We start from the raw sequence: 55,620 nt of genomic DNA, 5'->3' as shown, positions 1-55,620 counted from the left end.
GTCCACGGCCGAGCCCGTCCGCCCGCGCCAGTGCCGCTCTCCCCCGCGCGATGCGGCTGCGGTCCCACCGCCGACGGTCCTGATCGGCGAGCAGCACCGGGTCCCCGTTCCGGTCGGTCCGTGCGGGGAAGCGTGCGGCCGTGAGCTCCAGGAGCGCGAGCAGACCGTGCACCTCCGGTTCGCGAGGCTGCAGCGCGGCGAGCACCCTGGCGAGCCGGATGGCCTCGTCGCTCAGTTCCGGCCGCATCCACTCCGGACCGCTGCTGGCCGCGTGCGCTTCGTTGAAGATGAGGTAGAGCACCCCGAGGACCGCGCCGAGCCGCGCCGCATGCTCCTCCCGCGGCGGCACCTCGAACGGCGCGTGTGCCGCCGCCAGCGTCTTCTTCGCGCGCACGATCCGCTGTTGCACGGTCGCCGTGGGGACCAGGAAGGCGCGGGCGATCTCCTCGCTCGACAGCCCGCCGACGACCCGCAGCGTCAACGCGACCTGCGCCTCCCGAGAGAGGACCGGGTGGCACGCGATGAAGAGGAGGCGCAGCACATCGTCGTCCACGGCATCCGGGTCCCACGGCAGCTCGTGGCCCTCCGCCTGCTCCTGTTCGAGGTCGTGCGCGATCAGCGCGAGACGGTCGTCCAGCCGCTCGCGGCGTCGCCATCCGTCCACCGCCTTCCGCTTCGCCACGGCTGTGAGCCACGCGGCGGGGTTCCGCGGGACGCCCTCGGCGGGCCATTGCCGCAGCGCGGCGACCAAGGCCTCCTGCGCGAGGTCCTCCGCCAGGCCGAAGTCGCCGACCATCCGCGTCAGCGTGCCGACGATGCGCGCGGCTTCGATTCGCCACACGGCCGCGACGGCCCGCTCGGCCGCCTCCTGCGCGGAGGCGGCCGAGTTCGCCACGGGGTCGGACGAGCCGTCCATCAGCGGAGCGTCGTCACGCCTGCTCGGCGCGGCGGGCCTGCTCCTCCCGCCAGCCCGCCTCCTTCTCGATCCACTCGTTGTCGGCGGGGAAGTCCTCCGGGCCGGTCACCCGGCGCACCTCGAGGAACGATCCCGCTCCGAGCGGCGCCCGGCTCGCCCACTCCCCGGCCTCCTCGCGCGAGGAGACCTCGATGATCCAGAAGCCGTTGAAGAGCTCCTTCGTCTCCCCGTAGGGGCCGTCCGTGATCAGCGGCTTCTCGGCGCTGAAGTCGACGACGAAGCCCTCCGCCGCGTCGGTCAGGCCCTCCCCAGCGACGAGGACGCCCGCCTTCATCATCGACTCGTTGTAACGACCCATCGCCTCGATGACCTGCTCGAAGGGCATCTCCTGGTAGGCCGCCACCGCGTCGTCGGTCGCGCGCATGATGAGCATGAACTTCATGATGTTCTCCTTGTTCCGAAGGGCCGTTCCTCGACCCTCTCATCACAGACGTCGAACGGGAACGGCGGAGATCGACATCGGGCGAAAAATTCCTCCCGGTCTTCTGCCGAGAGCCGTATCGGCATAGAGTTTCAGTTCAACCCCTTTCAGTGGAAATTCTTTTCCAGATCGAACGAGGACTCGATGAAGAGACGCATCGCCGCCACCGCCGCGGCCGCCCTGCTCCTGCTGGCGCTCCCCACGACCGCCGGAGCGGCCCCCGACGAGGAGCCGCTGACCCGGTACGTCAAGGACACCTCCGGCGCCTATGGCTACGGCACGGAGCCCGTGTACACCTATCCGGGATCCGGCGAGCAGGTCGCCATTCCCACGACGCTGACGCCGGAGAACCGCCGCTTCTCCAGTGCCTGGGTCGGCACGATCGGCAACCTGAACTTCGGCAAGCCCGCGGATGCGGCGGACTTCGACGCCCGCTACGCGACGGTGCTCGACGACTTCGCCTCCTGGAACATGAACGCCGTGATCTTCCAGGTGCGTCCGCTGCTGGACGCGTACTACCCCTCGGCGCTCAACCCGTGGTCCGAGTTCCTCACCGGCACCCAGGGCGCCGATCCCGGGTACGACCCGCTGCAGCGCATGGTGGAGGCCACGCACGCGCGCGGCATGGAGTTCCACGCCTGGTTGAACCCCTATCGCGTGACCAACGCGAAGATGACCTCGCCGGGGATCCTCGCGGCCCTCGGGCTCACCGCGGACGAGGTGAAGGCGCTCTCGATCCCGCAGTACATCGCGGCACTGAACGACGCCGGCATCCTCGCCGACGACAACTTCGCCGTGCAGCACCCCGACTGGGTCCTGTCGTTCGAGGAGAAGCTGTTCCTGGACCCGGGCCAGCCCGAGGTCCCCGCGTACGTCGCGGCCACCGTCGCCGAGATCACGGAGAACTACGACGTCGACGCCATCCACTTCGACGACTACTTCTACCCGTACCGGATCACCGTCGACGGCCAGAACGTGTTCTTCGGCGCGCAGGGCGAGGACCGCGCGACGTTCGAGGAGTTCGGCCTCACGGCGGGCTATCCCGACACCGTCGCCGGCATCGAGGCGTGGCGGCGCGACAACATCACGGGTCTGATCACCCTCGTCGGCGACGCGATCGACGCCGGCAACGCGGCGCGCGGCACTGCCGTGCAGCTCGGCATCAGCCCGTTCGGGATCTGGGAGCACAAGGCGCTCGACCCGGCCGGGTCCCACACGCCGACCAGTTCGTCGCAGACGTACAGCCAGGCGATCTTCGCCGACACCCGCGGGTGGGTGCAGGACGAGCTGATCGACTACATCGTGCCGCAGATCTACTGGAGCTTCGATCAGGCCGCCGCCCCCTACGGGGAGCTCGCGCAGTGGTGGAGCGACGTGGCAGCAGGCAGCCGCACCCAGGTCTATGTCGGCCACGCGCTCTACAAGCACGTCAACAACGGGGGCTGGGAGCAGGCCTGGATGAACCCGGAGGAGGTGCCGAACCAGATCCGGTACAACCAGAAGCTCGACGGCATCGAGGGCAGCGTCCTGTTCAGCTACAACGACATGAAGCCGAGTGACCTGGCCGCTCTGCCCGCGGATCAGCAGCCCAAGCACGAGGCCAAGAACACCGCGATCGAGCTCCTCGAGGGCGAGGCCTTCGCCCACCCCACGCTCGTTCCGGCCAAGCCCTGGCTCTCGGACGGACAGGTGGCAGCCCCGGCGGCACCCGAGATCGTCGACGGCGAGCTCCGCTGGCAGGCCGGGGACGCGCAAGAGGCCCGCCAGTATGCGATCTATCGCGGAACCGGTGATCCGGCGCAGATCGTCGCCACGCCGGGCGCACTGGTGGACACGGTCTGGGCAGGCGGCGCGGCGTCGCTCCGCTTCCCCCTCCCCGCCGACGATGCCCCCGCCGCCGCGCGCGCCGCGACGGAGACCTGGGTGGTGACCGCGTTGGATGCCGCCGCCGTCGAGAGTGGACCGGTGGCTGTCGCGGTGGACGAGCCGGTGGACCCGACCGATCCGGGCACTCCGACGGATCCGACCGGACCGACGGACCCCGGCAGCCCGTCGAACCCGGGCGCTGCGGGTGAGGACGGCGTCACGGCACCCGGGAGCGGGGCCACGCGTGGCGAGCGCGGTGATCTCGCGACGACGGGTGGCGATGCCCCCATCGTCGCTCTGCTGCTGGGCGGCCTGCTGCTGGCTGCCGGCTCCGTCACCACGGTCGTGGCCGCGCGCAGACGCCGCACGCGATGACGCCAGCGACCGCCGGGAGTCGCTCGCGTCCTCCCGGCGGTCGCGACGGTCGGGTTCAGCGGCGCCGCGACGGCGCCTGCACGGCGGCCGCGATGGTCGCGACCAGTGCATCCGCGGAGCGCTCGGGACTCCACGCCGCAGCGACGGCCGGCGCTTCGACACGCAGCGCCGCCAGACGGTCCGGGTCGGTCAGCAGTCCCCGCAATGCAGCACCCAGCGCACCGATGTCTCCCGCGGGGACGAGAACGCCGCCGCCCGCGCCGAGAACGTCGCGGATGCCGTACCGCACGTCGTAGGACACCACCGGCGTGCCGTGCAGGAGCGCCTCCACGATGCCGAGCGGCTGCCCTTCGAACGCGGTGGAGGTGACCAGCACGGACGCCCGGTCGAGCACGGTGGCGGAATCGTCGGTGTAGCCGCAGAGATGCACGCGGTCCGCGACGTCGAGCTCGGCGATCAGTGCCGCCAGCCGCTCCTGCTCTGCTCCCGTGCCCCAGATCTCCATCCGGGAGCCCGGCACGTCCGCCTCGACGAAGGCGCGGATGGAATGGTCGATGCGCTTGCCGGCCGCGAGCCGACCCAGCACGACCACGAGGCCCTCCTCGCGCAGGTCGTCACGGCGCTCGACCGGCGCGATGGGGTTCGGCACCACGACATGGTTGGCGGCCTCACCGAACCGCGCCACGACGTCGTCCCGCTGCGTAGCGGTCGGCCAGATGACCGCATCGAAGCGGTCGGCGAGGCGGAACCAGCGCGTCCAGAGCGTGTTCAGGCCGGCGTCGGGAGTGTAGGGCGCCTCCACGTGCATGGTGTGGATGGGGTGCAGGATGCGCACGCGCGGGTCGCGCCAGTCGGCGATCAGCTCTCCGAGCTGGCGGGACTCGCAGATCACGACGATCGGACGCTCCCCCAGCGCCGCCGTGATGTGGGCCAGCCAGGCACCGTAGAGTCCGCGGAAGCCATGCAGCGCGCCGACGACCGCTCCGCTCTCGTCGTAGACGAGGACAGGCTCGTCCGTGAGGTGCCAATCCGGGTTGCCGGGGATGACGGGAAGGGCTGCGAAAGGCCGTCCCGCGGGATCCGCGAGCACGCGGTACTCCCGGTCAGGGTCAGCCGTCACTGCGGCATCCGCGGCGTCACGCAGCCAGGCGGCGGCTCCGCCCTGCGGTGCGACGGCCTCGTCGAAGAGGTTGCGCAGTCGATCGGGGTCGGTGAGCGCACCGCGCTCCGCGAAGACGCGGCGGTGCTCGGCGTGGTCGGCGATCGTCCCCGGATCGAAGGTCAGCAGCTGCGGACCGGCGCCGTCCGCCGCGCCCGCGGCAGCGAGCATCCGGGCGCGCGCGAGCGTGGCGATCGTGTAGCCGCCGTCCAGACCCGGGATCAGGCGGCTGGACAGCACCAGGTACTCGGCGTCCGGGAGGACCGGCGCCGAGACCGGGGGCATCGCGCCCCCTACTCCCACTCGATCGTCCCCGGCGGCTTCGACGTCACGTCGAGCACGACGCGGTTGACGTCGCGGACGCCGTTGGTGATCCGGTTCGAGATCTTCGACAGCACGTCGTACGGCAGGCGGGTCCAGTCGGCCGTCATCGCGTCCTCGCTGGAGACCGGACGCAGCACGATCGGGTGGCCGTAGGTGCGGCCGTCGCCCTGCACGCCCACCGAGCGCACGTCGGCGAGGAGCACGACGGGGCACTGCCAGATCTCCTGGTCGAGACCCGCCTTGGTCAGCTCCTCGCGGGCGATGGCGTCGGCCTCACGCAGGATCTCGAGACGGTCAGCGGTGACCTCACCGATGATCCGGATGCCGAGGCCGGGCCCCGGAAACGGCTGGCGCCCGACGATCGCCTCGGGGATGCCGAGCTCGCGGCCGATCGCGCGGACCTCGTCCTTGAAGAGGGCCCGCAGCGGCTCGATGAGCTCGAAGTCGAGGTCGTCCGGAAGACCGCCCACGTTGTGGTGCGACTTGATGTTGGCCGTGCCCGCACCGCCGCCCGACTCCACCACGTCCGGGTAGAGCGTGCCCTGCACGAGGAACTTCACCGGGGCGCCGCCGTCGGCCTTCGCCTCCTCCACGAGGTCGAGCTGCACCTTCTCGAACGCGCGGATGAACTCGCGGCCGATGATCTTGCGCTTCTCCTCGGGGTCGGTCACGCCCTGGAGGTGACCGAGGAAGGTCTCCGCGGCGTCGACCGTGATGAGCCGCACACCGGTGGACTCGACGTAGTCCTTCTCGACCTGCTCGCGCTCGCCCTTGCGGAGGAGACCGTGGTCGACGAAGACGGCCGTGAGCTGGTCGCCGATGGCCTTGTGCACGAGAGCGGTCGAGACGGCGGAGTCCACGCCGCCGGACAGCGCGGAGATGACCCGGGCGTCGCCGACCTGCTCGCGGATGCGCTCGATCTGCTCGGCGATCACGTTGTCGGGGTTCCAGTCGGACGCGAGGCCCGCACCCTTGTGGAGGAAGTTCTCGAGCACGCGCTGACCGTGATCCGAGTGCTTGACCTCCGGGTGCCACTGCACGCCGTAGAAGCCGCGCTCCTCGTTCGCGAAGGCGGCGACCTTCGTGGCCTCCGTCGTCGCGAGCACCTCGAAGCCCTCCGGTGCCTTCGCGACCTGGTCGCCATGGCTCATCCACACGTTCTGCTCGGTCGGCTGCCCGCTGAGCAGCGTGCCGCCGTCACCGGAGATGACGGCATCCGTGGCGCCGTACTCGCGGAGGCCGGTGTGCGCGACCTCGCCGCCGAGGGTCTGGGCCATGTACTGGAAGCCGTAGCAGATGCCGAGCGTGGGGACGCCGAGGTCGAAGACCGACGGGTCGAGCTTCGGCGCGCCCTCCTCGTACACCGACGAAGGTCCGCCGGAGAGGATGATCGCGACGGGGTTCTTCGCGGCGATCTCCTCCGCCGTGGCGGTGTGCGGCACGATCTCGCTGTAGACCCCGGCCTCGCGCACGCGGCGGGCGATGAGCTGCGCGTACTGCGCGCCGAAGTCGACGACGAGCGCGGGGCGCTGCTGGGTCTCGGACTGTTCGGTCAACGGACACCTTCCGGGGCGATCGCGGAGGCCTCGGCGGCCTCTCGGGTGGCGAGATAGGTCTTGACTTCACGGGCGACGACCGCCTCCATGAAGAACGACAGCAGCGGCACGACGCCGCCGAGCGCGAGCAGGATGAACCGCGGGAAGCGCCAGCGCATCAGGCTCCACATGCGGAAGCACGCGAAGAGGTAGACGACGTAGAACCAGCCGTGGGCGACGAGGATGAACAGCGAGATGTTGAAGCCGTCCCCGAGGGAGGTCATCTCGCACGAGTTCGTCCACGGCGCGAACAGCGACCACCACTGGCAGTCCGGTCCCGCGATGACGCCGGCGAACCAGAGCGGGCCGCCCGATCCTCCGGCGAAGAGCTCGAGGTGGATCGGCGTGTACTTCAGCACCATCTCGGCGAGCAGCAGGAGCAGCATGACTCCCGTGATGATCGACGCGATCTGGTAGAACTTCAGCGCACCGCGGATCGCCGGAAAGCTGGCGACTTTCGGTTCGGGCATGCCCCCAGTCTAGTCGGCGGCGGGCGACGCCCCGACCCCGCGGGAACGACGGAGGCCGCCGGGTCGCCCCGACGGCCTCCGCCTCGTCATCCGCCGCTCGGCATCAGAACCATCCGGTCAGGAGGTCCCACAGCCAGTCGACGATGTCCTTGATGATTCCGCCGATGCCGCCGGCGCGGTTGACGGTGACGGTGGCCGTGGCCTCGTCTCCGTCGGCCTGCGCCACCGCGACGGTGTACTTGCCGGGCTGGGCGTTCTTCGGCACCGTCACCGAGGTGCTGAACGTGCCGTCCTGACGGACCTGCACCGTTCCCACCTGGACTCCCTGGCCCTTCTTCGGCCGGAGCTCGACCGTGACGGTCTCGCCGGGCTGGTAGCCCGTGCCCGTGACGTCGAGCTTCTTGCCCGCGGCCACCTTCGAGGAGCCGAGCGCGATGGTCCCCGCGAACTCCTCCTCGCCGGCGATCGTGAACGGCACCTGCACCGTCGTGCCCGTGGCCGGGACCTCGACCGTGAGCTGCTGCTCACCGAACACCCCGGACGGCACCGTGAAGGTGAGGGTGGCGCGGCCGCCCTCGTCGGTGGTGTCCACGATGGTCGGGTCGACCGTGCCGGCCGCGAGCTGGGTGTCGCCGAGCGACAGCGTGACCGCTCCCGGGGCCGCCTCGCCACCGCTGAACGCCAGCGAGGAGAGCGAGACCGTCACCTGGTCGCCGGCGCGGTAGCCGTCGGCGTCCGCCGGGCTGACGGTCACACCGACCGCACGCTGGGCGAGGTCCGGCGAGGCCGTCTTGTTCGCGTCGAACCAGTCGACCATCGACTGGAGGTCGATCTTGCCGGTGTCCCGCTTGCCCGCGCCCTGCTTGAAGGTGGCGAAGTTGTCGCCGCCCGCCGCGAGGAAGGAGTTCGCCGCCACCGTGTACTCCCCGTTCGGGTCGATCGCGGTGCCGTTCAGCGTGATCGAGGTGATCCGCGAACCCGCGGGCGCCGTCGGATCGTAGGTGTAGACCAGGCCCTCGGAGACGCCGAGCTTGAGGAACGGTCGCGCCGAGCCTGCCGGCTGCCACTGCTCCTCCAGCACGCCCTTCAGCTGCGTCCCGGTGAGGGTCAGCGTGACCAGCGTGTTGGCGAACGGCTGGACGGTCGCCGCCTCCCGATAGGTGACGTTCCCGTCGGGATCCTCGGCGTTGCTCGACGCGTAGGTCAGGTTGGCACGGATGCCACCCGGGTTCATGAGCGCGATGTCCGCACCCGTGGACCACTTCTGCACGTCGGCGACGAAGTTGCCGATGGTGGACTCGCCACCGCGGTTCTCCGAGCCGTTGGACTGCCGCGCGCGGTTGAAGTCGGCGGTGATGTCGCCCACCTTCACCGCTCCCAGCACGTCGGCCTCCGCCTTCGCCTTGGCGACGATGGCCTGCACCACCGGCACCGCCGGGTACAGCGGCTTGCCGGCGGACGTGAGGGGCTTGATCTCGTTGGTGATCGAGAGCAGCTCCTTCGTCTTCGGGTCGACCTGGATGTTCATGAGGCCGAGGTTCTCGCCGTACTGCCCCGCCGAGACGACCGGTCGGCCGTCGATGACGTGGTTGTAGGCGAGGTGCGTGTGCGCCGAGACGATCGCATCCACGTCGTCGTCGACGCCGTAGACGATCTCGCCCAGCGGCGAGTCCTCGGTGATCGCAGACAGCGCGGTGCTCTCCGCGCCCTCGTGCACGAGCAGGATGACGACGTCCGCCTCGCCGTTCGCGGGGTCACCGTCGCGCAGGTCGTCGGCCACCGCGTTCACGGAGTCGACGATGCTGCGCACCTCGAGATCCGCGATGCCCTCGGGCGAGACGAGCGAGTCGAGATCCTCCGTGACGGCGCCCACGAAGCCGACGCGCACCCCGTCGAGCTCCTTGACCCAGGCCGGGGCGAGCGCGGGCTCACCGGTCTCCGTGAGGAACACGTTCGAGGAGATGTACTCCCAGTCCGCGCGCTCCTGCACCCGGTCGCGCAGGTCTTCCCAGCCCTGATCGAACTCGTGGTTGCCCGCAGCGCTCACGTCCAGACCGGCGGCGTTGAGCGCGTCGATCGTGGGGTTGTCGTCGTTGATGAACGAGGTGAACGTCGAGGCCCCGATCAGATCGCCGGCTCCGGCGAAGATCGTGTTCGGGTTCGCCGCACGGAACTGCTGCACCGCGCCGGCGAGCACGGCGGCCCCCGCCGCAGCCCCGTCGGCCTCGATGCGGCCGTGGAAGTCGTTAACCGTCACGACGTCGATGTTCACCGGCGGGATCTCCGACGAGACGCCGACGATGATCGGGTCGTGGTCGCTGGACCGGTACGGGGTGCCCTCCTCGGTGGCGCCGAACGCGTAGCCGCGATCGCTCCACTCCGGCGAGTTGATGCCCCAGACGCCGGCGCCCGTGATGGAGGGGGCGAGCGACGGCGACGCGATCACGTGGTCGAGCGAGCCGAGTTCTCCGTCGAACGTGTAGGTGTACTGCCCTGCGGCCTTGTCGGCGGCCACGTCGCTCCACCCCTGCGAGGTGAACACGTCGATCGGGTCTTCCTGCCCGTAGGCGTTGAAGTCGCCGATCAGCAGCATGTCGCTGCTGCCGCTGGTCTCGGCCAGCTCGTCCGTGAAGGCGAGGACGGCCTGCGCCTGCTTCACCCGATCGGCGTTGAAGAAGCCCTGGCCGTCGGCCGGCTCCGCCCCGGCGCCCTGCGGCGGGGACTTCGACTTCAGGTGGTTGGCGACCACGGTGACCACGCGGCCGTCGATGTCGAACGCCTGCGCGATCGGCTCGCGGGCGTTGCCCCACACGGACTCGTCGGTGACGGTGGCGCTGTCGCCCACCGTGCTCACGGCGTCCTTCTTGAAAATGATCGCGTTCGTGATGTAGTCCGTCGTCGCCGGGTCCTGCAGGGCCTTCGGCGTGCGGACGTAGTCCCACACGTCGGAGCCCGCGTCGGCGTTGAGGCCGGCGACGAGGTCCTTCAGAGCGGTGTCGACGGGCTTGCCCAGCTTGACCGAGTTCTCGATCTCCATGAGCGCGACGATCTCGGCGTCGAGGCCGTTGATGGCCGAGACGATCTTGGACTTCTGGATCGCGAACTGGGCGGCGTTCGCCGCGCCGCGGGCGTCGGCGTTCTCGCTCTTCAGCGTCGTGAAGTAGTTGTAGACGTTGAACGACGCCACCTGCGCGTCACCGCCCACCTCCGGGGCCTTCTCGGGGCGCGGGTTGGTCGCCTCGAAGGTGACCTTGCGCTCCGCCGGGGACGCGTCGTCGATCGGGACGACCGGCTGCAGCCGCCAGTCGTCGAAGCCCCACTGGAGCACGTAGCCGTTGGACCCGAAGTCGACGGTGTCGCCGTTGCGGACCACCGTGTCCTCCGTGAAGTACGGCTGCTGGCCCGGGTGGCCATTGTTGGTCACCTGGATGGACCAGGCGTCGTCGAGCAGGATGCGGTTGGCGCGGTTCTCGGCCGCGATGGCGGCGGCGTCGGCCCCGGGACGCGTGGTCTCGGTGCTCTTGACGTTGAGGTCGTCGCCGGCGTTCAGCCACAGCGTCCCGTAGTTGTAGAGCTGGTGGCTCGACGCGAGCCGGTACGTGCCGGTCGGAGCGACGTACATGTTCTCGTACTGCTCACGGTCGGCACCGCGCACGGTGTCCGGGAGCGGAGTGAGGGCGGGCACGCCCACACCGGCCGTGACGACCGAGACGTCGGCCACCGCGGCGGGAGCGATCTGGGTCTGACCGAAGTACTCGCTCACGGTGCCGGTCACCGAGACGAGGTCGCCGATCTCGAGCGTGGGCGCAAGCGCGTTCAGGAAGACGAACACCCCGTCCGAGGCGCCGGGGGTCGCGTCGTTGTCGCCGCCCGAGCCCTGCGTCTGGATCACGATGCCCTTGTAGCCGCCGGTGCGATGGTCGGCGGTGACGACACCCTCGACGCGGACGCGCTGTCCGGCGAGCGGCGAGACGTCGCCGGTGCCCTGGACCTCGGCGATCGTGGCGGTCGTGGGCTGCTCGCCCGGCTCCTCCCCCGGGTCGGTGCCGGGGTCGGTACCGCCGGAGTTCTGCGGGGTGATCGTCGCCGACAGCGTGAAGTCGGCCTTGTTGTCGTCCGCGTCGGCACCCGCGGTGCGGTTCAGCGACCGGACGTCGGTGTTGCTCGAGGGGGCGGCGGCGGCCGCCGTCTCGAAGGTGTTCGAGGTGCCGTAGCCGAGGAGGTCGATCACGCCGTCCGCGCCGACCGTCGAGCCGGGGGTGAGCGTCACCGCGGCGGTGCCCTCGACGAGGGCCAGGGTGCCGTTGGTGCCGCTCGGGCTCAGCGTGGTGGTGGCGTCGGGCGTGGGCAGCGCAGCACCGTTGGTGCCGTTGCTGTTCCCCTGCACGAGGAAGTAGCCCCCCGCGGGGATCGTGCCCTTCAGCGGGGCGACGCCGTTGAAGGCGCCGGTCCCCGCCGCGGAGCGGTACTGCAGGGACATCCCGTCGAGGGTGACGGGCGCCGTCGTCGGGTTGTACAGCTCCACGAACTTGTTCGTGAACGCCGCCCCCGCGCTTCCGCCGGACAGGTAGGCCTCGTTGATCACCACCCCGGTGCCCTCGGTGTTCGCCGACGCAGGCGCGGCCACCAGCGAGCCGAAGCTCAGGGCGGCGACGCACGTCGCGGCGAGAGCGCCCACGCGCCCTCGGATTCTGCGGTGCGAGACGGGGGTCAGGGTCTCCCCGTGCTCAGGAGCGGACATCATCGGTGCTGTCTCCTCGATCGTGTTCCGGCGCTGCTCAGGACGCTGTCATCGCACACATCGGGAACTCCCAGCGTGCGCACATGGAGCGAGCTTACGGAGCGGTTCGGACATCCTCAACGGAGTTTCCCCATTGGTCATCCAGCGCTCACCGAATGGCCGCGACGCCCCCTGACGAAGGTTCACACGGAGCCGTCGCGGCGCGCAGAAGCGCAGCGTCAGCCGCGCGGATGCGCAACGGCCGTCAGACGGTCGCGGCCCCCTGCGCTTCGTCGAACTCCTCCACCTCGCGCTCCCAGGCGTCCTTCGCCAGGCGGTACCAGAGGTAGAACGCGAAGCCGGCGAAGATGACCCACTCGGCGGCGTAGAACACGTTGAGCCAGTTGACCGGCGACTGCTCGTCGGGCGCCGGGGACGCGATGTCGACGAGTCCCGCGGTCGCGGTCGTGGAAGCGAGGTACGGACGGTAGACGTCGAGCTGCTCGATGTCGTGCCAACGGCTCAGCAGAGCGGCCGGCGACATCCGGTCCAGCTGCTCCGGATCCGAGCGCGGCGGGACCGACGGACCCTCATCCGAGATGACGCGACCGGCGACCTCGACCACGCCTCCGTCCGCCTCGGCTTCCAGGCGCTCCACCGCGGCGTCGGCGGCCGCCCGATCCGGGGCCCAGCCGATGGCCACCGCCAACGACACACGTTCGTCGACGCGGAGCTGGCCGGTGACCCAGTACCCCTCCACGCCGTCGTTGAAGCGACTGCCCACGACGAGGAAGTCCCCGGGGACCCAGACGCCTTCGGTCTCCACGCGCTGTCCGACGAGGGGCTCGGGGAGGTACTCCCCCGGCGCGACGACGTCATCGAGCGGTCGGACCTGCTCGGTCGCCCCCGGCGCCGGCGGATCGGTCTCGATCGCCCGCTCCAGCTGCCACTGGCCGAGCCAGGCGAACACCCCGGCGACGACGAGGCACAGCAGCAGCATCGCGATCCAGCGTCCCCGCAGCATGACCTCACGGAGGGTCGGCGGGAAGGGAGCAGGCGCGGTCACGGTGATGCGGAGACCTCAGGCCTCGTACGGGGCCAGCACGACCTCCACCCGCTGGAACTCCTTGAGGTCGGAGTACCCGGTGGTGGCCATCGACTTGCGCAGCGCGCCGATGAGGTTCGCGGTGCCGTCGGCGACGGGCGCAGGGCCGTAGAGGATCTCCTCCAGCGTTCCGATGCCGCCCACCTCGACGCGTCGCCCGCGCGGGAGCTTGGGGTGGTGCGCCTCGGGACCCCAGTGGAATCCCTGACCGGGGGCGTCCGTGGCGCGGGCCAGGGCGACGCCGAGCATGACCGCGTCGGCGCCCATGGCGAGCGCCTTCACGATGTCCCCGGAGGTGCCGACACCGCCGTCGGCGATCACGTGCACATAGCGCCCGCCGGACTCGTCGAGGTAGTCGCGACGCGCGGCCGCCACGTCGGACACCGCGGTCGCCATGGGGGCGTGGATGCCGAGGGTGGCGCGGGTGGTGGACGCCGCGCCGCCACCGAAGCCCACGAGAACGCCGGCCGCGCCGGTGCGCATGAGGTGCAGGGCCGCCGTGTAGGTCGCCGCTCCGCCCACGATCACCGGCACGTCGAGGTCGTAGATGAACTTCTTGAGGTTCAGGGGCTCCGCCACGCTCGACACGTGCTCGGCGGAGACGGTCGTCCCCCGGATGACGAACAGGTCGACCCCGGCCGCGGCGACGGTGTCGTAGAACTCCTGCGTGCGCTGCGGGGTGAGGGAGCCGGCGACGGTGACGCCCGCCTCCCGGATCTCGGCGAGGCGGCGGGTGATGAGCTCGGGCTTGATGGGCTCCGAGTAGAGCTCCTGCATGCGCACGGTCGCGTGGTCCTCCGCGAGGCCAGCGATCTCGGCGAGCAGCGGCTCCGGGTCCTCGTAGCGGGTCCAGAGACCCTCGAGGTCGAGCACCCCCAGGCCGCCGAGCTGCCCGAGCATGATCGCGGTGCGCGGGCTGACGACCGAGTCCATCGGCGCACCGAGCACCGGGATCTCGAAGCCGAAGGCGTCGATCGTCCACGCGGTGGACACGTCCTCCGGGTTCCGCGTGCGCCGCGAGGGCACCACCGCGATGTCGTCGAACGTGTACGCGCGACGCGCGCGCTTTCCTCGGCCGAGCTCGATCTCCATGGTCACCCGTCCAGCCTACCCGGCGCCCGGCGGCCTCCGCGGCGGTCAGCGCGCACGCGCCACCCGCCGCTCGTCCCACACCGGCTCGTCGGACTCGTAGACCTCGCCGTCCGTGCCGAACACGAGGAACCGGTCGAAGGAACGCGCGAACCACCGGTCGTGCGTGACCGCCACCACGGTGCCCTCGAAGCGTCCGAGCGCCTCCTCCAGCGCCTCGGCCGACTCCAGGTCGAGGTTGTCGGTGGGCTCGTCGAGGAGCAGCAGGGTTGCGCCGGAGAGCTCGAGCAGGAGCACCTGGAACCGCGCCTGCTGTCCCCCGGAGAGCGATTCGAACGGCTGCTGCGCCTGACGGACGAGGCCGTACCTGTCCAGGGCCGAACTCGCCGCGTCGCGGGGCATGCCGTCACGGAGGTCGTCCCCGCGGTGCAGGATCTCCAGCAGGGTGCGGCCGACGAACTCCGGATGCGCGTGGGTCTGTGCGAAGAGCCCCGGCACCACGCGGGCGCCCAGCACCGCACGACCGGTGTGCGCGACGGGGGCGAGCTCCTCCGCGACCGCGGTCACGTGGCCGAGGGACGGATCCGGGTCGGTGCCGCCGCGGGCCAGCAGCCGCAGGAAGTGCGACTTGCCCGAGCCATTGGAGCCGAGCACGCCGACACGGTCGCCGTACCAGATCTCGGCGTCGAACGGACGCATGAGGCCGGTCAGCTCCAGCCGGTCCGCGACGACGGCGCGCTTGCCGGTCCTGGCGCCGCGGAGGCGCATGTCGAACTCCTGCGCCGGGGGTCGCTCTTCCGGCGGGCCCGCCTCCTCGAACTTCCGCAATCGCGTCTGCGCCGCCTGGTAGCGGGAGGCGAAGCCGTCGTTCGCAGACGCCTTGACCTTGAGGTTCGCCACCAGGACGCGGAGCTTCTCGTGCTGCTCGTCCCACCGTCGGCGCAGCTCGTCGAGCCGATCCATCCGATCGCTGCGCGCCTGGTGATAGGTGGCGAAGCTCCCGCCGTGCACCCAGGCGGTCGACCCCGCCGCGCCGGGCTCCAGCGTGATCAGCCGATCGGCGGCCCTGGCGAGGAGCTCGCGGTCGTGCGAGACCAGCAGCACCGTCTTGTCGGTGGCGCGCAGGCGCTCCTCGAGCCATCGCTTGGTCGGCACGTCGAGGTAGTTGTCCGGCTCGTCGAGCAGGAGCACCTCGTCCGGGCCGCGGAGCAGCGCCTCGAGGGCGAGCCGCTTCTGCTCGCCGCCGGAGAGGGAGGTGAGCTCGCGGTAGCGCGCCCGCTCGAACGGCACGCCGAGCGCCGCCACGGTGCACTGGTCCCACACGGTCTCGTGCTCGTAGCCGCCGGCGTCCGCGTACTCGGCGATCGCGGAGGCGTAGGCCATCTGGGTGTCGTGCTCGTCGCGGTCGATGAGGGCGTTCTCCGCGGCCTCCAGCGCTTCCGCGGCGGCACGGAGGCGCGTCGGAGCCACGCGCACGAGCAGCTCGTGCACGGTCTGGCCCGGCTCGCCGTGTCCGACGAACTGGTCCATGACGCCGAGGCCGCCGTCGATGGTCACCACCCCGTCGTCGGCCGGCTGCTCACCGCGGATGATCCGCAGCAGCGTCGTCTTCCCCGCACCGTTCGGTCCGATGAGAGCACTCGTCGAGCCCGCCCCGACCCGGAACGACACCTCGTCGAGAAGCGGTCTGCCATCGGGAAGCGTCAGCGAGATCCCGGATGCGTCGATGTACCCCACAGGCGTGGCCGTCCTTCCGCCCGCGGACAGCGAGCCGACCAGGCTATCAGTCCGCGCGGCTGCACAACGACCGGGACGAGCTACGGTCGTAACTGCTCGATGCGCCCGCCGTCGCCCCATGCCCGGTCCGCGGTCAGCACCGCCGCGTCCATCCGTTCGGCGAGCGCCAGGCACAACCGGGCTCCGAGAGAGAGCGCGGTGCCCCGAGCCCAGAGCGCTGCCGCCCTTTCCGCGTCGCGATGCGAGACGGGCTCGATCGTCAGACGATAGCTGAGGAGGAGTCCGGAGGCGATGCCCCAGTCGGCCCCGGCGGCGCGCACCTTCTGGGCCACCTCCGACCAGTTCGCCGCACCGATGACGCCGCCATCGAGAGCCTTCTCCACACGGGCGGCACCGGGCTCGTCCTGGAGAAATGCCAGCACAGCCGAAGCGTCGAGGACCCTCACGCCGCGTCGTCCTGCGCAGCGGCCGCGCGGCGCTCGGCGAGCAGAGCCTCCAGGAGACTCTGCCCCTCGAGCTGACGGCGGATCAGCGCCTTCGCCTGTTCGCGAGTGAGGAGGACGACGCCACCCTCCGCTTCGATCATCAGGAGGGGAACGCCCTGATCCCAGTGCTGCCGCGCGCGCAGCTCAGCCGGAATCACCAGACGGCCGCGGTCTCCCATCGGAGCGACGAAGGTGGTATCCATCGACCCACGATACCACTGCCCTTCCTCGCGTGGTCAGTCCGCGCGGCTGAGCGTCTGCAGCACCTCGGTCTTGGGAGCCGCCGGGAGCACGAACCGGAACTCGGTGCCCACCCCCTCCTCGCTGGTCACGTCCATGGAGCCGCCGTGGGCCAGCACGATCGCGCGCGTGATCGTGAGCCCCAGCCCCACCCCCGGCACGGCGTTGCGCGTGGCCGTCGAGGCGCGGAAGAACCGGGTGAAGAGCATGCGCTGCTCGTCCTGCGGGATCCCGACCCCGGTGTCGGCGATGGCGACCTGCACCCCGCCGTCGAGGCGACGCACGGCGGCCGTCACCCGACCCCCGCGGGGGGTGAACTTGATGGCGTTCGAGAGGAGGTTGTCCACCGCCTGCCCGAGGCGTCCGGGATCGACGAGCAGCGGGATCGGCTCGTCGCCGACCTGCAGGTCCAGCTCGATCCCCTCGCGCTGCGCGTGCGGTCCCGCCGAGACCACCGCCGAGCGCACGAGCTCCGCGACGTCGGCCTGGTCCCGTTCCAGGGGGAACCGCCCCGACTCCACCTGCGCCGTGAAGAGCAGGTCGCCGACGAGGTTCAGCAGCCGCTTCGCGTTGCGCTCGATGATGCCGACGAACTCCTGCTGATCCTCCGTGAGCGGCTGACCGGGATCGTTCTGCAGCAGGTCGAGGAAGCCGATGATCGCGCTCAGCGGCGTCCGCAGCTCATGGGAGATCATCCCCACGAACTCGTCCTTCATGCGCGCGACCTCGACGGCTCTCGTCTCATCGGTGAGCACGAACAGGTACCCCTGCTGCGCGCCGGACGGATCCTTGTGCGGCGTCACGGTCACCCGGGCGGGTACCGTCGTGCCGCCCGCGGTCCTGACCTCGATGTCGCCGTCGACCGTGTTCCCTGCGTCCGCCTGGGCGAAGAGCTCGCAGAGGCCCTCCGGCACGTCCGCGCGCTCGTCGGGCACACCGGGCACGCGCGGTGCCCCCGCATCCCCTTCGCGCGCGACGGTGTCCTCGGCCAGCATCGCCAATGCCGACGACGAGAAGAAGCGATCGACCCGCACGTCGTCGAGAGCCTCGTCGTGAGAGAGCCCGAGCAGGCGGACGGCCCCGGGGTTCCACGCCGTGACGCGCCCCTCGCGATCGGTGCCGATCACGGCCTGCGCGGTGATCGACGCCCACAGGCCCTCGAACGAGTCGAGAAGCACGCGGTACTCGTGCTCCTTCTGTCGCAGCTGCACGATCATCGAGACGTTCTCGGACAGCGCCTTGGTCCGCTCCGTGACCAGCTCCTCCGCCTGCTGCACCCGCAGGCGCTGCTGCCGGGAGAGCTCGTTCACCACGGCCGCGACGGCCGCGAAGACGAGAGGGCCGACGACGCCGCGGAGCCACACGACCGCGTTCGTCGGCGGTTCGATGACGTAGGGGATCAGCAGCGCGAGCGACGTGAACGCGCCGACGACGAAGACCCAGCGGATGCCGGGCGCCGCCGCGATCCAGATCACGGGGAGCAGCACGAGCGAGCTGAAGAGCGAGGCCGCGCCTCCCGTCCCCGCGCGGAAGAGCCCCAGTCCCAGGATGTCGACCATCGGGACCAGGAGCACGATCCAGCCCTCCCGGATGTGCAACGCGCTGAGCACTCCGGCGTGGAGCGTCGCGACGAGGACGATCGCGAGGCCGGCCAGCGCGAGGGCGATATCGGTGAACGGCAGGCTGGGGATGGCCCAGGTCATCACGCCTGCGGTCGCGGCGGCGACGAGCGTCGGGAGCTGTTTGATGATCGGGTTCGGGTTGTCGATGACCCGGTACCAGCGGTTCTCGGCGCGCTCCAGCGGTGTCGCCCTCATCGCGGGACCCGTTCCACGGCGCGATGCAGGTCGGCTCCGGTGATCGGCTTCGGCAAGGCCGCGTCCGCGGGCGGGTACTCGGTGACGTCCAGCACCGAGCTGACGATGAGGAAGCACTCCGGATAGCGTTCGTGGATCAGGCGGCAGCAGGCCTGCCCGGAGATGCCGGGGAGCAGCAGGTCCAGGACGGCGACCTGGGGGTCGATGTCCGGGAAGGCGGCGATGGCAGACTCCGCATCGGGCGCGACGAACACGTCGAAGCCCTCCCGGTCGAGGTACCGCCCCAGGAGGGTCGCCTGGTCCGGAGCGTCCTCGACGACCAGGGCGAGCGGCCGTCCGGTCATCGCAGGAGCAGCTCTCGGACGACGACGATCACGACCACGACGGCGAGGGAGAGGAGCGCCTGCGGGATGAGGCGGCGCTCCTTCCGGGCGTCGGCCGCGATCTCCTCCACCTCGGCGTCGTGCGATGGTGCGTCGGTCATGAGTCGACCCGTCCGATCTTCTCGGTCTTGATCCAGGAGGCGTCCGCGCGGCGCCACTCCTTGAGGTACGAGTCGGCGGTGATCGCGCACAGCAGCGATCCGTACCCGCAGACGTAGAGCAGCAGGCCCGCGAAGAAGCGTCCGGCCGGAAGCGGCTCGACCGCCCGCGCGAGCCAGATGCCGAGCATCGACACCGGCCCCCAGAGGGCGAACGCCATCAGCCACAGCACCCGCGTCTGCTCCGTCGACTCCTGCCCCGCCGCGCCGATCAGGCCGTCCAGGGCCCAGGGGAACAGCGCCAGGGCCATGAGGATCAGCGCCCCGAGCCCCGGGAACATGATCGCCTCGCGCCAGGACTGCCGCCCGATGCGCGGATCGAGCTGGACGGAGTAGAGCATCGAGAAGATGTAGATGGCCGCCGCGGCGATCCACATGAACCGGAACACGAACTCCGCGACGTCGCTGTGCAGGAGCAGGAGGACGATCATCGCGGTGGCGGCGAGGAGCAGGAGCGCCGGCATCAGCAGGATCGTGAACCAGGCCAGCCCGAAGGGGATGCTGCCCAGGTTGTGGTCGCGACTCGGCCGGAACCAGAGCCTCTTGTAGATCGAGGTGAGCTGCACGTTGCCGCGCGCCCAGCGCAGCCGCTGCTTCCAGAGACTGTCGATCGTCCGCGGCTCCTCGGCGAGCACCACGGCGTGCGGCTCGAAGACCATCCGGCGGCCGTGGAGCTGACTCTCGAAGGTCGTCATGGTGTCCTCGGCGAGCGTGCCCGTCGGGATGCGTCCGCCGATCGACTCGAGGTTCGCGCGGGAATGCAGCTGGGCGCCCCCGGCGAGGCAGGCGATCGCTCCCCCGACGTTCTGCGTACGCCGTGCCGAGAGCTGGCCGATGACGTACTCGATCGCGATGAACCGGGTGAGGTAGTTGCGGTCCCTGCTGCCCTCCGCGATGTAGGCCGTGACGGCCCCGACCTCCTCGTCCGCGAGGTGCCGGGTGAGCTTGCGCAGGGAGTTGCGCGCGAAGATCACGTCGGCGTCCATGATGAGCACCGCCTCGGTCCACGGGTCGGCGAGCACGACGTCGAGGCCGTGGTTCAGCGTGTGCGCCTTGCCCTCGCCACCCTTCTCGCGTCGCAGATGGACGACCCGCCCCGGATAGGTCGCCGCCTTCTGCTGCACGATGGCCGGGGTGTCGTCCGTGGAGGCGTCGTCGACGACGAAGACACGGAGGCGCTCGGCGGGGTACTCGAGCTGGAGCAGCCGCTCGATCGCGGGGCCGATGACCAGGCCCTCGTTCCATGCCGGGATGACCACGGCCACGTTCGGGTGGTACGGGGCGGCCTTGCCGTAGTGATTGCGGAAGGCGTGCAGCGGCAGCATGAGGAACTGCAGACCGGTGTTGACGACCGGCAGCGTGCCGATCAGCACGCAGAGGAGGAGGATGACGACGACGACCGTCTCGATCCAGGTCAGTTCGGGCATCAGCGTCCTTCCGTCCCGGTGAGCAGCGGGACGATGCGGGCGTACCGGCCGACGTCTGCGGCCACGTGGCTGTCGGTGGAGGCCACGATGCCGGCGCCCGCGCGCTCCAGGGCGTTCAGCGCCTCCGCGCCGGGGCACACCCACTTCTCGTTGACCTCGACGAGCGTGTCCGTCTCGGCGGCGGCTCGCGCCCACGCGTCGAGGCGCTCGCCCCCGAGTTCCTCCTCCGCGAGACCGATCTTCGGCAGGATCGAGAAGCAATGCGCGAGCTGGTTGCCGGGGTGCCGGCGCATGGTGGCGATCACGGCGTCCACGAACTGGTCGAGGACATCGGCCGGCGCCCAGCCGGACGCGATGCGCTCGCGCACGGCGGTGGGTCCGAGCGGGCCGTCCGCACCGGGGAACTGATGATCGGCGATGAGGATCCGGTCGATGCCCGCCGGAAGCGCCGGGATGTCGAGCGCGCCCGAGGCGTCGAGGATCTTCGCCTCCACTCCGGTGAGCACCGTCAGCCCGTCCGGGACGGACAGGCCGCGGACGGCGGCGAGGTACTCCGGCACCCAGGTCGTGGTCTGCCGCACGTGATCGACGAGACGGACGGTGTCGAGACCGACGGCCGCAGCCGCGGCGACGTTCTCCTCCAGGGTGGAGACCGCGTCGTCGGAGAACGTGGAGTGGACGTGGTGGTCTCCGCGCAGGGCGGGATGACTCACAGCTCCTCCTGGTGACCGGCGTGCGCCGACACGAGCACGTCGTCGACCTCGACGATCACGTCCTCCAGGAAGCGCACGGAGGCGACCTCACGGAAGGGCACCTGCACCGGGATCTCCCGGCCGAGGAAGAGGTCGGCGACGAGCGACGGGATGTCGACCCCGGCGGCGATCGTCAGCGGGAGCGCCCCGGGGAAGCGCGGGTTGACCTCGAGCAGCACGGCCCGCCCGTCCCGGTCCCGACGGAGCTGCACGTTGGCGACCCCCACGAGGCCGATCGCCCGCGCGATGGCGGCGGCGGTCTCCTCGAGCTCGGGGTCGCGGAGGGTGCGGCCGGCGATCGCGACGCCGGAGTCCACACGGGCGCGGGTGCGCGGGACCGCCGCGACCACGCCCCCGGAGGCGTCGGCGATCACATCGACCGAGTACTCCTCGCCAGGGAGGAAGTCCTGCACGATCAGCCCCTCATCGGCGGGGAGGGCGGCGAGCGCCTCCGCGTCGGGGACGAGGCGTACGCCGCGGCTGCCCGCTCCCTGCCGGGGCTTGGCGAACACGGGGAACTCCCACGCGACCTCCGCCGCGTCCGGACCGGCGAGCACGGTGCGCGGCACACGACCGGTCGGCGCGCAGCGCTCCGCGAGGGCGAGCTTGTCGAGGGCGGTGCGCAGCGTGTCGGCGGGCGGCGCGGCGAGGACCGCGGGGGCCAGCTCGTCCCGGCGGTCTGCGAGCGCGATCAGCTCCACGTCGACGGTGGAGATCACCAGGTCGAGACCGTCCTCCGCGACCATCCGCGCGATCGCCGGCACGAAGTCCGCGTCGCGCCCCGGGGGAACCAGACGGCGCTGCGTCGGCGGGACGAGGTAGATGCCGCTCGCCCAGCCGTCCATGTCCGCTGCGAAGACCGTCAGATCGGACCGTCGCAGCAGGGAGCGGATCACGGCGACGCCGGCGGGGCCCCCTGCTCCGGTGACCAGTACGCGCTTCGTCATCAGCTCTCCCGTCGGGTCAGTTCATGGGCGCCGATGAACTCGGCGGTCTCGCGCACGACCTCCAGCGGCTCGACGGCCACGCCGCCGCCGAACCGCGACCAGTAGCGGGCGGTGGCCGTGACGAACTCCGGCGCGAGGTACTCCCGGTTCGCGGCGGCCTGGGACTGGAAGCACTCCAGGAGCCGCAGCTTGTCACCCAGGAAGCGGTCGATGCGGACGAAGCGCGTGGGCCGGTAGTCGATGGTCGCGGAGGGGCTCTGGTAGCACGCGACCGTGCCGACGCGGCGCGTCGCGACGATCGTCGCCTCGTTCACCGCACGGTGATCCTGGTGGCGGTCATGGTGCGAGTGCGTGTAGACGATGGTCGGCTGGATCTCCTGCACGACCTCCTCGATGAGGCGGACGGTCGACCCGCCGCCGGAGATCTCGGTGTCGACGAGGTCTTTCACGAACAGCCGAGCACCCACCTGCTCGGCGGCGGCGAGCGACTCGTGCTGGCGGCTGTCCGCATCACCGCCGCGCGCTCCGCGGGAGAGCGTGAGGATGGTGATGCGATCGCCGGCCGCCGCATGGGCTGCGAGGATGCCGCCGACGCCGATCTCGACGTCGTCGGGGTGCGCTCCGATCGCGAGGACGACCTCACCGGTCTTCGCCTCCGCCGTCCGACGCCGTGACTCCTCGACGAGCCGGGTGACCGACTCCACGAGCCGGGCGTTGTCGAGCGGCTTCGTGAGGAACTCGTCGGCCTGCGCCCGGAGCGCGGACACCGCGTACTCGACCGAGACGTGCGCCGTCATGACGATGACCGGCACGGTCGGCATGAGGCGGCGCAGCTCCGCGAGCAGCTCCAGACCACTGAGTCCCGGCATCTCGATATCGGTGACGACGACATCGGGCTTCACCGCCGCGGCCTTCTCGAGCGCCGAGCGCCCGTCGTCCGCGAGATCGACGACGCAGCCCGCACGCCGCTCCAGGACGGTCTTCACGAGAAGGGCGACGTCGTGGTCATCGTCGACGACGAGGATGCGAGGGGGGACCTCAGCCATGTACAGCTCTCCTTGGGGAGATTCCCTGCCGAGGGGATTCGGCGGTACGACCGCGGTGCCTTCATCACCGGGCCGCAGGGAAAGTCGAGCGGGGTACGTCGATTCTGGCACAGGGCTCCGCCCCCGGCCCGCAGCGCTTCAGCCCGCGCGCGCCGCCCGCTTCTCCTCCTGGTAGAGCCGGATCGCCTCGTACCGCTCCGCCGATCGCGCCCGCCTCTTCGCCGCCTGCTCCTCGCGGTTCTTAGGCGGCGCCGAGGTCACGAGATCATCGAGCAGCCGCCGCGTGGCGACTTCGATCTCGGCCACCGCGCGATCGAAGACCGCACGGTTCGCCCGCGACGGCGCCGTCGTCCCGGAGATCTTGCGGACGAACTGGAGCGCAGCCTCGCGGCACTCCTCGTCGGTGGCCGCGGGCTCGAGGTTGTTCAGAGGCACGATGTTTCGGCACATACCGGCACCGTACGCGCGGCCCGTGGGCTGCGAAAGGGGGATGGCATGCCCGTCCCTCCGTCGCTACGCTCTGGGCTACGACCGGAACCGAGGAGAGATCATGACCGACGCCCCGCCGCCCGACGCCCCGCCGCCCTACAACCCGCCGCCGCCCAGCAGCACGCCGTCGCCGTACCCCGCCGCCGCCGCTCCCCCGCCCGGCGCCCCGTACGCGCAGGACGTGCCGACATCACCCCCGGGGCGGGTGCTGTCGATCATCGGCCTCGTGCTGGCGTTCCTGCTGCCGCCGGTCGGCCTCATCCTCAGCATCATCGCCGCCGTGCAACTCGGCAAGGCGAAGGCCCCCAAGGGCATCGCGATCGCCGGCATCATCGTCGGCGCCGTCCTGACGATCTTTGCGATCATCGGCATCATCCTGCTGGCGACCGTGCTGGCAGGCGTCATCGGGACGTGCGCCGAACTCGGCCCCGGCGTCTGGGACGTCGGCGGTGTCACCTATCGCTGCGGCTGACCGCACCGCGAACGACGAGGGGCCGGATGCAGCGCATCCGGCCCCTCGTGCATCCCTCTGCGGGAGTCGCGGTCACTTCTTGTAGTTGGGCGCCTCGACGACGATCTGCACGTCGTGCGGGTGCGACTCCTTGAGCCCGGCCGAGGTGATGCGCACGAACTTGCCGCGCTGCTTGAGCTCCTCGATGGTGCGGGCGCCGACGTAGAACATCGACTGCCGCAGGCCGCCGACGAGCTGGTAGGCGACGGCCGAGAGCGGGCCGCGGTAGGGGACCTGGCCCTCGATGCCCTCCGGGATCAGCTTGTCGTCGCTGGGCACGTCGGCCTGGAAGTAGCGGTCCTTCGAATAGGAGGTCTGCTTGCCGCGCGTCTGCATGGCGCCGAGCGAGCCCATGCCGCGGTACTGCTTGAACTGCTTGCCCGACTGGAAGACAATCTCGCCCGGCGACTCGTCGGTGCCTGCGAGCAGCGAGCCGAGCATCACGGCATCGGCACCGGCGACGAGCGCCTTCGCGATGTCGCCCGAGTACTGCAGGCCGCCGTCGGCGATCACCGGGACGCCCGCCGGACGAGCCGCGAGCGATGCCTCGTAGACGGCCGTGACCTGCGGCACGCCCACACCGGCGACCACGCGGGTGGTGCAGATCGAGCCGGGACCCACGCCCACCTTGACCGCGTCCACGCCCGCGTCCACGAGCGCCTGCGCGCCTTCGCGGGTGGCGACGTTGCCGCCGATGACGTCGATGTGCGCGAACGACTCGTCGGCCTTGAGGCGCTTGACGAGGTCGATCACGCCCTGCGACTGCCCGTTGGCGGTGTCCACGACCAGCACGTCCACCCCGGCGTCGCGGAGGGCCTCGGCGCGCTCCCACGCGTCGCCGAAGAAGCCGATCGCCGCGCCCACCCGCAGGCGACCCTGGTCATCCTTGGTGGCGAGCGGATACTTCTCGCTCTTGTCGAAGTCCTTGATGGTGATGAGGCCGGCGAGCTTGCCATCCTCGTCGATGAGGGGCAGCTTCTCGACGCGGTGCTTCGCGAACAGCGCGATGACCTCGCCGGCCGCGACGCCGACGGGGGCGGTGACGAGGTTCTCCCTCGTCATGACGTCCTTGACGAACGTGCTCTGGCGCTCGAAGCCGGAGACGAAGCGCATGTCGCGGTTCGTGATGATGCCCACCAGACGACCCTCGTCGTCCACGACCGGGAGGCCGGAGATCCGGTACTTGGCGCACAGCGCGTCGACTTCCTCGACCGTCGCGTCCTGCGTCGTGGTGATGGGGTCGGTGATCATGCCGGACTCGCTGCGCTTCACGCGGTCGACGTGTGCGGCCTGGTCGGCGATCGAGAGGTTGCGGTGCAGGATGCCGATGCCGCCCTCCCGGGCCATGGCGATCGCCATGCGGGACTCGGTCACCGTGTCCATCGCGCTGGAGAGCAGCGGCGTCGCGACGGAGATCCGTCGGGTGATCCGGGACGACGTGTCAGCCTCACTGGGGATGACGTCGGTGTGCCCGGGGAGCAGCAGCACGTCATCGTAGGTCAGTCCGACGAAGCCGAAGGGATCGTGCTGGTCCATGGAATCTCCTCCTGCGCGAGTGGCGCGGATCCGGGTGCGAATGGGGGGGGTCGACGTCGGCCGGTGCGCGGGCGTGACCCGTATGGAGATTCTAAGCGAGACACGCCCGAGAACATTCCCAGGACCCTGTCGTTACCGGACCGTTGGCCCGGACGATAGGTGATTCGCCGATCGCCCATTACGCTCAAGTGCGTCGTCCATCCCCGCGGTTCGACCCGAGCCCGCGGAGACAGCACTCACAGTGGAGGTTGCGTGGGACCCACAGCACTCGCCGGACCGCGAAAGCGCCCTCGGGCCTTCGCCTTCTTCGGAATCCTGATGGCGCTCGCGGCATCACTCCTCCTCCCTCCCGCAGCGGCCTCCGCCGAGACCACGGACGACGGTCAGGAGGTCACCGACTTCTACTTCGCCGGCGTCGTCACCAACGGGGACGAGCCCGTCGAGGGCGTCGTGATGACGATCGAGGGCAACGGCTTCGACGCCGAGACCGAGACGGACGCCGAGGGCAAGTGGCGCCTGTACGTGCCGGAGAAGGAGACGTACACCCTGACGGTCGACGAGTCGACGCTGCCGGACGGTGTGATCGTCGACGCGACGCAACTCCCCGAGGGGATCCAGCCCGTCTCGGGCACGACCGCCTCGTTCGAGCTGGAGTTCGGGCTCACCGGCACGAAGATCGTCAACCTCTTCCTGGGCGAGGGCGAGCGGGTGACCGTCTCCTTCCTCGATCAGCTCCTGTCGCGCATGGTGGGCGGCCTGAACTTCGGGCTGCTGCTCGGGCTCGCCTCGATGGGCGCCGCTCTGATCTACGGCACCACCCGCCTGTCGAACTTCGCCCACGGCGAGATGGTGAGCTGGGGCGCCGTGGTCACGCTCGTCGTCACCTCCTTCTGGCAGCTCCCGCTGTGGGCGGGCATCATCGCCGCGGTCATCGGCGGCGCGGCACTCGGTTGGGCGCTCGACGCCGGCATCTGGAAGCCGCTGCGGCGCCGGGGCCTGGGCGTCGTCCAGCTCATGATCGTCAGCATCGGCCTCTCGCTGGCCCTGCGCTACGGCCTGCAATACATCATCGGCGGCAACACCTACCAGTTGCCCGGCTCCAGCCCGGAGCCGATCCGCCTCGGGCCGATCTCCCTGTCGTACATCGACATGATCGGCATGGCGACGAGCATCATCGTGATCCTCGGCGTCGCGTTCTTCCTCACCCGCACCCGCACCGGCAAGGCGACGAGGGCGATCTCGGACAACCCGCAGCTCGCCGCCGCCTCCGGCATCGACGTGGACAAGGTCATCCGGATCGTCTGGATCCTGGCCGGCACGCTGGCGGCGATCTCCGGCATCCTCTGGGCGTACTTCCGCCCCGGCGTGAAGTGGGACATGGGCATGCAGATGCTGCTGCTGATGTTCTGCGCCATCACGCTCGGCGGGCTCGGCTCCGCGATCGGCGCCCTGATCGGCTCGATCATCGTCGGCCTCGCGGTCGAGGTCTCGACGCTTCTCGGGGTGCCGACCGACCTCAAGTACGCCAGCGCCCTCGTCGCGCTGATCATCATCCTGCTCGTGCGACCGCAGGGCATCCTCGGACGCAAGGAAAGGTTGGGCTGACGCATGGACTTCGGAAGCATCTTCGGCAACACCGCCTCCTACCTGTTCAGCCCGACGACGATCGCCTACGCCCTCGCGGCCACCGGCCTCGCGGTGCACTTCGGCTACACGGGTCTGCTCAACTTCGGCATGGCGGCGTTCATGGCGATCGGCGGCTACGGCTACGCGATCTCGATCCTCACCTTCGGCTTCCCGTGGTGGCTTGGCGTGCTCGTCGGCATCACCGGCGGCGCGCTCTTCGCCCTGCTGCTGGGCATCCCGACGCTGCGGCTGCGCGCCGACTACCTCGCGATCGCGACCATCGCGGCCGCGGAGGTCGTGCGACTGATGTTCGTCACCGAGCTGTTCAAGGACTGGACGAACTCCGCCGGCGGTCTCTCCGGCTACCACCAGAGCTTCCGCGACGCCAACCCGTTCCCGCCGGGCACCTACGGCTTCGGGCCGTGGACCTACAACGCCAACGACCTCTGGGTGCGGGTGTTCGGTCTGCTCACCCTCGCTCTGACGATCCTCGTGGTCTGGGCGCTCATGCGCAGCCCGTGGGGCCGCGTGCTCAAGGGCATCCGCGAGGACGAAGACGCCGTGCGCTCGCTCGGCAAGAACGTCTTCGCCTACAAGATGCAAGCGCTCGTGGTGGGTGGCGTGATCGGTGCGCTGGGCGGAATCGTCTTCGTCCTGCCCTCGGCGGTCATCCCCGGCAGCTACTCGACGTCGCTGACGTTCTTCCTGTGGACGATCCTCCTCCTCGGCGGCGCAGCCACGGTGTTCGGTCCGACGCTCGGCGCCGTGCTCTTCTGGGTGGTGTTCGCCTTCCTCGGCGCGCTCCTGCCCGCGATGGCCACGGCCGGCTACCTGCCCATGACGAGCGCTCAGGCCGACGTCGTGCGCTACATCCTCATCGGCATCGTGCTGATGCTCATCGTCGTGTTCCGCCCGCAGGGCATCCTGGGGAACAAGAGGGAGATGACCTTTGTCAAGTGAGAACGACGCGGCTGTCACGCCCGCGAAGAGCGCTCCTCGCGCCAAGACCACCGGCCTGGCCGCGGGTCCCGCCGCCCCCGGGGTCAAGAAGGTCGACCCGATCCTCGTCGTGGACGCCGTGCAGCGGCGCTTCGGCGGCCTGACCGCGGTCGACGTCGATCACCTCGAGATCCCCCGTGGCGCCATCACGGCGCTCATCGGCCCCAACGGCGCCGGCAAGACCACGCTGTTCAACCTCCTGTGCGGCTTCGACAAGCCCAACAGCGGCACGTGGTCCTACGACGGCAAGAACCTGTCCGGCATCCCGTCGTTCAAGGTCGCCCGCATGGGACAGGTGCGCACCTTCCAGCTCACCAAGTCGCTGTCGCTGCTGACCGTGCTGGAGAACATGAAGCTCGGCGCGAAGGACCAGCGCGGCGAGGGCTTCTGGGCCGGCCTGTTCCCCTTCCTCTGGCGCACGCAGGAGCAGGAGATCGAGCAGCGCGCCCACGAGCTCCTCGTGCGCTTCAAGCTCGACGCCAAGGAGCAGGACTTCGCGGCATCGCTCTCCGGTGGTCAGCGCAAGCTGCTGGAGATGGCCAGGGCCCTCATGAGCGACCCGAGCCTGGTGATGCTGGACGAGCCGATGGCCGGGGTGAACCCCGCCCTCACGCAGTCGCTCCTCGACCACATCCTCGACCTCAAGGACCTCGGGATGACGGTGCTCTTCGTGGAGCACGACATGCACATGGTGCGCCACATCGCCGACTGGGTCGTCGTGATGGCCGAGGGTCGCGTGGTGGCCGAGGGACCACCGGAGACCGTCATGGAGGACCCCGCGGTCGTGGACGCCTACCTGGGCGCCCATCAGGACGTGGACCTCGGCGCCGTCACCGGCCGTCTCCCGGTGATCTCGGACGCCGACGCGGAGCGCATCCGCGAGCAGATCGAGACGGAGGTCGAGGCCGAGGTCGAGGCCGAGGACGCCGCCGAGGAGGACAAGGCATGAGCACCGCGATCCCCGCCGAGGGCACCCCCGCGACCGGCGACATCATCGTCGAGCTGAAGGACGTGCACGCCGGCTACCTGCCGGGAGTGAACATCCTCAACGGCGCGAACCTCGTCGCCCGCCAGGGCGAGCTCATCGGCATCATCGGCCCGAACGGCGCCGGCAAGTCGACGCTCCTCAAGGCGATCTTCGGCATGGTGAACGTCCGCGAGGGCGACATCACCGTGAAGGGCGAGAGCATCGTGGGCCTCAAGGCCGACAAGCTCGTGCGCCGCGGTGTCGCCTTCGTACCGCAGACGAACAACGTCTTCCCGTCGCTCACCATCCAGGAGAACCTGGAGATGGGGCTCTACCAGAACCCGAAGATCTTCGCGGAGCGGCTCGAGTTCGTCAACAGCATCTTCGCGGAGATCGGCAAGCGTCTGAAGCAGCGTGCCGGCTCGCTCTCCGGCGGTGAGCGGCAGATGGTCGCGATGTCGCGCGCGCTCATGATGGACCCGTCCGTGCTGCTGCTCGACGAGCCGTCCGCCGGCCTCTCCCCCGTGCGGCAGGACGACGCCTTCATCCGCGTCTCCGACATCAACAAGGCGGGCGTGACGACGATCATGGTCGAGCAGAACGCCCGGCGGTGCCTGCAGATCTGCGACCGCGGCTACGTGCTCGACCAGGGCAAGGACGCCTACGAGGGCACCGGGCGGGAGCTGCTGAACGACCCGAAGGTCATCGGCCTCTACCTCGGCACCCTGGGGACAGACGCCGCCTGAGATCGGCCTGGGCACGGAAAAGACCCCGGATGCCGAAGCATCCGGGGCCTTCTCCGTTGGTTACTTGATGCGCGAGGTGACGTTCTCGGCGTCGAACTCGTAGACGCCGATCGCCGCACCCTTCGGGTCGTTGTTCTCGTCGAAGGTGATCTCGCCGGAGAGACCGTCGTAGTCCGGCGTGCCGCCGTCGTTGATGATCGCGGCGCAGTCGGCGAAGTTGTCGCACTTCTCGCCGTCGCCGTCACCGCCGGAGACGGTGATCATCTCGGCCGCGATGTCCGGGCCCTCGACCGAGCCGGCCTTCAGCGCCGCCAGGGCGATCAGCACCACGGCGTCGTACGCCTCGGCCGAGTAGGTCACGGCGTCGATCGGGTCGTTGCCCTCGGCCGTCCAGACCTCGTTCAGCTGGTCGAGGAAGTCCTGCGGCAGCTCAGCGCCGGCGCGGGTGCCCTTCGAGCCCTCGAGGCTGACCGGGATGTCGGCACCCCAGTCCTTCAGGTTGCCGTCGACGAGGTACAGCGACCCGGTGTCGACCCCGGCGTTGCCGAGCAGCGGCGCGATGGTGGCGAACTGGTCGTAGGAGACGACCGCGACCGCGTCCGGGTTCGCCGCGGCGATCTCCGAGACCTGCGCGTTGAACTGACCGTCACCCTGGTTGTACGACGCGTCGGCGACGACCTCGCCGCCGGTGCTCTCGAACGTGGCCTTGATCGCCTCGAACAGTCCCGTGCCGTACGGGTCGTTCTGGTAGATGATGCCCAGCGTCTTGTGGCCGTCCTCGGCGATCTCGTTGCCGAGGACCTCACCCTGGAGGTTGTCGCTCGGCGCGGTCCGGAAGTACAGCGGGTTGATGCCCGTGAAGTCCGGCGAGGTGTTCGACGGGGACACCGTGAGGATGTCCGCGCCCGCGTTGCCGTCGAGGATGAGCTTGGTGACGCTGGAGGACGCCGCGCCGATCATGGCGGTGATGTCGTCGTTGCGCAGGTTGTTGATGGAGGTCTCGTAGGCCTTGTTGTCGAGGTCGCCCTCGTCGGCCGTGCTGAGGTCGATCGTGATGCCGGCGTCGGCCTCGTTGATCTGGTTGACGGCGAGCTGGACACCGGCTTCCATCGGCGCGCCCAGGAACGCGAGCGTACCGGTGGCCGGCAGCAGCGAACCGAGCTTGAGCGTCAGGTCGGCGGCCGGCTTGTCGCCACCCCCGTCCGACGGCTCCGCGTTCGGCGTGCTGCTGCAGCCCGCGATGATGAGGGCGGAAGCGCTGACCAGCGCGATCCCGGCGAAGATCCTCGCGCTGCGCGAGCCCTTCAGTGCGTTCATGATGCTCCCTTGCGTAAACGAACGTGGATGGTGACCACAGTCGGGTGCTCTAACACTAGGGCGTGCGCCCCGCGCGCAGGAGGGGCAAGTATCTCGGTGCGTTAACGATCCAGGACCGTCGATTCCGGGCGTGGACAGGCGGGATCAGAGCGCTGCGGCGGGGGTGTCCCGGCGGCCGCGCCGCGCGGCGAGGAGCAGGTCGACGATGAAGACCGCGATCGCGATCCACACCAGGACGAACCCGATCCAGCGCTCCGGCGGCATCGGCTCACGGAGCACGGCGACCCCGATCAGGAACTGCAGGACGGGGGTGAGGAACTGCAGCATGCCGATCACGGCGAGGTCGACCCGACGCGTGCCGGCTGCGAAGAGCAGCAGGGGGACGGCTGTGGCCACACCCGCGAATGCCAGCAGCACGGCGTGCGACCAGCCCGCCGTCCCCATCGTCAGCCCGACGGGCGTCGTCGCCACGATCACGAGCTGCACCACCGCGATGGGGATCAGCCAGAACGACTCGAGCGTCAGCCCGCTGACCGCGTCGACGGCGGGGCCGATCTTCTTCTTGATGAGCCCGTACAGGCCGAAGGAGGCCGTCAGCGTCAGGGCGATCCAGGGGACGTGGCCGTACGCCACGACGATGACGACCACCGCGGCGGCCGCGATGCCGACGGCCACCCACTGCAGCCGACGGAGGCGCTCCTTGAGCACCAGGAAGCCGAGCAGCACGGTCGTGATCGGGTTGATGAAGTAGCCGAGCGCCGTCTCCACGACGTTCCCGCTCAGCGTGCCGAGGACGAACACCTGCCAGTTGACGTAGATGAGCAAGCCGGCCAGGGCCGTCCACCCCAGCAGTCGCGGGCTCCGGACGATCGCGAGGAGGGCGGGCCATCCCCTCGTGACGGTGAGCAGCAGGAGACAGAAGACGAAGGAGAGCAGCACCCGCCAGGCGACGACCTCCCACGGACCGGTCGGCTGCAGCAGGAGGAAGTAGAGCGGCAGGAAACCCCACAGCAGGTAGGCGCTCCCGGCGTACGCGATGCCCGCCGTCTGGGTGGCGCGGGTCGTCTCGGGGGTCACCGCACAACCCTATGCCCGCGAGGACCAGGGCCGCGCCGCTCCGGAAGCCGACGAGGGCCCGGATGCCGAAGCATCCGGGCCCTCGTCGAACCGGGTGGTGCGATCAGCGGACGACGACCGCCAGGACGTCGCGAGCCGACAGGACGAGGAACTCGTCTGCACCGAACTTCACCTCGGTGCCGCCGTACTTGCTGTAGAGCACGCGGTCGCCGACGGCGACGTCGAGCGGGACGCGGTTGCCGTTGTCGTCGATACGGCCGGGGCCGACCGCCACGACCTCGCCCTCCTGGGGCTTCTCCTTGGCGGTGTCGGGGATGACCAGGCCACTCGCGGTGGTCTGCTCGGCCTCGACCTGCTTGATGACGATGCGGTCCTCGAGCGGCTTGATGGAAACCGACACGGTCTACCTCTTCTTTCTTGACGCTGACACGAAAGACTCGTTCGCACTCTCAACCCGAGAGTGCTAATGCCAGTGTAGGCGGTCGGCTGGCACTCATGCAATGCGAGTGCCAACCCGGGTCGGAGCGGCGAGCGCGCCGTAGGCTGGGAGGGTGGAGATGTCCGAGCTGCGCGCCCTGCTGACCCCCGCCGGCCTGGAGCTGCTCGATGCGCTCGGGCCGGTCACCTCCACCGCGGAGGCCGCAGCCGCCGTCTCCCGGCTGCGCGCCGCGGGCCACTCCCCCGACCTCGTCTCCGCCGTGGTCGGACAAGCGCACCTGCGCGCGAAGGCCGCGGCGAAGTTCGGCCCGTTCGCCGCCCGCATGCTCTTCACCCGCGCCGGCCTCGAGCAGGCCACCCGTTTGGGCGTCGCCGCTCGCCACGCCCAGCGGATCCGCCGGGCCGGCCTCACGAGTGTCGCGGATCTCGGCTGCGGCATCGGCGGCGACGCCCTCGCATTCGCCGGCGCGGGGCTGGCGGTGCACGCGGTGGACGCCGACGAGGTGACCGCGGCCCTCGCCGCCTACAACCTCGCCCCGTTCGGCGACGACGCCACGGTGCGCCACGCGACCGCGGAGGAGGCCCTCGGAGAACAGGTCCCCGGCCGGGCGATCTGGATGGATCCCGCGCGCCGCACCTCCGGGCACAGCGAGACCCGGCGCGTCTCCGCCGACGACTACTCGCCGTCCCTCGACTGGGCGTTCGCCGTCGCCGCGCAGCGCCCCACCGGGATCAAGCTCGGCCCGGCCCACGACCGCGGCGCCCTGCCCACGGACGCGGAGACGCAGTGGGTCAGCGCCGAGGGGAGCGTCGTCGAGCTCGTGGTGTGGTCGCGCGAGCTGGCGAGGGACGGGGTCCGGCGCTCCGCCCTCGTCATCCGCGGCGAGCGCTCGCACGAGCTCACCGGCGCCGCAGACGCCGAGGACGCTCCCGTCCGTGCGCTCGGGGCCTTCCTCCACGAGCCGGACGGCGCCGTCATCCGGGCCCGTCTCATCGGCGACGTCGCCCGCAGCCTCGACGCGGGGATGCTCGATCCGCGCATCGCGTACCTGACCTCCGACGCCGCCCTGACGAGCCCGTTCGTGCAGTCGTTCCGCGTCCGGGAGACGCTGCCGATCACGCCGAAGACGATCAACGCGGCCCTGAAGACCCACGGCATCGGCCGCATCGAGATCAAGAAGCGCGGGGTGGACGTCGATCCCGCGGCCTTCCGGCGCAAGCTGACCCTCCGAGGCGATGCCGAGGCGACCCTGATCCTCGCGCGATTCGGCGATCAGCGACGCGCGATCCTCGCCGACCGGGTGCCCGCCGCGGACTGAGGATGGTCAGTCCTCCGACTCCCGGCCCGGGATGTCGACACGTATCGGATCCCCGGGCGGCCCGGTGGTCACCAGGTACGACTCGCCCGTCGCCTCGTCGACCACGGCGGGGCCCGAGGTCACGGTGAGATAGGGCGTCTGCCATCGCGTGAAGTCGACCTCGATCACGGACGCCGACAGCAGCTCCCCGGTCTCCTGGTCGACGTCGAGCAGCTGCACGCGGAGCCCGGACTGCACGGCCTCGTCGACCGTGGCGCACTGGCGCGAGCCGTCGGCGTCGACGATCAGGCAGCGTTCGGCGGCCCCGCTCTCCGCACGGCGCTCGCCGAGCCAGACCGGCTGCTCGCGGAAGGATCCGAGGACGGAGAGGTTGAGGTCGTAGCCATCGCCGACGAGCTCCTCCGCCCTCGCCCGCTCCGCCTCACCGAACTGGGCGACGAGCGTCGAGCCGCCTCCCCAGCGCTGGATGCTCACCATCGGCTCGTCCGCGGTGGAGAAGAGCATGACCGCCGTCACGCCCTCGAAGGAGAAGGAGTCCTCCTCGTCGTCCGCTGCGGAGGTCGGCACGGGGAGCGAGGCGTACAGGCCCGGCCCCACCTCCTCCTCCGCCAGACAGGTCGACTGGGAGTCCTTGTCGACGTCGAGGATCAGACACCGGCTGGCCCCGTCGTCCTGCGTGGCGAACCAGGCGAGCGCGCCCTCCGCCTCCGCCACCGGACGCACGGAGCCGGGGTCGTAGCCCTCACCGGCGAGCGCGATCCGCCGCTCCTCTTGCGCCTCCGTCAGCGGAAACGCGTCCGGCCGCGGGGCGAACAGCGCCCACCCGGCTCCCACGCCGATCGCGAGGAGAGCCGCCGACGCCACGAGCACCGGCACGAGACCGCGGCGGTTCGCAGCCCGCGCCTCCGTCCGGGAGACGTCGTCCGGGGCGGCCGGAGGGGTGTCCTCCGCGGCCGGCACGTTCTCCGGCGCCCGGCGAGCGGTCACGTCCTCCGGCGGGTCGTCGCCCACGGATGACGACTCCGTCCGCTCGTCCTGCGTGAAAGGGGTCCGGCGACGATGCCCCTCCTGAAGCTCCTGAAGCCGACGGGCCGCTGCGGCGTCGAGCCCGCCGTCGCGGCCGTACGCCGCGCGCTCCAGCGCCCGGCGCTCCGCTGCCGCGGCGTCCTCTCCGTCAGTCTCCGACCGCACCGGCGTCGCTCCCCTCGCGGATGATCGTGAAGGACGGCACGCGCGCGCTGGTCGGCAGCTCGTACGTCGTCACCTGCCCGGTCGTCGTGTCCGTCACCTGCAGCCGCAGCCGCCCGTCGTGCTCCGCCAGCGTCTCGGTCTCCTCGCAGGCCATCGGAGCGTCGGCCGTCGATCCGTCGTAGACGAGACAATGCCGCCCCGAATCCTGCGCGGAGGCCGTCCAGATGGGGACATCGTCGTCGTACCCGACGACCCAGATGGAGTTCGGGTCGAACCCTTCCTCGACCAGACGCGCGGCCGCGCGGGTCTCCGCCTCGTTCGCGTACGTGATCCCGCCGCCGTCACCGATCCCGTACTCCGAGACGTCGACGCTCACCGCCGGTTCGCCGTCGGGTGTGAGGATCAGCTGAGCCATGATCTGGCGCGCGTAGTCGTCGTCGCGCTGCGTGGTCACCTCGCCCCACAGGCCTTCCTCCTGCACGGTCTCGCGCCGATTGCAGCTCGGCGTCGTGCTCTCCGCCGACCGGAGGACCAGGCAGATGCTCGCGCCACCGTTCTGCGTCGCCGTCCAGACCACCGCGTCGTCCTCCGTGGCGAGCGCGCGCACCGAGCCGGCGTCGTACCGTCCGGACGCGACGAGCTCGGACTGCCACTGCTGCTGTACCGCGCTCAGGGCGACAGCGGCTCCGCCGGTCCGGCCGAAGGCCAACCAGCCGATGCCGACGCCGAGCAGCAGCACCACGACCGCGGCGAGCACACGTGTCCCGAGGAGACGGCCCCGCCCTGCCCGGAGAGTCGGAGAGTCGGTCCGGGCGGTCGCGACCTCCTCGGATTCCTCTTCCGGCATCGCGGGATCGCCGCCCGGGGTCGGAGGTCCGTCGTCGTGCGGACCGGACGACAACCCGGAGGACGGCGGAGGGCCGGGTGGCCGGGACTCCTGGACGGGACCGGTCGCCAAGGGGGCCGCAGGGGGACCCACGGGCCGTGTCCGCCGGGAATCCTCGAGCGCGCGCAGACGGGCGGCCTCCGCGGCGCTCAGCTCCCCGCCGGGCCCGTACGCCTTGCGCTGCAGGGCCCTGCGCTCCTCGACGTCGTCGTCGTCCGCTCCGGCCATCGCGCCTAGCCCAGCCTCTCGAACTGCATGCCCGCCCAGACCAGCCATCCCAGGCTGTACACGGTCGCGCACAGACCCAGCACGAGCGCCCAGCGCGCGATCGCGCGGTTCTCGACGGGGCGGCGCAGCGACATGATCGCGGCGATCACGGCGACGACCGCGACCGGGATCCCCCACCCCACGAAGAACGATGCGCCGAGAGCGACGATCGCCGCCAGTAGCGCCCACGGCGCCAGCCGAGTGTCGTCCACGGGCACCGGCTCGGACGCCGGTTCCCAGGCGTCCTCCTCCCCGTGGTCGAGGTCGGGCCCGCTGACGACCACCGGCTCGATGCCCACCGGACCCGTCGGGAGCTTCGTGTACCCCTCCCGCGGGGCCCCGGGAAGGCGCGCCGTCCCTGCCGGACGTTCGACCTGCCCGCTCGCGCGCTCGACCCGCGCACGGGGCATGGCCCCGTCCGGCTCCGGTCCGCGCGCGAGCCCGCTCACGCCGGCACCGCCTCCGCGACCTGGATCTCGGTGACCGGCAGCGTCGAGTCGGCGCCGAAGCCGAGCGTCGAGGCGGGGCGCCCCGACGCGATGAGCTCAGCGGCGAGCGCGGCGATCATGGCACCGTTGTCCGTGCAGAGCGACAGCGGCGGGATGCGCACGGTGACGCCGGCCTCGGCGGCCCTGGCCAGCGCCACCTCGCGGAGCCGACGGTTCGCGATCACACCACCGCCCAGGAGCAGCCGCGGCACCCCGAGGTCCGCGCAGGCGTTGAGCGCCTTGGTGACGAGAACGTCGACGACGGCCTCCCGGAAGCTGGCGGCGACGTCGGCGATCGGCAGCTCGCGCGCGTCGGCGCCCGCGGCGGCGTTCTCCGCCTCGAAGCGCTCGACCCAGCGGGCGACAGCGGTCTTCAGCCCGGAGAAGGAGAAGTCGTAGCGATGCTTCGCGAGGTCGGAGGCACGGGAGAGCCCGCGCGGGAAGCGGATCGCGTCCGGGTCTCCGCCGACCGCCGCCCGGTCGATCTCGGGGCCGCCGGGATACGGCAGCGACAGCAGCCGGGCGACCTTGTCGAAGGCCTCGCCTGCAGCGTCGTCCACGGTCTCGCCGAGCAGCTCGACATCGGTCGTGAGGTCGCGCACGTGGAGCAGGGAGGTGTGGCCGCCGGAGACCAGCAGCGCGATCGTCGGGTACTCCAGCGGCGCCGCCTCCGGGGTGAGGATGTCGGCGGCGATGTGGCCGACGAGGTGGTTGACCGCGTACAGCGGCTTGTCGAGGGCGACCGCGAGTCCCTTCGCCGCCCCCACACCGACCATGAGCGCTCCCGCGAGGCCCGGGCCGCTCGTCACGGCCACCGCATCGAGGTCGGCGAGGCGGACGTCGGCCTCGGCGAGAGCGGCGTCGATGGCCGGCTGCAGCGCTTCGAGGTGCGCGCGGGCCGCGACCTCCGGCACGACGCCCCCGTACCGGGCGTGCTCGTCCATGCTGGAGGCGATCGTGTTGGACAGCAGCGTGCGGCCCCGCACGATGCCGATGCCGGTCTCGTCGCAGCTCGTCTCGATGCCGAGCACCAGGGGCTCACTCATGCGGTCGCCTCCTCCGGCGTATCGGCGGGCGCCGGATGGCGGCGCAGGTCCAGACGCATCACGATCGCGTCGACGTCGTCCGGCTGATAGTAACGGGGGCGCCTGCCGATCTCCTCGAAGCCCTCCGTGCGATACAGCCCCTCGGCCGCCGGGTTGTCGGCGCGCACCTCGAGGAACACCTCGTGCGCGCCCCGTGCCGCGGCCGTCCGCAGCAGGGCACGCAGCAGAGCGCGCCCGCGTCCCTGTCCTCGGACCTCGGTGAGGAGGGCGATGGTCTGGATGTCGGCGTCCGCGCCGCCCTGCAGGGCCCTGACCCCGCCGTAGCCGACGATCACCCCGCCCTGCTCGTCGACGAGGTAGCGGCCGTGCGGGCTCGCCAGCTCGCCCGCCATGGTCTCCCGACTCCACGCGTCGGTCGGGAACGAGCGCTGCTCGATGGCCATGATCGCGTCGAGGTCGTCCGGCCGCGCGTCCCGGAGCGTCATGCGCCCACCTTCTTCGGGGCACCGGGCAGGGTGACGTCCGGGTGCCGCAGGTAGAGCGGCTCCTCGCCGGCGAGGGTCCGGCCGGCGGCGAGCGCCCGCGCCCCCACCCGGGCGAGGTCGACCGCGGACAGCGTCGTCACGTCCACCCGGCGGAGGCCCGCGAGATGCTCGTCGGCGTCGGCGGCCCGCACGAGGACCGTGTCGGCGATCGTGCGCGGGATCCCGTCCTCGTCCAGCCCGTCGAAGACGGTGACGGCGACCTCGCGACGGCGGGCGTCGGTGACGACGGCGAACGGGCCGGTCACGGTGGCCTGGATCGTGAGCGCTGCCGCCATGTGGCTCGGGACCGGGACGACCGGGACACCGCGGCCGAGGGCGAACGCCCGCGCGGTCGCGATGCCGATCCGCAGCCCGGTGAACGGGCCCGGGCCCATTCCGGCCACGACGTGCGCGATGCCATCGGACCCGCTCTCCCGGAGCACGTCGCGCACCAGGTCGCCGATCACCTCGGCGTGGCCCAGCGGATCGGCGGTACCGGCCTCGGCACGACGCGTCCCGTCCGGGTCGATGAGGGCGACGGCGGTGCCAAGGGAGGTGTCGACGGCGAGGATCACCTCTCCAGGGTAGTCGTCACCCCGCCCGTCACGCCCGGTCCCCGGCACCCGCGCAGGTCAGCCCAGCGGCGCCCGCACGGGGTAGTCCTGACCTTCGAGGATGACCTGCGTCGCCGCTCCCGTCGCCCGGTTCACGACGACCGGCGCCAGCAGGTTGACGCTGACGCCCTCGGCGGCGGGGTGGGCGACCACGAGCACGAAGGCGTCGTCCGCCGAGGCGAGCGCGAGGTCGGTGACCTGCGCATCCGTGAGGATCGGCGCGTACTCCGTGAGGACGGTGTTCGGGTCGACCAGGTAGAGCCGCAGGGCCTCGTCCTCGACCGCCCGCATGGCGAAGAGCCCGTCCGCACCATCGACGGGCGCGAGGGCGAAGTCCACGTGCGGAGCCAGCCCGGGCGGCGGGGCCGTGAAGGTGAGCGCGGCGGTCATCGCAGGAAGTCCATCAGCGATGGCTGCAGCACGCGCGCGTTCACGGCGAGCGCCGAGCGGTAGACGAGCTCCTGCGCCTGCAGGCGGATGAGCACCTCGACCGAGTCGACGTCCTCGACCGCGGCACGGCGGGACTCGAGGGACACGGAATTCTGCACTGTCGCCTCCTTGGCGCGTTCGATCTGAGCCTGCCTGGTGCCGACCGCGCCCTGCACGCCCAGCATCGCCGTGCGGCGGTCGTCGATCTCCGCGAGCCGTGGTCCCACGTTGGTGCCGGAGCGGAGGTCGGCGACGATGCGGTCGACGAGAGCGAACACCGAGTCGTCGCCGGTACCGAACACCGCCGCCCCGTCGGTGTCGACGCGGACGGCCGCCGCGTCGGACACACGGCGGGTGACCTCGGAGCCGGCGACGCCGCTGTACGAGTAGTCGGCGGCGAAGGCCGCGGTGTCCGAGGTCCCGGCGAACACGGACCGTCCGAGCAGCCGAGTGTTGGCCTGTGAGAGCAGCTCGTCGCGAATGCCCTCCAGCTCCACCGCGAGGGCCTCCTTCGCCGCGGCGTCCAGCGCCCCGTCGTTCGCACCCTGCGCGGTGAGGTCCCGCACCCGCGAGAGCAGCGAGGTGCTGGAGGTGATCGCCGTGTCGGCCGCGGTCACCCACGCCAGGCCGTCGTCGATGTTGCGCGCGTACTGCTCGGTGCGCCGCTGCTCGGCATGCAGGGCGAGGGCGGCAGCCGCCGCCGCCGGATCGTCCGAGGGGGCGGCGAACGCCTTCTGCGACGTCGCCTGCTCCTGCAGCCGGGCGAGCTCGGAGAGGTTGGACTGCAGCTGGCGCATCGCCGTCTGCGTCATGGTGGTCTGGGTCACGCGAGAGATCATGGAGCTTCTCCGATCAGCGTCCGACGACGCCCGTGCGGTTGATGAGGACGTCGAGGGCCTCGTCGACGGCGGTGAGCACGCGGGCCGCCGCCTGATAGGCGGTCTGGTAGGTGAGGAGGCTGATCGTCTCCTCGTCGCCGTCCACGGCCGCGACGGACTGCTGCGCGCCGACGGCACCGACCGCCGCCGCATCCGACACCTTCGCGCGCTGCACGTCGGCCGCGGTGGCCACGCCGAAGCGGGTCACCTGGTCGGTCCACAGCGCATCCGGAGAGGTCGCGCGCTGCCCGATCTGGGAGATGAGGTCGGCGTTCGTCGCGTCCTTGGAGCCCGCGCCGGGCGCGGCGAGGGCCAGGTCGGCCGCCGAGGTGACGGCCACCTGCAGCCCGAGCGCGGCAGAGCCGGTCGCCGGGAGGGTGAAGAAGTCACCACCCGGCTGTCCGGACGCCGTGACACCGGAGCGGTGCTGCGCGTTGAGCGACTCCGCCAGCGCCGTGGCCACCCGGTCGTAGGTGGCGGCGAGCTGCGCCAGCATCCCGCCGTCGGCGGCCGGGGCGAGCACCGCGAGCGAGCCGCCGAGCTCTCCGCCGTCCACCACGAGGGGCAGATCCGGGACCGACTCCCAGACGACCCCGACGCGCGGAGCGCCGTCGATCGTCGCCGAGCCGGTCAGGGCGAGGTGACGGGCGTCCCCGCCGGCGACCAGGGCGTTGCCGCCGAGGCGCACCGTGAGCGTGCCGTCCGTCTCCAGAGTCGCCGTCGCGCCGGCGAGCCGGGCCACGTCCTCCGCGAGCAGGTTGCGGCGGTCGGTGAGTTCGTTGGCCGAACGCCCCGAGGCCAGAGCCTCGCGGATCTCGGTGTTCAGCACCGCGATCTGGTCAGCCGCGGCGTTGACCTGGCTGACGGTGCGCTCCGCGGTCCCTCGAGCGGCCGTCCACTGCGCGGCGACCGTGCGGTAGCCGCCGGAGATGTGGGCGGCGAGCTCCTTCGCCGACTCCAGGATGCTCGCGGCCGCGGCCCCGGAGTCGGGGGTGTTGGCGAGGTCCTGCCAGCCGGCCCAGAAGTTGGTCAACCGGTTGGCGAGGCCCTTGTCCGTCGGCTCCGCGAGCGCCGACTCGGCGGTCGTCGCCGCGAGCGCGCGGGTGGCCCAGTAGCCGGAGGCGCCGAGGGTGTCGCGGACCCGGGCGTCCAGCAACGCGTCACCGAGGCGGGTCACCCCGTCGATGGACACGCCGTGTCCGGGCAGCGCACCCATGCTGAAGCGCCCGGTCTGCGCGACGGCGGCGATGGAGGAGGTCTCGACGCGCTGCCGCGTGTACCCCTCGGTCTTCTGGTTGGCGATGTTCTGCCCGACCACATCCATGCCCCGGCGCGCGGCGGCGAGGCCGCTGGCGGCGGTGGTCAGTCCACTGAAGGTCGACATGAATCCCTCTCGGTCACATCTCGGTGTCGATGATGCGGGCGGCGTCCTCGCGGGCGCGGTCGCCGCGGGTGGTGTACTCGCCGCTCTCCTGGCCGAGAGCGGCGATGGTCTCCTGGGTGGCGCGGAGCACCCCGCTGAGCTGTTCCGCGGCGGCGTCGCGCATCTGCTCGACCTCCGCCGTCAGCTTCACGAGCGCGCGCATGTGGTCGGTGAAGACGTCACCCCAGGCCCCGTCCGGGGCATGCTCGATGAGCTGCCCGATCGTCGCGTCCTGAGGAGCCCCCCACTCCTCGGCGACGCCGGCGACCTCGACGGCCCTGGCCAGGCTCGCGGCGCGCAGGCGGTCGAGCACCTGATCGATCTCCCTGGCCGCGAACTGGATCCAGTGCGACCGGCCGGCGGCGAGCAGCAGCTGTTGCTCGTCGAGCTTGAAAAGCAGCATCTCGAGCAGCTCGCGCTCGCGCCAGAGCTGCATCGATAGTTCGTTGGCTCCCATGATCCCCTTGTCCCCAGCGATCGCCCGCCCCACGCAGGTGCGACCGGCCCGCCTATTAACGGTTCATAAATCTCTATCGGCCATCGCGCCCCTAAGGTTACTATGTGGATTGGCGGCGGTTAGTTATCCCCATGGACATATCTCGGACCTTGTGATATGGACATCTACCCCTCGCCATGAGCTTCCGGAGTGCATCCAGAGAGGTGGATCATCCCCCATGTCGTCGCGCGCTGAGCGCAACCGCCTCGTCGAGGCCAACCTCCCCCTGGTCGGCTACCTCGCTGCAGACACCCATGCTCGGGCTACCCATATCCCCCGCGAAGAACTCGCCGCCGTCGGCGCGCTCGCGCTCGTGACCGCCGCCGACGCCTACGACCCCGCGCTCGGCGTCCCGTTCGGCGCATACGCCCGCCGACGCATCCTCGGCGCCTTCGCCGACGAGATGCGCGCCATGGACTGGGCATCCCGCGGCATCCGCAAGCGCATCAAGGAGACCGTCGCCGTGCGCGACACCCTCACCGCCGCGCTCGGTCGCACGGCGACCGCCACCGAGATCGCCACCGCCATGGGCTCCCCCAAGGAGGCGGTCGTGGAGGCCCTCGCCGACGCTGCGCGCACGGTCGCCCCGCTCGACGACCCCGCCACCCGGGACCTCGTCGCCGACATCCCCCTGCCGGAGGAGTCCGCGCTGGTCGGCGAGCGGCGAGAGGTGCTCGAGCACGCCATCACCGCTCTCCCCGAGCGCATGCGCCGCATCGTCGTGGCCGTCTACGTCGAGGAGCGCCCCGTCAAGGAGATCGCCGAGGAACTCGGCGTCACCCACTCCGCCGTCTCGCAGCAGCGGGCGGAGGCGGTGCGCCTGCTCCGCGACGCCCTGGACCGCTACTTCGCCGAGGGCGGCACGGAGACCACGACCACCACCCGGGTGTCGCCCGCCGCGCGGGATGCGTACTTCGGCCGCATCGCCGAGGCCGCCGGCGTCCGGATCGGCGACGTCTTCCGCGCCGCCGCCCCCGCCTAACGCGATCGGATCCTCCGCCGATAGGTGAGGGCAGGAGACCACGGATGGTCTCCTGTTCAACACATCACGGAGGAAACCCTCATGGGTATGCAGATCAACACCAACGTGGGCGCGCTCAACGCCTACCGCAACCTGTCCAACACGCAGAACGACCTGTCGAAGTCGCTCGAGAAGCTCTCGAGCGGTCTGCGCATCAACCGCGCAGCGGACGACGCCGCCGGCCTCGCGATCTCCGAGGGCCTGCGTTCGCAGGTCAACGGCCTGAACGTCGCGGCCCGCAACGCCCAGGACGGCATCTCGGTCATCCAGACCGCGGAAGGCGCCCTGACCGAGGTGCACTCCATCCTGCAGCGCGTGCGCGACCTGACCGCTCAGGGCGCGAACGACTCGAACAACGCGAAGTCGCGCGAGGCGATCCAGAAGGAGATCAACACCCTCGGTGACGAGCTCACCCGGGTCGCCGACAGCACGAACTTCAACGGCATCAAGCTGCTCTCGGGCGGCACGACGCTGACGTTCCAGGTCGGTGCGGGCTCCGTCGCCGCCGATGACCAGATCTCGGTCGCCCTGACCGATTTCGACACCCTCGGCGCCGACATCAAGACCCTCGCGGCGACGATGACCGACGCGGCATCGTACGGTGCGGCTCTGGCGGGCATCGACACGCAGATCCAGGCGGTCTCGACCGCTCGTGCCGGCTACGGTGCGCTGCAGAACCGCTTCGAGTCGACCATCAACAGCCTCAACGTGTCGGCCGAGAACCTCGCCGCCGCCGAGAGCCGTATCCGCGACACCGACATGGCGTCCGAGATGGTCAAGTTCACGTCGGCGAACATCCTGTCGCAGGCGGGAACGGCCATGCTGGCCCAGGCCAACCAGGCCAACCAGGGCGTGCTCCAGCTGCTGCGCTGATCCGCGCCGCCGCACGGAATCACTCCGGGGGTCCGGGTGACGGCTTCGGCCGTCGCCCGGGCCCCGCCGCACACAGAAGGGAAGCCGCATGTCGCTCTCGCTCGACGGCCTCGTATCGGGGCTCAAGACCACCGAGGTCATCAAGGCCCTCATGGACGTGCACGCCATCCCCCGCACGCTGCTCAAGGCCAAGATCGACGACAAGAACGTCGTCATGACGCAGCTGCGCACCCTCAACACGGCCGTGCAGAACCTCGCCGCCGCCGCCGAGAAGGCCGCAGCGCCCGGCGGTCTCGACCGCTTCACCGGCAGCGCGTCGTCCGAGTCGGTGAAGGTCGCCTTGCGCACCGGCGCCGCTCCCGTGTCCACCGACATCGTCGTCGACCGTCTCGCCCAGGCGCATACGGTGGTCTCGGCCGCCCTGACCCGCTGGCCCGCGGACCCGCCCGTCCTGACGCTCGAGGACGCCACGGGCAAGCGCGTCCAGGTGCAGGCCGACTCGACGTCGATGCAGGACATCGCCCAGGCCATCAACGACGCCGACACCGGTGTCCTCGCCACGGCCGTCCCCGCCGGCAAGGATGCCGACGGCACCCCCGTCTACCGCCTGCAGCTCCGGGCCGAGGAATCCGGAGAGGCCGGACGGTTCCGCGTCTACGCGGGCGACCTCGCCGCCGTGACCGCCGGCACCGCCACGGACGTGTCCACGGAGCCCGGCGCCGCCGTCATCGCCACGGGCACGGACGCGCAGCTGCGGCTCTGGGCCGGCACCGCGGCCGAACAGGTCATCACCTCCTCCGGCAACACGTTCACCGATCTCTTCGAGGGCGTCGACGTCACGGTGTCCACCGTCTCGACCACCCCTGTCACGGTCACCGTCGCCGTCGACGGCGAGGCCAGGACCAAGGCCTCCGGGGAGTTCATCGCCCTCCTCACCGACATCTTCACGCGCATCGACAACGGCTCGAAGGCGACGGTCGCCGCGGGACAGGGCGAGAAGACCACCCTCGGCGTCTTCACCGGCGACAGCACCATCCGCGGTCTGCGGACGGCCCTCGCCGACGCGGTGCAGCACCCCGTGGACGGCGTCTCGCCCTCCACGATCGGCATCTCGACCGACATGTACGGCAAGCTCACGTTCGACGAGGAGAAGTTCTCCGAGGCGCTGGCGAAGGACCCCGCGGCCGTCGGCGCGCTCTTCTCCGCGGTCGCGGCACGCGTGGAGCAGACGGCGACGTCCTACTCGGACAAATACGACGGGCTGCTCACCTCGCGGATCACGGGTCAGGAGAGCGAGGTCAAGAGCCTCGGCGAGCAGATGGAGCGCTGGGACGTGCGCCTCGCGCAGCGCAAGGCGTCGCTGGAGCGCACGTACGCGCGCCTCGAGGTGATGCTGTCGCAGATGCAGTCGCAGTCGTCGTACCTCGCCTCCCAGATCAACGCGCTGCCGAGCAGCCGCTCCGGGTCGAGCTCGTGAGCATGAACGCCGCCCTGCGCGCCCAGCAGCGGTACCGCGAGGACGCCATCCTGTCCGCCCCGCCGGAGCGCCTGGTCACGATGCTCTACGACCGGCTCCTGCTCGACATCGAACGCGCCGAGACGGCGCAGCGGGCGGCCGACTGGACCGAGGCCAACACCCAGCTCCAGCACGCGCAGGCGATCGTGGCCGAGCTGTCGTCGTCCCTCACCGACGACTGGAGCGGCAGCGCCGGGCTGCGCTCGCTGTACGTCTTCCTGTCCCAGACGCTGATCGGCGCCAACATCGGCCGCGATCCCGAGCGCACGCATGCCTGCCGCGAGCTCGTCGTGCCGCTGCGCGACGCCTGGCACGCTGCCGCCCTGGCCGTCGCGGAGGGCCGCGCATGACGGACGAGGACTGGGCCGCGCTGCTCGACCGGCTCGAAGCGGACGCCGACCGGATCCTCGCCGCGCCGGCGGGCGCCGTCGAGGTGCACGACATCATCCCCTGGGCGCCGCCGTCCTCCCCGCTCCCCCCGCACCTGGCCGATCGCGCCCGCGCGGTGATCGACCGGCAGCACGCCGCCATGGAGCGCGCCCGCTCCGAGCTCGAGGGGCTGCGGCAGCACCTCGGTGCCGTCCGGCGCGTGCCGGCGCCCCGCTCGCCTGATGCCCCCGCCTACCTCGACGTGGACGGGTGAGCGGCCCTCCTAACGAAACCGCACGGACGGCCGACAGTCTCCCGAGAGCACGGATCGCTCGTAAGACTCGGCCAGGGAACGGCCACTTCGCCCACACACGGGGAGCCGGTTCGTGTTCGACTCTGTGACCATCACCGCACTGACGAGTGCGCTGAACGGCCTCTCGCTGCGCCAGCGAGCCATCGCCGACAACATCGCCAACATCAACACCCCCGACTACCACGCCAAGCGCGTGCAGTTCGAGGCCGCGCTCGCCGACTCGATCGCCGCCGGCGACGGGGACGTGTCCGCCACGGTCGGGACGTCGCTCGAGCCGACGAGGCTGAACGGCAACAACGTGAACCTCGACACCGAGACCCTGTCCAGCATCGACACGATGCTGCGCTACCAGTTCGCGACGCAGGCCGTGAACGGGTCGTTCTCCTCGATGCGCACCGCGATGAGGACGTCATGACCTTCGACGCCATCGGGATCGCCGGCACGGGACTGACCGTGCACCGGAAGTGGCTGGACGCCATCAGCGACAACATCGCCAACATCAACACGGCGACACCGACCGACGGCGCGGCGTTCCGAGCGCGGTACATCCTGGCGCAGACCAGCGACCAGTCCCCCGGGGTCTACGTCGCCGGCACCGCCCAGGGCGACGCGGAGGGCCGGCTCGTGCACCAACCCGACCATCCGCTCGCCGACGCCGACGGCTACGTGCGCTACCCCGACATCGACCTGGGAGACCAGATGAGCCAGCTGATCCTCGCGCAGCGCGGATACCAGGCGAGCGCAGCGATCGTGGATCGTGCCCGCAACTCCTACGAGGCGGCGCTGCAGATCGGGCGGAACGCGTGAGCGCCGTGGCCGGCATCGAGGCCGTCGCCTCGTCCCTCGGCATGACCACCTCGCCCGTGACGGGTGCGAAGACCGGCGACGACACGGCCTTCGCGAACAGCGTCACCGGCGCGATCGACGAGCTGCGCTCGCTGCAGTCCGAGTCCGACACCCTGAAGGTCGCCGCCGTGACCGGCGACCTCGACGACATCCACGCCGCGATGATCGCCTCCTCGCGCGCCGCCGTCACCCTCGAACTCGTCGCCGCCGTCCGCAACAAGGGCGTCGACGCGTTCAACGAGATCATGCGGATGCAGGCCTGATGCCCCCGGCAGTGACCGGGGCGTTCCAGCGGATGCGGCGGGTGGTCGCCGGATTCTCGCTCGCGCAGCGGACCATCGCCATCATCGGCATCGCCCTGCTCGCGCTCGGCATCATCGCCCTGTCCAGCTGGCTCAGCCGCCCCACCTACACGCCGCTGTTCTCCGGCCTGAACGCCTCCGACGCGAACGCCGTGGTGGAGCAGCTGCGCTCCGCCTCCGTCCCCTACGAGCTCGCCGACGGCGGCGCCACCGTGCTCGTCCCCGAGAAGGACGTCTACGACCAGCGGCTCGCGGCCGCCTCCGCCGGGCTGCCGAGCGCCGGATCCGCCGGGTACTCGCTGCTCGACGACATGGGCGTCACCACGAGCGAGTTCCAGCAGTCGGTCACCTACAAGCGCGCGATCGAGGGCGAGCTCGCCGCCACGATCTCGGCCATCGACGGCGTCTCCGCAGCGTCCGTGCAGCTCGCGATCCCCGAGGAGAGCGTCTTCGTGTCGGAGACGGTCGACGCGACCGCCTCCGTGTTCGTGGAGACCGCCGGACGCACGACGCTCGACCAGAAGCAGGTCGAGGCCATCGTGCACCTCACCTCGGCCGCCGTCAGCGGCATGAAACCGGAGAACGTGGCCGTCGTCGACCAGACCGGACGCACGCTGTCGACCGTGGGCGGCGGAGCCACCGGCGGCCTCGACCAGCAGGCGAGCGACTACGAGGCCCGCGTGGCCGCGAGCGTGCAGCAGATGCTGGACACCGTGGTCGGTCCGGGGAACGCGACCGTGACCGTGGTCGCCGAGATCGACCGCTCCGTGAACGAACGCGTCGAGGAGACCTACACCCCGGCCGAGGGCACGCCCCCGCTCACCGAAGAGGTCCGCGAGCAGAACAGCAACGGCTCCACCTCGGAGGCGGGCGTGCTCGGTCCGGACAACATCGCGGTTCCGAACGGAAACGGCGACGGCACCTACACGAACACGGAGGAGACGCGCACCAACGCCGTCAACAAGGCCACCGAGAGCACCTCCACCCCCGCGGGCACCCTGCTGCGGCAGTCGGTGTCGGTCGCCGTGGACGCCGGAGCCGGAGGCGACCTCAGCTCCGCCCAGCTCAGCGATCTCGTCGCCACCGCGGCCGGTATCGACAGGACCCGCGGCGACGAGCTCGCCGTCGAACTCGTCGCCTTCAGCCAGACGGACGCCGAGGCCGCTCAGGCCGCGCTGCAGGCGGCGAAGGACGCCGAAGAAGGTGCCCGTCAGGCCGCTCTCCTGAACACCGTGATCGTCGCAGCCGCCATCGCCATCCCCCTCATCGCCGCGATCGCCGCGCTCATCGTCCGTTCGCGGCGGAAGGCACGCGGTGCGGAGGAATTCGACCAGCTCTTCGGCGACCGCCCCGCCGAGCTGTCCGCGCTCTCGGCCGACGCCCCGACGGCCGTGCTGGAGGCGCCGACCACACCGCTCGCCTTCCTCGAGCCGGTCCCCGACCTCGACCCCGACCCGGAGCCCGAACCCGCGCAGATCAGCCTGGAGCGCCGCCGCGCCGAGATCGCCGCGCTCACGCGTCAGGATCCGCAGCGCACCGCGGAGCTGCTGCGCACCCTCATCGACGACAGGTCGCGGGTATGAGCGGACTGACCGATCGGCAGACGGCCGCGATCGTCCTGATGAACCTCGACCGCGCCCAGGCCGTCGAGGTCATGAAGCACCTCTCCGAAGCGGAGGCCGAGGCCGTCGCCGCCGAGATCATCGGACTGCAGGATCTCGACGCGGAGACCACGGTGCAGGCACTCGGGCAGTTCCATCGCATCGCCGCCGGGCACCTCCCGCCGGCGCGCGGCGGACGCGACATCGCCGCGGGCCTGCTGGAGGCGTCGTTCGGCTCCGAGCGGGCGGCGGCGGTGCTCGGCCGGGTCGGCTCGACGACGATGAGCGCGTCCTTCGACTTCCTCGCCTCCGCCGATGCCGCGCATCTCGCCACGCTCCTCGACGGCGAGCTGCCGCAGACCGTCGCCCTCGTGCTCGCCCATCTCCCCGCCGATCAGGCCGCCGCGGTCCTCGCCGCGCTGCCCGATCCGGCCAGGACCGACGTGGCCCAGGCCATCGCCACCATGGGCACCGCCTCGCAGGAGGCCATCACGATCGTCGCCGATGCCCTCAAGGCCCGCACCGGCAGCCTCGCCTCGCGGGACAGCCCCGAGGTGCTCGGCGGAGTCGAGCCGCTCGTGGAGATCATCGGGCGCTCCGGCGCGACGATCGAGAAGGCGCTGCTCGCCAGCATCGAGGACCGCGACAGTGCCCTCGCGGAAGACATCCGGTCGCGCATGTTCACCTTCGCCGACATCGTCAAGCTCGACGACCGCGACACCCAGCGCGTGCTGCGGGGCATGGACATCCGCTCGCTGGCCCTGGCCCTCAAGGGCGCACAGCAGCCCATCGTCGACCTCATCCGCCGTAACGTGTCCGAGCGCAACCGCGAGAACCTCGACGAGGAGGCCCGGACGCTGGGCCCGGTGCGCGTCTCCCAGGTCGAGGAGGCGCGGGCCGAGATCGTCCGGACGATCCGTGCGCTGGAGGCCGCGGGAGACATCACGGTGCAGCGGGCCGACGAGGACGAATATGTCTACTGACGCGTTCGCGCCGGCCGCGTTCCCCCGACTCGGCGGCTCCGACCACCGGGCCGAGCAGGAGCGTGCGCGCCGCCGCGGGTACGCGGAGGGGCACGCCGCCGGCTTCCGGGCAGGGGTGGCCGATGCCGAAGCTGCTCGACGAGCGGCCGAGGCCGCACAGGCGGAAAGGGAGCGCATCCGGGCTGAGGACGTCTCGGCTGCCGTCGCCGCGCTGCACGCCGCGGCCCGGTCCCTGACCGCCCGAGAGGCCGCGCTGGAGTCCGCCGCGACCGGACAGGTGCTCTCGCACGCGATCGACCTCGCGGAGCTCATCCTCGCGGCCGAACTGGGCGACGCAGGATCGTCCGCGGCCGCCGCGGCTCGCCGCGCCCTGAACGCCACCGATGCAGCCGCCGTCCGGCGTCTCCGGGTGCACCCGGAAGACCTCCGCATCCTCGCCGCGGAGGCAGGACAGGGCGTCTCCGAGATCGCGCTGGTGGCCGACGACACCCTCGCCCGCGGCGACGCCGTGGCCGAGCTGGAGCACGGCCTGATCGACGCCAGGGTCGCGACGGCCCTCGCCCGCGCGCGCCGCGCTGTCCTGGAAGGCGCGCCGTGAGCTCGTGGACCGCCGTGCTCGCGGCGGCGCGTCCGGAACGGATCGGCGAGGTCTCGCAGGTGCGCGGTCTCAGCGTGCAGGTCCGCGGCCTCGACGGCGCCGTGGGGGACGTGCTGACACTCGACGGCATCGACGCCGAGGTCGTGGCCACGGGCGAGGACGGCCTCCGGTGCATGCCCCTCGCCCCGGTCGCCGGTCTCACCGTCGGCGCCCCGGTGCGAGGGCGCGGCGGCCCGGTTCGGGTTCCCACCGGATCCGCGTTGCTCGGCCGGGTCCTGGACGGGCTCGGACGCCCCATCGACGGCAAGGGCCCCCTCGCAGCGCCGCACGTGAGCCTGGATCACGACACGCCCTCGATCATGGAGCGCGACCGCATCGACACCCCGCTCCCCCTCGGCGTGCGCGCGCTCGACACCCTGGTCAGCGTCGGCCGTGGCCAGCGCGTGGGCCTGTTCGCGGGATCCGGGGTCGGGAAGTCGTCGCTGCTGTCGATGATCGCCCGCGGCACCGAAGCCGAGGTCACCGTCATCGCCCTCGTCGGCGAGCGCGGCCGCGAGGTGCGCGAGTTCATCGAGGACGACCTGGGTCCGGAGGGACTCGCGCGCTCCGTCGTCGTCGTCTCCACCTCGGATCAGCCGGCGATGGCCCGCATCCGCGCCGCCTTCACCGCCACCCGGATCGCGGAGGCCTTCCGCGACGAGGGCGCACACGCGATCCTCATGATGGACTCGCTGACCAGGGTCGCGATGGCCCAGCGCGAGATCGGCCTCTCCGCGGGCGAGCCGCCGGCCACCCGCGGCTACCCGCCCTCCACCTTCTCCCTCCTCGCGGGGCTGCTGGAGCGCGCCGGCACCGACCGCACCGGCTCCATCACCGGCATCTACACGGTGCTCGTCGACGGCGACGACCACAACGAGCCCATCGCCGACACCGTCCGCTCGATCCTCGACGGCCACGTCGTGCTGGATCGCGCCCTCGCGCTCGCCGGGCACCACCCTGCGATCGACGTCCTCGGATCCGTCTCCCGCGTGGCCGGCAAGGTCACGAGCCGGGAGCGCCGCGACCACGCCGCCACCCTCCGTGCGGTGCTCGCGGCGCGACGCCGGGCCAACGACCTCATCGACATCGGCGCCTACCATGCCGGTGCCGACGCCCGCATCGACGCGGCGATCACGCACGAGCGCGCCATCTCGGCGTTCCTCACGCAGCCGCTCGACGAGACCAGTCCGATCGAGGAGTCCTGGATGCGGCTGGAGGGCCTGGTCTCCGCCTTCGAGGGGGTGTCATGAGCAGAGGGTTCTCGCTCGCGGGTCTCCTGCGCGTCCGGGAGATCCAAGAACGCGCGGCGGCGCAGCGCTTGTCGCGCGCGGTCATCGACGCGCAGCACACCGAAGCCAGGGACCGGGTCCTGCGCGCGCATCTGGCCGGCACCGATACGGAGGCCGTGGACGTGCGTGCTCTCGCCGCACTCGCCGCGGCCCGCGTCTCCGGCCGCGCCCTGCTCGCCGATCTCACGGCGCTCGCCGACCTCCAGCAGGAGACGGTCGCCGAGGCGCGGGCCGAGCACGCCGACGCCCGGCGCACTCTCCGCGGTCTCGAACGGCTCGCCGACAACCACACGGAAGCAGTGCGGACGGCAGACCTGCGCGCGGAGCAGGCGGAACTGGACGAGATCGCCTCCCGCTCGCGGACGGAGGACCCGGCATGACCGCCCTCGACCTCCTCGCTGCTCTGGACGTGCGCCCCGCACGCCCCGCAGCCTCGGTGCCCCGCGGCGCCCCCGGAGCCGCCGCCTTCGCCGATGCCGTGCGCGATGCCGTCCGGGAGACGGAGCCGGCCGACTCCGAGTCGCCCGAGGGGCCTGCGGCCGACGTCGCCACCGGCGGCGACGGCACCACGGCAGCCGTTCCCGCCGACGGCGCCGTCGCCACGCCGCCTCCGCTCCCCGCCCCGTCGCCCTCCGGGTCCGTGATCGCTCCGCCATCGATGCTGCCTGTCGCTCCGTCGGACGCCGACTCGACCGCGGTCCCGACGCCGCCGCCGGGAGAGCACACTCCGGCTCCTCCGTCTCCCGCGGGTCCGGCCGGCCCCGGCATCGACGCGCCCGCGCTGTCCGCCATCGACGCGCTCGCCCTGCCCGCCATCGACTCGGTCTCCGCTGCGGCGACGTCTCCTCATGCGGAGGCGGGGCCCACGGCGGCCGGCAGGGCGCCGGTCGCCGGACCGATCGAGGCCGAAGCGGTCCGGTCGGCCGCCGCTCTCCCGTCGCCGGCTCCGACGACGCAGCCTCCGACGATCGCAGCGGTCGTGTCCTCCCCGCCCGCCTCGTCCGTCGACGCAGCGGCGGGTGCGCGCGCCGGCGCCGACGGCGGGACGAGCACGGGGTCGGACGGCCGGATGTCCCGCCTCGCCGGCCCGGCGCCGGACGGAGCGACGGCCACGCTCGATCCCCCGACCGCGGCCCCGAGCGTCCCCGAGACCTCTTCGCTGCCCCCGACGCCCTCGGCTCCGGCGCCGGTCACCACCACGCCGGCGGGCACGACGAGCATCGACCCGGTCGCGGCCGGGTCCGCCAGCGCGCCGAGCCCGGTCGCCGCCACGGTCACTGCTGCCGTCGCGCCGCCGAGCACCGTCCCCGCGCCGGTCCGCCCGGCCCTGCTCCCCCAGGTGGCGGCCCCGGTGCTGTCCTTGGCCCAGGCCCCCGATGGCGACCACCGGATCACGCTCACCGTCTCGCCGGAGAACCTCGGTCCCGTCACCGTGCGGGCCCACATCGCCGGCTCCACCCTCCGCATCGAGCTGCAGGCCCCGAGCGAGATCGGCAGGGACGCCCTGCGTGCTCTCCTCGTCGACCTCCGCCGGGACCTCGCGGTCGCCGCGCCGCACGCCACCCTCAGCCTCAGCACGGGGGACGGCTCGTCCTCCTCGCCCCAACACGGCGCGACGACGCACGGCCAGACCGGGAACGGTGACCAGGACCGCCCGCGCCCGCAGCCCGTCCCGCGTCCCCCGACCTCGACGTCGACCGCTTCCCCGCCCCCGACCGCACCGCCCGTCGCTCCGCTCGGCGGCATCGACGTCTACGCCTGACCAGAGAGGACTCCATGACCACGGTCGACTCCATCACCGGGACCCTGCCCCCGGGTGCCACGCCGACGTCCGGCGTGCAGACCGGCAGCACGACGCCGGCGGCCGAGCGCAAGAAGACCCTCGACTCCGAGGTGTTCCTCAAGCTGCTCGTGACCCAGCTCACCAATCAGGATCCGAGCTCGCCGATGAACACCAACGAGATGATCTCGCAGACCACGCAGCTGGCCTCCATGGAGCAGCTGACGGCGCTCGCCTCGACCAGCACCGAGAGCTTCGCCCTCAGCATGCGTCAGACCGCCGCCGCCCTCCTCGGGCAGGAGGCGCAGTACGTCGATGCCGACGGCGTCACCCAGAAGGGCATCGTCACCGCGGTCTCCTATGCGGGAGCCATCCCGACCGTGACCATCGGCGAGAAGTCGATCCCCCTCGACGCCGTCTCCGGCGTCTCCCTCGTCCCCGGCACCGCTGCCTGACCCCGCTCCCCAGAAAGGCACCACCATGCTCCGTTCGCTGTTCTCCGGAATCTCCGGACTCCGCTCGCACCAGACCATGCTCGACGTCACGGGCAACAACATCGCCAACGTCAACACGACCGGCTTCAAGGCGTCCTCCGTGCAGTTCCAGGACTCCCTCTCCCAGCTCCTGCGCAACTCGATGCTGCCGCAGCAGGCGACGGGTGGACAGAACCCCGCCCAGGTCGGGCTGGGCGTGCAGGTCGCCGGCATCAGCACCAACTTCGCGGGAGGCGCCCCGCAGCCGACCGGCGTGCCCACCGACCTGATGATCTCGGGTGACGGCTTCTTCGTCGTCCGCTCCGGCGGCGAGACGCTGTACACCCGCAACGGCGGCTTCACGTTCGACGCGAGCGGCCGACTCGTCGGTGCCGGCGGAGCGCTCGTCCAGGGCTGGACCGCCCGCAACGGCGCGATCGTCCCCGGTCAGGGCATCGGCGACATCACCCTCCCGGTGGGCGCCCTCAGCCCGGCCGCCGCCACCACCACGGCACGGGCCACCGGCAACCTGCCCTCGGGGGCAGCGGTCGGCGAGACGCTCGTGCGCGACATCAAGACCTACGGCGCCGACGGCTCCGCGTCCACCCTGCGGCTGACGTTCACCCGCAGCGCAACCGGCTGGGACGTCACCGACGGCGCGGGCGCGAGCACCGCACTGACGTTCACCGACGGTGTGCAGAACGGCGCCGGGAGCATCGTCTCGGGCGGCGTCACCGTCGACCTCTCCGGTGTGACTGGCTTCGCCGATGTCAGCGACATCGCGATCAAGGAGCAGAACGGCAAGCCGGCCGGCACGCTGAGCTCCTACGCGCTGACGAACGACGGCAGCCTCGTCGGCACGTTCAGCAACGGCGACACCCAGGTGCTGGCCCGCATCGCGCTGGCCGGGTTCGTGAACCCCGGGGGCCTGGAGAAGGTCGGCTCCTCGCAGTTCCGCCCGAGCGGCAACTCCGGTCAGGCCGAGCTCGGACAGCCCGGCACCGGCGGTCTCGGCGGCATCATCAGCGGCGCGCTCGAGATGTCGAACGTCGACCTCTCGCAGGAGTTCACCAACCTCATCGTCGCGCAGCGCGGTTTCCAGGCGAACGCCCGCATCATCACCACGAGCGACGAGGTGCTGCAGGAGCTCACGAACCTCAAGCGCTGACCTCTTCCGCGAGACCCCGCTTTCGCGCCGGGGGCCCCCCGGAGACACGGGGGGATGGGGGGGGCGCGGGGCGCAAGCGGGGTGTCGGGC

At 71.2% G+C, this 55,620-nt stretch carries 56 protein-coding genes (1 of these 56 only partly in view); 23 read left to right on the top strand and 33 right to left on the bottom strand.

All coding sequences use genetic code 11. The annotated features are described in order from the left end of the window. Together WFJ36_RS00280 and WFJ36_RS00275 are read right to left on the bottom strand one after the other, a co-directional pair. On the bottom strand, positions 1 to 916 hold the 5' portion of the coding sequence (locus WFJ36_RS00280) for an RNA polymerase sigma factor (protein ID WP_336642408.1). 380 nt of this gene lie to the left of the window's left edge; the window shows 916 of its 1,296 coding nt (coding positions 1-916); its start codon is at positions 914 to 916; the stop codon falls past the left edge of the window. Positions 917 to 929: 13 nt separating this feature from the next. Continuing rightward, a complete protein-coding gene (locus tag WFJ36_RS00275; protein WP_336642407.1) occupies positions 930 to 1,358 on the bottom strand; it encodes a YciI family protein in 429 nt (142 codons plus the stop codon). Positions 1,359 to 1,541: 183 nt separating this feature from the next. Here WFJ36_RS00275 and WFJ36_RS00270 point away from each other — a divergent pair, with 183 nt between their 5' ends. Beyond that, positions 1,542 to 3,638, top strand: a complete 2,097-nt coding sequence (locus WFJ36_RS00270; protein ID WP_336642406.1) for a family 10 glycosylhydrolase — start codon at positions 1,542 to 1,544, stop codon at positions 3,636 to 3,638. A gap of 55 nt (positions 3,639 to 3,693) precedes the next feature. Here WFJ36_RS00270 and WFJ36_RS00265 read toward each other — a convergent pair whose 3' ends face one another. The 17 genes from WFJ36_RS00265 to WFJ36_RS00185 form a co-directional block, all read right to left on the bottom strand. Then, positions 3,694 to 5,082: a glycosyltransferase gene (locus tag WFJ36_RS00265; RefSeq protein WP_336642405.1), complete on the bottom strand. Its 1,389-nt coding sequence runs from the start codon at positions 5,080 to 5,082 to the stop codon at positions 3,694 to 3,696. 8 nt (positions 5,083 to 5,090) lie between these two features. Next, positions 5,091 to 6,677 carry a glutamine-hydrolyzing GMP synthase gene (gene guaA, locus WFJ36_RS00260; RefSeq protein WP_062635878.1) on the bottom strand — a complete coding sequence of 529 codons (1,587 nt, stop codon included), beginning with the start codon at positions 6,675 to 6,677 and terminating at the stop codon, positions 5,091 to 5,093. Then, positions 6,674 to 7,186, bottom strand: coding sequence for a DUF3817 domain-containing protein (locus tag WFJ36_RS00255; protein ID WP_060922041.1), 513 nt, complete (start codon positions 7,184 to 7,186; stop codon positions 6,674 to 6,676). Before WFJ36_RS00255 ends, guaA begins: the two co-directional genes overlap by 4 nt. A gap of 103 nt (positions 7,187 to 7,289) precedes the next feature. Beyond that, positions 7,290 to 11,864, bottom strand: coding sequence for an ExeM/NucH family extracellular endonuclease (locus WFJ36_RS00250; RefSeq protein WP_336642404.1), 4,575 nt, complete (start codon positions 11,862 to 11,864; stop codon positions 7,290 to 7,292). Positions 11,865 to 12,171: 307 nt separating this feature from the next. Then, a complete protein-coding gene (locus tag WFJ36_RS00245; protein WP_083391655.1) occupies positions 12,172 to 12,930 on the bottom strand; it encodes an SURF1 family protein in 759 nt (252 codons plus the stop codon). A gap of 57 nt (positions 12,931 to 12,987) precedes the next feature. Continuing rightward, positions 12,988 to 14,103, bottom strand: a complete 1,116-nt coding sequence (locus WFJ36_RS00240) for a GuaB3 family IMP dehydrogenase-related protein (protein WP_071327468.1) — start codon at positions 14,101 to 14,103, stop codon at positions 12,988 to 12,990. A 45-nt stretch (positions 14,104 to 14,148) separates the two neighbouring features. Further along, complete coding sequence (locus WFJ36_RS00235) at positions 14,149 to 15,837, bottom strand: ABC-F family ATP-binding cassette domain-containing protein (protein ID WP_336642403.1); 1,689 nt, start codon at positions 15,835 to 15,837, stop codon at positions 14,149 to 14,151. An 80-nt stretch (positions 15,838 to 15,917) separates the two neighbouring features. Then, positions 15,918 to 16,283 carry a type II toxin-antitoxin system VapC family toxin gene (locus tag WFJ36_RS00230; RefSeq protein WP_336642402.1) on the bottom strand — a complete coding sequence of 122 codons (366 nt, stop codon included), beginning with the start codon at positions 16,281 to 16,283 and terminating at the stop codon, positions 15,918 to 15,920. Next, positions 16,280 to 16,525: an AbrB/MazE/SpoVT family DNA-binding domain-containing protein gene (locus WFJ36_RS00225; RefSeq protein ID WP_083391601.1), complete on the bottom strand. Its 246-nt coding sequence runs from the start codon at positions 16,523 to 16,525 to the stop codon at positions 16,280 to 16,282. The genes WFJ36_RS00230 and WFJ36_RS00225 overlap by 4 nt, the downstream gene beginning before the upstream one ends. Positions 16,526 to 16,558: 33 nt before the next feature. Continuing rightward, entirely contained in the window at positions 16,559 to 18,379 is a 1,821-nt protein-coding gene (locus WFJ36_RS00220; protein WP_336642401.1) for a PAS domain-containing sensor histidine kinase, read from the bottom strand. Next, complete coding sequence (locus WFJ36_RS00215; protein WP_071327472.1) at positions 18,376 to 18,723, bottom strand: response regulator; 348 nt, start codon at positions 18,721 to 18,723, stop codon at positions 18,376 to 18,378. Before WFJ36_RS00215 ends, WFJ36_RS00220 begins: the two co-directional genes overlap by 4 nt. Further along, a complete protein-coding gene (locus WFJ36_RS00210) occupies positions 18,720 to 18,863 on the bottom strand; it encodes a hypothetical protein (protein WP_315637392.1) in 144 nt (47 codons plus the stop codon). The genes WFJ36_RS00215 and WFJ36_RS00210 overlap by 4 nt, the downstream gene beginning before the upstream one ends. Further along, the gene (locus tag WFJ36_RS00205) at positions 18,860 to 20,347 is read right to left on the bottom strand and encodes a glycosyltransferase family 2 protein (protein ID WP_336642400.1); all 1,488 of its coding nucleotides are present in this window, start codon (positions 20,345 to 20,347) and stop codon (positions 18,860 to 18,862) included. Before WFJ36_RS00205 ends, WFJ36_RS00210 begins: the two co-directional genes overlap by 4 nt. Next, positions 20,347 to 21,060: a PHP domain-containing protein gene (locus WFJ36_RS00200; RefSeq protein WP_071327474.1), complete on the bottom strand. Its 714-nt coding sequence runs from the start codon at positions 21,058 to 21,060 to the stop codon at positions 20,347 to 20,349. Before WFJ36_RS00200 ends, WFJ36_RS00205 begins: the two co-directional genes overlap by 1 nt. Then, positions 21,057 to 22,046, bottom strand: a complete 990-nt coding sequence (locus tag WFJ36_RS00195; RefSeq protein ID WP_292787143.1) for an ATP-grasp domain-containing protein — start codon at positions 22,044 to 22,046, stop codon at positions 21,057 to 21,059. The genes WFJ36_RS00200 and WFJ36_RS00195 overlap by 4 nt, the downstream gene beginning before the upstream one ends. Further along, positions 22,046 to 23,092 carry a response regulator gene (locus WFJ36_RS00190; protein WP_292787146.1) on the bottom strand — a complete coding sequence of 349 codons (1,047 nt, stop codon included), beginning with the start codon at positions 23,090 to 23,092 and terminating at the stop codon, positions 22,046 to 22,048. Before WFJ36_RS00190 ends, WFJ36_RS00195 begins: the two co-directional genes overlap by 1 nt. Before the next feature lie 138 nt (positions 23,093 to 23,230). Continuing rightward, positions 23,231 to 23,542, bottom strand: coding sequence for a DUF2277 domain-containing protein (locus tag WFJ36_RS00185; RefSeq protein ID WP_071327477.1), 312 nt, complete (start codon positions 23,540 to 23,542; stop codon positions 23,231 to 23,233). A 100-nt stretch (positions 23,543 to 23,642) separates the two neighbouring features. Here WFJ36_RS00185 and WFJ36_RS00180 point away from each other — a divergent pair, with 100 nt between their 5' ends. After that, entirely contained in the window at positions 23,643 to 24,053 is a 411-nt protein-coding gene (locus WFJ36_RS00180; RefSeq protein WP_292787152.1) for a hypothetical protein, read from the top strand. 72 nt (positions 24,054 to 24,125) lie between these two features. Here the strand turns inward: WFJ36_RS00180 and guaB are convergent, their stop codons facing one another. Next, positions 24,126 to 25,628, bottom strand: a complete 1,503-nt coding sequence (guaB, locus tag WFJ36_RS00175; RefSeq protein ID WP_025103734.1) for an IMP dehydrogenase — start codon at positions 25,626 to 25,628, stop codon at positions 24,126 to 24,128. A gap of 318 nt (positions 25,629 to 25,946) precedes the next feature. Between guaB and WFJ36_RS00170 the strand changes: the two genes are divergently transcribed. Genes WFJ36_RS00170 through WFJ36_RS00155 form a run of 4 tightly spaced genes read left to right on the top strand, consistent with a single transcriptional unit; the run spans position 25,947 to position 29,966 of the window. Further along, positions 25,947 to 27,233 (top strand): ABC transporter permease subunit, encoded by a 1,287-nt coding sequence (locus tag WFJ36_RS00170; protein WP_143049241.1) that lies wholly within the window; start codon positions 25,947 to 25,949, stop codon positions 27,231 to 27,233. A gap of 3 nt (positions 27,234 to 27,236) precedes the next feature. Then, the gene (locus WFJ36_RS00165) at positions 27,237 to 28,214 is read left to right on the top strand and encodes a branched-chain amino acid ABC transporter permease (RefSeq protein WP_025103732.1); all 978 of its coding nucleotides are present in this window, start codon (positions 27,237 to 27,239) and stop codon (positions 28,212 to 28,214) included. Next, a complete protein-coding gene (locus WFJ36_RS00160; protein ID WP_331202371.1) occupies positions 28,204 to 29,202 on the top strand; it encodes an ABC transporter ATP-binding protein in 999 nt (332 codons plus the stop codon). The genes WFJ36_RS00165 and WFJ36_RS00160 overlap by 11 nt, the downstream gene beginning before the upstream one ends. Next, positions 29,199 to 29,966, top strand: a complete 768-nt coding sequence (locus WFJ36_RS00155; RefSeq protein ID WP_071327480.1) for an ABC transporter ATP-binding protein — start codon at positions 29,199 to 29,201, stop codon at positions 29,964 to 29,966. The genes WFJ36_RS00160 and WFJ36_RS00155 overlap by 4 nt, the downstream gene beginning before the upstream one ends. A 60-nt stretch (positions 29,967 to 30,026) precedes the next feature. Here WFJ36_RS00155 and WFJ36_RS00150 read toward each other — a convergent pair whose 3' ends face one another. From WFJ36_RS00150 to groES, 3 genes are all read right to left on the bottom strand, one after another. Continuing rightward, complete coding sequence (locus WFJ36_RS00150) at positions 30,027 to 31,283, bottom strand: ABC transporter substrate-binding protein (RefSeq protein ID WP_071327481.1); 1,257 nt, start codon at positions 31,281 to 31,283, stop codon at positions 30,027 to 30,029. Between the two features lie 144 nt (positions 31,284 to 31,427). Next, on the bottom strand, positions 31,428 to 32,360 hold the full coding sequence (gene rarD, locus WFJ36_RS00145; protein ID WP_336642399.1) for an EamA family transporter RarD: 933 nt from the start codon (positions 32,358 to 32,360) through the stop codon (positions 31,428 to 31,430). A gap of 103 nt (positions 32,361 to 32,463) precedes the next feature. After that, a complete protein-coding gene (groES, locus tag WFJ36_RS00140; protein WP_017203655.1) occupies positions 32,464 to 32,760 on the bottom strand; it encodes a co-chaperone GroES in 297 nt (98 codons plus the stop codon). 151 nt (positions 32,761 to 32,911) lie between these two features. Here groES and WFJ36_RS00135 point away from each other — a divergent pair, with 151 nt between their 5' ends. After that, positions 32,912 to 34,117 (top strand): THUMP-like domain-containing protein, encoded by a 1,206-nt coding sequence (locus WFJ36_RS00135; RefSeq protein ID WP_071327483.1) that lies wholly within the window; start codon positions 32,912 to 32,914, stop codon positions 34,115 to 34,117. A 6-nt stretch (positions 34,118 to 34,123) separates the two neighbouring features. Here the strand turns inward: WFJ36_RS00135 and WFJ36_RS00130 are convergent, their stop codons facing one another. The 10 genes from WFJ36_RS00130 to flgN are packed head-to-tail and all read right to left on the bottom strand — an operon-like array spanning position 34,124 to position 42,320. Further along, positions 34,124 to 35,308: a hypothetical protein gene (locus WFJ36_RS00130; protein ID WP_071327484.1), complete on the bottom strand. Its 1,185-nt coding sequence runs from the start codon at positions 35,306 to 35,308 to the stop codon at positions 34,124 to 34,126. Continuing rightward, positions 35,292 to 36,422, bottom strand: coding sequence for a hypothetical protein (locus tag WFJ36_RS00125; RefSeq protein WP_336642398.1), 1,131 nt, complete (start codon positions 36,420 to 36,422; stop codon positions 35,292 to 35,294). The genes WFJ36_RS00130 and WFJ36_RS00125 overlap by 17 nt, the downstream gene beginning before the upstream one ends. A 5-nt stretch (positions 36,423 to 36,427) precedes the next feature. Next, a complete protein-coding gene (locus WFJ36_RS00120; protein ID WP_256209335.1) occupies positions 36,428 to 36,910 on the bottom strand; it encodes a hypothetical protein in 483 nt (160 codons plus the stop codon). Then, positions 36,907 to 37,995, bottom strand: a complete 1,089-nt coding sequence (gene tsaD, locus WFJ36_RS00115; RefSeq protein ID WP_071327486.1) for a tRNA (adenosine(37)-N6)-threonylcarbamoyltransferase complex transferase subunit TsaD — start codon at positions 37,993 to 37,995, stop codon at positions 36,907 to 36,909. Before tsaD ends, WFJ36_RS00120 begins: the two co-directional genes overlap by 4 nt. Then, a complete protein-coding gene (rimI, locus tag WFJ36_RS00110) occupies positions 37,992 to 38,480 on the bottom strand; it encodes a ribosomal protein S18-alanine N-acetyltransferase (RefSeq protein ID WP_336642397.1) in 489 nt (162 codons plus the stop codon). The genes tsaD and rimI overlap by 4 nt, the downstream gene beginning before the upstream one ends. Next, entirely contained in the window at positions 38,477 to 39,094 is a 618-nt protein-coding gene (gene tsaB, locus WFJ36_RS00105; RefSeq protein WP_336642396.1) for a tRNA (adenosine(37)-N6)-threonylcarbamoyltransferase complex dimerization subunit type 1 TsaB, read from the bottom strand. The genes rimI and tsaB overlap by 4 nt, the downstream gene beginning before the upstream one ends. Before the next feature lie 57 nt (positions 39,095 to 39,151). Beyond that, complete coding sequence (locus WFJ36_RS00100) at positions 39,152 to 39,523, bottom strand: flagellar assembly protein FliW (protein ID WP_071327489.1); 372 nt, start codon at positions 39,521 to 39,523, stop codon at positions 39,152 to 39,154. Beyond that, positions 39,520 to 40,401: a flagellar hook-associated protein FlgL gene (gene flgL, locus WFJ36_RS00095; protein WP_336642395.1), complete on the bottom strand. Its 882-nt coding sequence runs from the start codon at positions 40,399 to 40,401 to the stop codon at positions 39,520 to 39,522. The genes WFJ36_RS00100 and flgL overlap by 4 nt, the downstream gene beginning before the upstream one ends. A 13-nt stretch (positions 40,402 to 40,414) precedes the next feature. Beyond that, positions 40,415 to 41,824, bottom strand: a complete 1,410-nt coding sequence (gene flgK, locus WFJ36_RS00090) for a flagellar hook-associated protein FlgK (RefSeq protein ID WP_292787185.1) — start codon at positions 41,822 to 41,824, stop codon at positions 40,415 to 40,417. Between the two features lie 13 nt (positions 41,825 to 41,837). After that, complete coding sequence (gene flgN / locus WFJ36_RS00085; protein WP_025104341.1) at positions 41,838 to 42,320, bottom strand: flagellar export chaperone FlgN; 483 nt, start codon at positions 42,318 to 42,320, stop codon at positions 41,838 to 41,840. 217 nt (positions 42,321 to 42,537) lie between these two features. Between flgN and WFJ36_RS00080 the strand changes: the two genes are divergently transcribed. The 16 genes from WFJ36_RS00080 (at position 42,538) to WFJ36_RS00005 (ending at position 55,530) form a co-directional block, all read left to right on the top strand. After that, entirely contained in the window at positions 42,538 to 43,341 is an 804-nt protein-coding gene (locus tag WFJ36_RS00080; RefSeq protein ID WP_060923201.1) for a sigma-70 family RNA polymerase sigma factor, read from the top strand. An 81-nt stretch (positions 43,342 to 43,422) separates the two neighbouring features. Then, entirely contained in the window at positions 43,423 to 44,253 is an 831-nt protein-coding gene (locus WFJ36_RS00075) for a flagellin N-terminal helical domain-containing protein (RefSeq protein ID WP_071327492.1), read from the top strand. An 88-nt stretch (positions 44,254 to 44,341) separates the two neighbouring features. Then, positions 44,342 to 45,730 carry a flagellar filament capping protein FliD gene (gene fliD / locus WFJ36_RS00070; RefSeq protein WP_292787192.1) on the top strand — a complete coding sequence of 463 codons (1,389 nt, stop codon included), beginning with the start codon at positions 44,342 to 44,344 and terminating at the stop codon, positions 45,728 to 45,730. 2 nt (positions 45,731 to 45,732) lie between these two features. Beyond that, positions 45,733 to 46,119 carry a flagellar export chaperone FliS gene (gene fliS, locus WFJ36_RS00065; RefSeq protein WP_062635829.1) on the top strand — a complete coding sequence of 129 codons (387 nt, stop codon included), beginning with the start codon at positions 45,733 to 45,735 and terminating at the stop codon, positions 46,117 to 46,119. After that, complete coding sequence (locus WFJ36_RS00060) at positions 46,116 to 46,412, top strand: hypothetical protein (RefSeq protein ID WP_062635827.1); 297 nt, start codon at positions 46,116 to 46,118, stop codon at positions 46,410 to 46,412. Before fliS ends, WFJ36_RS00060 begins: the two co-directional genes overlap by 4 nt. A 112-nt stretch (positions 46,413 to 46,524) precedes the next feature. Continuing rightward, a complete protein-coding gene (gene flgB / locus WFJ36_RS00055; RefSeq protein ID WP_025104347.1) occupies positions 46,525 to 46,866 on the top strand; it encodes a flagellar basal body rod protein FlgB in 342 nt (113 codons plus the stop codon). Further along, on the top strand, positions 46,863 to 47,258 hold the full coding sequence (locus WFJ36_RS00050) for a flagellar basal body rod protein FlgC (RefSeq protein WP_336642394.1): 396 nt from the start codon (positions 46,863 to 46,865) through the stop codon (positions 47,256 to 47,258). Before flgB ends, WFJ36_RS00050 begins: the two co-directional genes overlap by 4 nt. 41 nt (positions 47,259 to 47,299) lie before the next feature. Further along, positions 47,300 to 47,560 carry a flagellar hook-basal body complex protein FliE gene (gene fliE, locus WFJ36_RS00045; protein ID WP_051582258.1) on the top strand — a complete coding sequence of 87 codons (261 nt, stop codon included), beginning with the start codon at positions 47,300 to 47,302 and terminating at the stop codon, positions 47,558 to 47,560. Next, the gene (fliF, locus tag WFJ36_RS00040; RefSeq protein ID WP_292787199.1) at positions 47,560 to 49,182 is read left to right on the top strand and encodes a flagellar basal-body MS-ring/collar protein FliF; all 1,623 of its coding nucleotides are present in this window, start codon (positions 47,560 to 47,562) and stop codon (positions 49,180 to 49,182) included. Before fliE ends, fliF begins: the two co-directional genes overlap by 1 nt. Next, positions 49,179 to 50,183: a flagellar motor switch protein FliG gene (gene fliG / locus WFJ36_RS00035; protein ID WP_071327496.1), complete on the top strand. Its 1,005-nt coding sequence runs from the start codon at positions 49,179 to 49,181 to the stop codon at positions 50,181 to 50,183. The genes fliF and fliG overlap by 4 nt, the downstream gene beginning before the upstream one ends. Then, a complete protein-coding gene (locus WFJ36_RS00030) occupies positions 50,173 to 50,781 on the top strand; it encodes a FliH/SctL family protein (RefSeq protein WP_071327497.1) in 609 nt (202 codons plus the stop codon). The genes fliG and WFJ36_RS00030 overlap by 11 nt, the downstream gene beginning before the upstream one ends. Next, a complete protein-coding gene (locus WFJ36_RS00025) occupies positions 50,778 to 52,070 on the top strand; it encodes a FliI/YscN family ATPase (RefSeq protein ID WP_071327498.1) in 1,293 nt (430 codons plus the stop codon). The genes WFJ36_RS00030 and WFJ36_RS00025 overlap by 4 nt, the downstream gene beginning before the upstream one ends. Further along, a complete protein-coding gene (locus WFJ36_RS00020) occupies positions 52,067 to 52,489 on the top strand; it encodes a hypothetical protein (RefSeq protein WP_071327499.1) in 423 nt (140 codons plus the stop codon). Before WFJ36_RS00025 ends, WFJ36_RS00020 begins: the two co-directional genes overlap by 4 nt. Continuing rightward, positions 52,486 to 53,871 (top strand): flagellar hook-length control protein FliK, encoded by a 1,386-nt coding sequence (locus tag WFJ36_RS00015; RefSeq protein ID WP_336642393.1) that lies wholly within the window; start codon positions 52,486 to 52,488, stop codon positions 53,869 to 53,871. The genes WFJ36_RS00020 and WFJ36_RS00015 overlap by 4 nt, the downstream gene beginning before the upstream one ends. A 14-nt stretch (positions 53,872 to 53,885) precedes the next feature. Beyond that, positions 53,886 to 54,344, top strand: a complete 459-nt coding sequence (locus tag WFJ36_RS00010; protein WP_071327501.1) for a flagellar hook assembly protein FlgD — start codon at positions 53,886 to 53,888, stop codon at positions 54,342 to 54,344. Between the two features lie 25 nt (positions 54,345 to 54,369). Then, entirely contained in the window at positions 54,370 to 55,530 is a 1,161-nt protein-coding gene (locus tag WFJ36_RS00005) for a flagellar hook protein FlgE (RefSeq protein WP_060923655.1), read from the top strand. The last annotated feature ends 90 nt before the right edge of the window (positions 55,531 to 55,620 follow it).

Source organism: Microbacterium sp. MMO-113, from assembly GCF_037148555.1.
Lineage (GTDB): Bacteria > Actinomycetota > Actinomycetes > Actinomycetales > Microbacteriaceae > Microbacterium.
Note: the sequence above shows the minus strand (reverse complement) of the source record. Positions and strands in the feature narration are given on the sequence as shown.

Bases quoted from the DNA above. Each gene is read 5' to 3' on its own strand.
- WFJ36_RS00275 (WP_336642407.1), bottom strand. From the start codon at position 1,358: ATGAAGTTCATGCTCATCATGCGCGCGACCGACGACGCGGTGGCGGCC.
- WFJ36_RS00270 (WP_336642406.1), top strand. From the start codon at position 1,542: ATGAAGAGACGCATCGCCGCCACCGCCGCGGCCGCCCTGCTCCTGCTG.
- WFJ36_RS00265 (WP_336642405.1), bottom strand. From the start codon at position 5,082: ATGCCCCCGGTCTCGGCGCCGGTCCTCCCGGACGCCGAGTACCTGGTG.
- WFJ36_RS00255 (WP_060922041.1), bottom strand. From the start codon at position 7,186: ATGCCCGAACCGAAAGTCGCCAGCTTTCCGGCGATCCGCGGTGCGCTG.
- WFJ36_RS00245 (WP_083391655.1), bottom strand. From the start codon at position 12,930: ATGCTGCGGGGACGCTGGATCGCGATGCTGCTGCTGTGCCTCGTCGTC.
- WFJ36_RS00240 (WP_071327468.1), bottom strand. From the start codon at position 14,103: ATGGAGATCGAGCTCGGCCGAGGAAAGCGCGCGCGTCGCGCGTACACG.
- WFJ36_RS00225 (WP_083391601.1), bottom strand. From the start codon at position 16,525: ATGGATACCACCTTCGTCGCTCCGATGGGAGACCGCGGCCGTCTGGTG.
- WFJ36_RS00220 (WP_336642401.1), bottom strand. From the start codon at position 18,379: ATGAGGGCGACACCGCTGGAGCGCGCCGAGAACCGCTGGTACCGGGTC.
- WFJ36_RS00215 (WP_071327472.1), bottom strand. From the start codon at position 18,723: ATGACCGGACGGCCGCTCGCCCTGGTCGTCGAGGACGCTCCGGACCAG.
- WFJ36_RS00210 (WP_315637392.1), bottom strand. From the start codon at position 18,863: ATGACCGACGCACCATCGCACGACGCCGAGGTGGAGGAGATCGCGGCC.
- WFJ36_RS00205 (WP_336642400.1), bottom strand. From the start codon at position 20,347: ATGCCCGAACTGACCTGGATCGAGACGGTCGTCGTCGTCATCCTCCTC.
- WFJ36_RS00195 (WP_292787143.1), bottom strand. From the start codon at position 22,046: ATGACGAAGCGCGTACTGGTCACCGGAGCAGGGGGCCCCGCCGGCGTC.
- WFJ36_RS00190 (WP_292787146.1), bottom strand. From the start codon at position 23,092: ATGGCTGAGGTCCCCCCTCGCATCCTCGTCGTCGACGATGACCACGAC.
- WFJ36_RS00185 (WP_071327477.1), bottom strand. From the start codon at position 23,542: ATGTGCCGAAACATCGTGCCTCTGAACAACCTCGAGCCCGCGGCCACC.
- WFJ36_RS00180 (WP_292787152.1), top strand. From the start codon at position 23,643: ATGACCGACGCCCCGCCGCCCGACGCCCCGCCGCCCTACAACCCGCCG.
- guaB (WP_025103734.1), bottom strand. From the start codon at position 25,628: ATGGACCAGCACGATCCCTTCGGCTTCGTCGGACTGACCTACGATGAC.
- WFJ36_RS00170 (WP_143049241.1), top strand. From the start codon at position 25,947: ATGGCGCTCGCGGCATCACTCCTCCTCCCTCCCGCAGCGGCCTCCGCC.
- WFJ36_RS00165 (WP_025103732.1), top strand. From the start codon at position 27,237: ATGGACTTCGGAAGCATCTTCGGCAACACCGCCTCCTACCTGTTCAGC.
- WFJ36_RS00155 (WP_071327480.1), top strand. From the start codon at position 29,199: ATGAGCACCGCGATCCCCGCCGAGGGCACCCCCGCGACCGGCGACATC.
- WFJ36_RS00150 (WP_071327481.1), bottom strand. From the start codon at position 31,283: ATGAACGCACTGAAGGGCTCGCGCAGCGCGAGGATCTTCGCCGGGATC.
- WFJ36_RS00125 (WP_336642398.1), bottom strand. From the start codon at position 36,422: ATGGCCGGAGCGGACGACGACGACGTCGAGGAGCGCAGGGCCCTGCAG.
- tsaD (WP_071327486.1), bottom strand. From the start codon at position 37,995: ATGAGTGAGCCCCTGGTGCTCGGCATCGAGACGAGCTGCGACGAGACC.
- rimI (WP_336642397.1), bottom strand. From the start codon at position 38,480: ATGACGCTCCGGGACGCGCGGCCGGACGACCTCGACGCGATCATGGCC.
- WFJ36_RS00100 (WP_071327489.1), bottom strand. From the start codon at position 39,523: ATGACCGCCGCGCTCACCTTCACGGCCCCGCCGCCCGGGCTGGCTCCG.
- flgL (WP_336642395.1), bottom strand. From the start codon at position 40,401: ATGATCTCTCGCGTGACCCAGACCACCATGACGCAGACGGCGATGCGC.
- flgK (WP_292787185.1), bottom strand. From the start codon at position 41,824: ATGTCGACCTTCAGTGGACTGACCACCGCCGCCAGCGGCCTCGCCGCC.
- flgN (WP_025104341.1), bottom strand. From the start codon at position 42,320: ATGGGAGCCAACGAACTATCGATGCAGCTCTGGCGCGAGCGCGAGCTG.
- WFJ36_RS00080 (WP_060923201.1), top strand. From the start codon at position 42,538: ATGTCGTCGCGCGCTGAGCGCAACCGCCTCGTCGAGGCCAACCTCCCC.
- WFJ36_RS00075 (WP_071327492.1), top strand. From the start codon at position 43,423: ATGGGTATGCAGATCAACACCAACGTGGGCGCGCTCAACGCCTACCGC.
- fliD (WP_292787192.1), top strand. From the start codon at position 44,342: ATGTCGCTCTCGCTCGACGGCCTCGTATCGGGGCTCAAGACCACCGAG.
- fliS (WP_062635829.1), top strand. From the start codon at position 45,733: ATGAACGCCGCCCTGCGCGCCCAGCAGCGGTACCGCGAGGACGCCATC.
- WFJ36_RS00060 (WP_062635827.1), top strand. From the start codon at position 46,116: ATGACGGACGAGGACTGGGCCGCGCTGCTCGACCGGCTCGAAGCGGAC.
- WFJ36_RS00050 (WP_336642394.1), top strand. From the start codon at position 46,863: ATGACCTTCGACGCCATCGGGATCGCCGGCACGGGACTGACCGTGCAC.
- fliE (WP_051582258.1), top strand. From the start codon at position 47,300: ATGACCACCTCGCCCGTGACGGGTGCGAAGACCGGCGACGACACGGCC.
- fliF (WP_292787199.1), top strand. From the start codon at position 47,560: ATGCCCCCGGCAGTGACCGGGGCGTTCCAGCGGATGCGGCGGGTGGTC.
- fliG (WP_071327496.1), top strand. From the start codon at position 49,179: ATGAGCGGACTGACCGATCGGCAGACGGCCGCGATCGTCCTGATGAAC.
- WFJ36_RS00030 (WP_071327497.1), top strand. From the start codon at position 50,173: ATGTCTACTGACGCGTTCGCGCCGGCCGCGTTCCCCCGACTCGGCGGC.
- WFJ36_RS00020 (WP_071327499.1), top strand. From the start codon at position 52,067: ATGAGCAGAGGGTTCTCGCTCGCGGGTCTCCTGCGCGTCCGGGAGATC.
- WFJ36_RS00015 (WP_336642393.1), top strand. From the start codon at position 52,486: ATGACCGCCCTCGACCTCCTCGCTGCTCTGGACGTGCGCCCCGCACGC.
- WFJ36_RS00010 (WP_071327501.1), top strand. From the start codon at position 53,886: ATGACCACGGTCGACTCCATCACCGGGACCCTGCCCCCGGGTGCCACG.
- WFJ36_RS00005 (WP_060923655.1), top strand. From the start codon at position 54,370: ATGCTCCGTTCGCTGTTCTCCGGAATCTCCGGACTCCGCTCGCACCAG.